Genomic DNA, 57671 nt, shown 5'->3' on the forward strand with positions numbered 1-57671 from the left:
CCACCCATGTATCGATTGTGGATAGCCAAGGTAATGCAGTGTCAATGACAAGTTCTATCGAAATGGCATTTGGTTCAACAGTAATGGTGAACGGGTATATTTTGAACAATCAGCTAACTGACTTTGCTTTATCACCAACAAAAAATGGTAAGCCGTTAGCAAATCGTGTTGAAGCAGGTAAACGTCCGCGTAGTTCAATGTCGCCAGTAATGGTGTTTAACAAAGATGGCAGCTTACGCTTGGTAGTCGGTTCACCGGGTGGTAGCCGCATTATTGATTACGTTGCTCAAGTGGTTGTGGGTGTGCTTGATTGGAACTTAGATGCGCAAACTGCAATTAACTTACCGCGCATTACTAATCGTAATAATTACACAAGCCTAGAAAAGGGCACTGAACTTGCCAACGCTGAAGCCGAATTTGTTAATCGTGGACATACAGTTCGTATCTTAGATTTAAACTCTGGTTTACATGCTGTTGAAGTAAAAGACGGTAAGCTTTATGGCGCAGCCGATCCTCGCCGTGAAGGCATCGCTTTAAGTGATAAAAGCCACTAAAAACAAGCTCAGCAGCCTTAAAGCTGCTGAGTTTTCATGTATACTATCTAGTAAGCTCTTTAGAGCATAAAATTCATTTTCTTCAATGGTCTGACAAGGTGAATTGTCATTGCAATTTCGCCTTCAAGAGTAATAATGTCAGGTCATAATTATGACGCATCAAAGCTTGGAAATATGACTACAAATACCGATCCAAATTATCTTTATATTCCTTATTCAGGCCCAGGTCTGATCGAAACGCCACTATTAAATAAAGGCAGTGCTTTTTCACAAAAAGAAAGGGAAAATTTCAACTTAGCCGGTTTACTGCCACCGCGTTATGAAACGATCGAAGAACAAGTTGAGCGTTGTTACCAGCAGTATTCAAGCTTTAGCGATAATTTAAACAAGCACATTTACCTTCGTGCTATTCAAGATAACAACGAAACACTTTACTACCGTTTAGTGCGTGATCATCTTGAAGAAATGATGCCAATTATCTATACACCAACAGTAGGTGATGCCTGTGAAAAGTTCTCAGACATTTACCGCAGTGCCCGTGGTCTATTTATCTCTTACGAAGATCGTTTCCAAATTGATGATATTTTACGTAACGCCACTAAAGGCAAAGTAAAAGTTATCGTTGTAACTGACGGTGAGCGTATTCTTGGTCTAGGTGACCAAGGTATTGGTGGTATGGGTATTCCAATTGGTAAATTATCACTATACACAGCGTGTGGTGGTATTAGCCCAGCTTACACGTTACCAGTAATGATTGATGTTGGTACGAATAACGAAAAACTGCTTAACGACCCTATGTACATGGGTGCTCGTCATAAACGTATTTCGCAAGAAGAGTATGACGAATTCTTAGATCTATTCATCAAAGCTGTTAAACGTCGTTGGCCAAGCGTGTTACTTCAGTTCGAAGACTTTGCACAACCAAATGCAATGCCATTATTAAAACGCTACCGTGATGAAATCTGTAGCTTTAACGATGACATTCAAGGTACTGCTGCAGTAACAGTAGGTTCTTTACTGGCTGCATGTCGTGTTAAAGGCTCGAAACTTTCAGAGCAAAAAGTCGTGTTTGTCGGAGCAGGTTCTGCTGGCTGTGGTATTGCTGAGCAAATTATCAGTACTATGGTTGCTGAAGGTATCAGTGATGAGCAAGCTCGTTCTCAAATCTTCATGGTTGACCGTTTTGGTTTACTTACTGAAGGCATGGAAGGCTTACGTGACTTCCAACAAGCCCTTTGCCAATCTAAAGACGGTTTGAGCGAGTGGACATACAGCGGTGAGTACGCATCTTTATTAGATGTAATGCACTGTGCGCAACCAGACATCCTAATTGGTGTATCTGGCCAACCTGGTTTATTCACAGAACAAGTTATTCGTGCAATGCACGCATCTTGCCCACAACCGATTATCTTCCCGTTAAGTAATCCGTCTAAGCAAGTTGAAGCACTTCCTTCAGACGTAATTGAGTGGACAGACGGTCAAGCGATTGTTGCCTCTGGTAGCCCATTTGATCCGGTTGAGTATAACGGCCAAACTTTCCCAATCCCGCAATGTAACAACAGCTACATTTTCCCGGGTATTGGTTTAGGTGTTATTGCTGCTAAAGCAACACGAATCACAGATGCGATGCTGATTGTATCAAGTGAAACTCTGGCAGAGTCTTCGCCACGTGCTAACACAGGTAAAGGTAGCTTATTACCAGCACTTACTGAAATCCAATCGTTAAGTAAACGTATTGCGTTTGCGGTAGCGAAAAAAGCGATGGAAGAAGGTGTGGCACTTGAGCTGAGCGATGAAGCGCTATGGGCTGCAATTGAGAAAAACTATTGGCTTCCAGAGTACCGTAACTATAAGCGTCGTAGTATCTAAGCTATAACACGTTGAGTTATTGAAAAAACAGGCTTTAATGCCTGTTTTTTTATATTGTTTTAAAAGGCCTTGTTCATATTCAATTAACTCTTTAAGGTGATAATGAACGGAGTTAATAATTAAGGAACAGTATTATGCGTAAGTTAATTTTCACCGCGATGGCCACCGCGCTAAGCTTTAATGCGTTAGCACAAGCTACACCTGATGCACCGCATATTTACATTCAAGGCAACGCAACTATCAAAGCTATCCCTGATAACGTTAAACTAACAGTGGGTATTGTTGAAGTAGATAAAGATTTAATTGCCGCTAAAAACAAAGCCGATGCTACCATGGCAAAAGCTATTAAGCTTGCTAAAAGCCAAGGTGTGAATGAAAAGGGCATTTATGCGTCTAATATCTCTATACACCGCCAAACAGAATACAACCGTGAAACAGGCAAGCAAAACTTTGTCGGCTATAGAGTAACGCGCAGTCTATCTGTGACTTTAACTGATATTAAAAAGTACCCAATTATGCTTCAGCAATTGGTGAACGCGGGCATAAATGAAATTAATCAAACGCAGTTTATATCTAGCCGTTATGAAGAGTTACAAAAGCAAGCTCAAAAACTGGCAATTAAAGATGCGCGTGATGCCGCAAAAGAGTTTGCCAGTGATTACGGGGTAGAGCTTAAAGGTCTTTATACCGCTTCTAATAGCCCACTAGAAACAGGAAACCAGCCTTATATGCGTGCAAGTAAAATGGTTATGGCTGAAGCTGCACCAGATAACTATGTACCTGATGCATACAACGGTGGCGAGCTTACGATCACAGCTAGTAGCTATGCCGTTTACTTAATAGAAAATTAGTCTATTGATTGCTGGTGAAGCTTGCCAGCAATTTTTCACCTTGTTGCTCTGAAATACGGGCTATGGCTTTAAGCATATTAGTAATTTGTTCTCGGTCATACTCATTACTAATATGCGTATCGATATCTTCAATAATCGCCCCTAAATAAACAAACAAACTATCTGTTGCTTTTTCGTTATCAGATGCTCTAAACAATATATTTTTAAAAGCTTCAAGTACGTTAACCATGACATAGGCGTCATTTTTTGCGTAGTTACGAATAGGCGTAAAGTTATCGTGCAGTAGCTCATCGAATGATGTTTCGTGTATATAAAGGTGTGGTTGATTGTTCTCGCATCGTTTAAGCGAGTAATTAACATCATAAATATCTAAACGTAAAATCAATAAGATACTCAGCATATCAATGGCTTTTACCGCAGTGCCAGGATCATTAATCCCCGGACTCATGGCTTTTACTGCAATTTCTGAGATTTGTGTCATACCGTAGCGGTAATGGTCGCTGATATACTCTTCGATATAAAAGATAAAACAGTTTAGTAGTTGCTCTACAAGCTCTGGGTTGTCAGATAAGTCAGTATCACATTTTAAAAACGGATAACCTTTAACCGTAAAGAAGCCTTGCTTAACCGAGATATAAATTTTTATACCGTGCTGTTGGCACAATGCGCACAATTTATCGCTATGTGCGCCTTTAAAGTAGCCTTCTGTTTTACTTTTTATGCTATGCCAGTCATCAAAGTCAGGAAAATGCTCAACTGGGTTTTCTTGTTGCATATTAATAATGCATTTAAGCTCGCCTTTGGTATTTTTAAATAGATCGTTTAACACATTATCGACCTGAATCGCTTTAGAAATTGAGTGAATAAAAAACACAAAAAATCCCAGCGAAATCAAACCAAAAACCAAAGAAAAGAAGATACCCAAAGATGGAATTCCCATATCTCCATCGCCAATGGTACGTATGTTTATCAACATTAATATAGTGTAGATAATACTACCAAGATAAAAGCCAAGCACTAATTGGTGCGATTTACGGGTAATTAGTCCAGGTAATACTCGAGGAGAAAGGCTAGCACTGGCGCTGTTTAGCACTACCATAACCATAGAAAAGCTAAAAACCGTTAACGAGATAATGCTTCCTGCAAGCGTACTGAGGATAGTTCGGGCGTTTTCTTCGCTGTCGACCAACAACACGCCAATCAGCTTTTTAAACTCCATTGATAGTGAAGAGTACTCTACTGCAATGCTAATTAATCCGAAAATCAAAAACATGACAGAGAGCATTGAAGGGTAAAAACCGATACTACTTACCATTTCACGGTAATTATCGGCAATTTTTCTTGGCGTAAACATGCACTTCCTTAAGAACTGTTAGACATTAAATATCATACTGAGCTAACCTAACTACTTACTTAACAGCCTAGCAATAAACAGTGCTAAGCGTCTAACTTTAAATAAAAATTGGAAAAACTGTGATTGTTTCAACTTTTGCTGCCATTTTGGCCATTTTATACATCCAACTTAGCTTTCGTGTAATTAAACTTCGTAAAGCAAAACGTATTTCACTAGGCGATGGTGGTGATGCAAGCCTACAAGCAGCTATACGTACCCATGCTAATTTTATTGAATATGTGCCATTTTCATTGATTCTGCTATTTTTATTAGAGTATCAGGGTCTTCCTAGCCATTTCTGCTATATTTTAGGTTCAATGCTTGTTGCAGGCCGTTTTTGTCATAGTTATGCACTCGTTGATAATATAATGAAATTACGAGCGTTAGGAATGATACTCACCTTCTTAACTATTTTGATCAGTGCAGTGATGTTATTAGTTACACAGGTATTCTAATATGCAGAAAGTTGTTTTTACTCTTACCTTACTGTTTTTAACAAATATTTGTTCGGCAAATGTAAAAACAATCAATGCAAAAAAAGCGGTTGCTATTCCACCTGAAACTCTTAGGGTAATTTACCCTAAGACTTTGCCAAACCTTGATGAAAAATTACTTTATCCTCTTATATTGCTTCGTACAGCACTTGAGAGAAGTGGTTATAATTTTACTTTAACACCGTCACCAAGACTATTAGGACAAAACAGAGTTCTTAGAGAAATAGCAACTGGAACTGGTATTAATGTGTATTGGAGTATGACCAATACTGAACGTGAAAAAATGTTATTGCCATTGAGAATTCCTATTTTTAAAGGACTGTTCGGGTGGCGTTTAATGTTTACAACTAAAAGGCAATTACCTTATCTAAGCCAAATCAAGACATACGACGATCTCAAAAATATTATATTTATACAAGGCCAGCACTGGCCTGACACAGATATTTTAAAAGGCAACAATTTAACTGTGGCTACTTCTCAAGATTTTGAGTCATTGTTCGTTATGCTTGATAAAGGAAGAGGGCAGTTATTTCCTCGCTCTATACTCGAAATAGAGGAGGAAAAGGCTAATTTCGAGAAAAAAATCGACTTGGTTGTTCTTCCGCAACTAATGCTTAAATATAAAAGCCCTATTTATTTCTTTTTTAACAAAGATAAGCCTGAAATTGCAAAAGCGGTGAATGAGGGTTTAAAAGTTATGCGTAAAAACGGTGAATTTGACGAGCTATTCTTTAAATATAATGGTGATTTCATTAAAAATGCCCACGTTCATGACAAGATTATTATAGAATTGAACAATAACGAATTACCAAGGTTAACCCCAGTAGAAGATAAGTCGCTGTGGTTATCTATTGATAAGGTGCCATGAGCTCAAAAATTTTTATAATCGGTTTACCACGAACCGGCACAACCAGTATATGTAACAGCTTTTTAGAACTCGGCTATAAAACCTCGCACACAGCCTATACCCAACAAGCAATTACCAACGCAGACGTTATTGCCGACACCCCTGTATTTAGTGAATATGTTTTACTTGATAAACACTTTGCAAACAGCCGCTTTATAAATCTTGAGCGCGACTTAGCTAAATGGCTACCATCAATCAGGCAGCTATTAACACGTATGCACACTAATTTAATGCGCCCAGACGGTGGCTTTAATATTCACTTAAAACGCTGTTATCTTGATGTGTTTGGCCACTATAGTTTGGCAGATTTAGAATCTGATGAGTATTTAACAGCCTGTTATCAGCGCCATCAACAGCAAATAGCAGATTACTTTAAAGGCTGTGAACATCAATTACTAACACTTAATGTTGCTGACCCTAATAGCCCGCAACTATTGCAGCAGTTTTTAAGCACGGAACAACCAATCAGCTTTAAACAGCTTAATATTGGGGGCAAGGTCACAGCTTGGAATGACATAAAACACCCAGATAAAGTGTCATCAACCCGAAGTGGTAAAATTGATAAATCTCTTGGTTATAATCATAAGTAAAATACGCTAAAATCGCCGCCATTATAAGTTAAGTTGTTCCTTATTATGTTTGAATTAAAATACCACACGCCATTTGAATGGACAGAAGGAGTCTTGGCTGACTTCAATACCTTTTTACAAGATCATGCTGCAGCAGAAAAAAAAGCCTCTGGTATGGCTATGTCTATGCTTTCACACTACCCAGATCGTCGTAAGCTCGTTAAAGCTATGACTGATTTAGCGTTAGAAGAAATGATTCATTTTAAGCAAGTTTTAAAATTACTAATGGAACGTGATGTTTCACTTGGTAATGATCAAAAAGATCCTTACATCAAACAAATTCGCGCGGTTTTCAGAAATGGTCGTGATGAATTTTTAATGGACCGCTTATTAGTCGCTGGAGTAATAGAAGCTCGCGGACATGAGCGTTTTTCGCTTGTCGCTGAAGCCTTACCAGCAGGTAAAGAAAAAGAGTTTTATGTCGCGATTGCTAAATCAGAAGAAAAACATAAAAACTTATTCGTTGAACTTGCCTACGAGTATTTCGATAAGCAAGAAGTTGATGCTCGCCTTGAAGAAATCCTTATCGCAGAAGCTGAAATCTGTAAAAATATACCGTTTACAGCGGCACTTCACTAGTAGTGATGTTAATGTATTAGGCTAGTTTGCCTAATACATTAAACAACATTTAAAACAAGAATTAAGTATCTTGAAAATATTTTTACCAATCCTAATTAATTAAATAAACAGCATACATTCATCTTCATCACCTATAGTTAGGTTAGTACCTAATTTTGAGGAATAGAGCATGAAATGGATGATGACTCTTACGACGTTGTCGTTAATAGGGATTGTAATCACCGGTAATTCAATTTATACAGAAGTGAAACTCTTTCGTTCGAATGACAAGCCATCCGAAATAACAGCAAGTATGTATCGTTCGTTAATTTGGCATAGCGATATCTATAAAGAAGAGCAATTTTTAAATACGGCACGAAGCTACTTCAGCGATGGCATAATTGATACCCGTGAATACAGTAAATTAACTAGCTTAGCGAATAAAGTTGCTGGCCCAATTATTTACATTCAAGAAAACGATGAGCAGCTATGGCATGCACGGCTCACCTATAAAAAATACCTTGATGATCAAACTGTCGAACGACTGGCAAGCTTACATTGATGAAAACTGGTTTATCAGTGTTTTAAGCTCAACTATAGTAGGCTTACCACTGAGGTAATTTGTGTCAAGATGATAGCTATTACCTAGCCAATAAGGCTCTTTAGTGGTGTTATGACCGTGCACTGAAAAATCGATACTTGGGTTTATTACTGGCTTCTTTGCTTTGGTTAAAGCTCTATCCCAAAGTAGTAAACTAATAGCTTTTTCTTTATCTTTTGTTGGATTATTCCAATCCCAATCAGCGCACGTGGTATGCGAGAGGCCGATTTTTATACCAGCGTATTCAACAAAATAAGAAAGAGGGCACTTTAGAAGTTGCTGAAAGACAAATTTAAGCTCTTCATCGGTTGCTTGGGTGTGCCAATGGCCGCCATTTTCAACCCATAAGCGATAATAATCTTCATTATTTGCTAATAATGATTCAAGTAGCATGTGCTCGTGGTTACCTAAACACATGTTTACACCCAACTCTTTAAAACGTCTTAATAAAGCAATGCTGTTATCACCCCGGTCTATTACATCGCCGAGTGAAAAGAGAATATCCGTGCTTGGATTAAAATTGACAGAGCAGAGCGCCTGTTCAAATTTAGTTAAATCTGCATCTAAATCGCCAATGACAAAAACACGCTTATGTTCAGCAATTTGCAGCTTAACTTGAATAGGGTTTTGTGAGGCATGCTGGCTTTCAACTAAATTCAAAATAGATTCCTTTAAATGTTCAGTGGCTTAAGAGTAACATAACTCGTTGCCATTTAGGCAGTGGATGGTTATTATAAGAGCTCATTTTTAGGAGTAGCCGCCAACATGAACATCTAAACCTGTTATCCAATTTCAATTTATCTTTTTGGACCAACAGGGTTAGTAGGCGTTGCTCACTATCACTTACATTATTATATTCCTTCTCGTGTGATCAAACGCCTAATACCAATTCTCTTAATTAAGTGGTCTATTTTGAGGCAATAAAACATCGTCGATAACAAGGCAAAAATTTCGTTATTAAGTTGTTCTTAATGAGATATTTTTAACGAAGGTGGCGGCAGGTTTTATCCCTCAAAATGATTAAGTATTATTGTGGATTGGTATCACTGCCCCTGTACTACAGGAGGCACTATGCCACAACTTCAAGCTTTCAATTTATGTTATCAACATGGCAATGGCGATGTTGTATTTAACGACCTTTCATTTTCTCTCACTGCAAAAGTTACTGCGTTAGTTGGCAGGAACGGCTGCGGTAAATCTATATTAGCGTCAATACTTGCTAAGCAAAAAAAGCCAAGCTCTGGCACGGTTGTTTGTAATTCAACCCTTGGCTTTTATGAGCAAATAGACGATGTAAATCAGGCTGATAATCTAACAATTGCAGAGGCTATTGGCTTAGAGTCTATGTTTAATGCCCTTGAAGCGATAAACCAAGGGCAAGTTACAGAACAAAATTTAACTTTGCTAGAAGACAATTGGGACTTACCAGAGCGCTTTAAGGCAGAGCTTTTGAGGCTAGGTGTTAAAAGCACTGATACTGAAATTTTGAGTGACAGTAAAGCAAGCAAATATTTAAGTGGCGGCCAGTTTAGTCAATTAAAGCTCTGGGCGCTATTTAACTTCTTTAATCACGATATTTTAATACTCGATGAACCTTCAAACCACCTAGATGCACACGGTAAGCGCTGGCTTATAGAGCAAATTAACAAATTTAAAGGACAAATATTACTGATTAGTCACGACCAAGAATTATTAGAACAAGCCCATGAAATATGGGAACTAACAACCCTTGGTTTAACACAATATGGTACGTGTTTTTCACAATACCAAAGTCAAAAGAAGAAGCAAGTTGCTGCGCTTGCAAACAAATTAAACCACGTTGTTAAACAGCAAACAATACTCAAAACAGCAGAGCAATTACAACAGCAAAAAACACTTAAGCGAGCAGCTCAGGGCGCAGCACTTAGAAAGTCTGGTAGTCAACCTAAAGTGTTAATGGATGCGAAAAAAGATAAAGCTAGCGCTAATTTATCATCACAAAGTAAAAACGCCGCTAAGCGAGAGGGTATGCTGACTAGGAATAAACATGAGCTTTCTAGCCAGCTTGAACATGTTCAAGCGCAGCAATTTTACTTAGCGCAATCAAATGAAGCTAAGCATCATAAGGTACTCAGCCTTCAGGATGTTGTATTAGCACACGGAGTACAAAAGCCACTTAATTTTCAGGTATTCAGTGATGATAAAATTTATTTAGCGGGTGCTAATGGCACTGGTAAATCAACCTTACTTAAAACTCTGAACCACGATATACCAGTAAAAGCAGGGCAGTTACATTGCAATCAAGCACTCTATTACTTAGACCAACATTTTACATTAATACACAATGAGCTAACCCTGCTTGAAAACGTGATGACTTACTGCAAAAACCTAGATGAAAGCACAGCACGAACTCTACTTGCCAGTATTGGCTTTAGAAAAGACGCGGTTTTTAAACACGCCGCATTTTTAAGTGGTGGTGAAAAAATTAAGCTCGCCATGTGTATCGTCAGTAATATTGAAAACACCGCATTTTTGTTACTCGATGAGCCCGATAACCATCTCGACCTAGAATCAAAACAGCTCTTAGCTAAGTCATTACAGGGCTTTAAAGGCGGGTTTATACTCGTAAGCCATGATAAATACTTTGTAGAAAGCATCGGCTGCACTAGGCAAATTGGTTTATAAAATAGTCATTTATAAATAAGCGTGCTAGGGTGGTTGTAGGTACATGACAAGGAATGACTATGAATTTTACAGCCACTTACCGCATTTTTACTGCTTTATTCATGCTGATGGTAACCATAGGTTTAGGCATGACGCTCAATGATTTTACTTTGGTGATTTACGTGTTCGTGCCGTTATTGCTTATGCAAGGTATGTCATTTATGCCATTTTTTAAACAGCGAAAACTGCGATTAATACTCTTTGCAGCCCCAATTGTTATTCTTTACTGCTTTGGCTTTTACCCTTGGATTACAAATTACCAAGAAGTCGCCGTTTCATCATCCACTTCAACCCTTGATTTCATCATTATCCCAGTTTGGGCCACTTTCTACGGCGCGGGTTTTGTGGTACTACATGAAATTGGGCTAGGTGTTGCTAGGGCGTTTAATTGAGGAAGGTGAAAGAGTTTTAGCACTAGTTTCTTATGGTTGTACTACTAAGGCTTTGCTTATAATTTATATTACAGAGTTAATCAGTAACGGTAAAAGCTCTTTTATATAAAGAGCTTAACTAAAAAGTGCATGACAATTTGACTTAATGATTAAAGGGAATAAAAACTTGCTTTTGAAGTTAAATTTTCAAGGTTTTATGAAAAAAGTACTTTATTTACCTTGAACTCCTCCAAACTTCAAAATTAATGCATCAAACTCATTTCTATCAGCTGAAAATGCATAACCTACATCAACTAAAAAGGTTAACTCTATAAGATTATCTTTCGATTTATTGATGTTGTAACCTTTAATAAAGTCATACTTCATTGTTGCAGTCGTAAGATTTTTGGCTGAATCCTCATTCGGAAATAAATAGTTCAATACTAAAGAATTTCTATCATTTTTAAGAAATTGATCTTTATTAAAATCTGCTCTCTTATTGGTTTGCTTCAAAAACTCTTGTCTAAGAAGCTTCAATTCCTCAAGAATGTATGTATCGCTTGAAACTTCTTTTGACTCAATTTTAGCTACCTTGAATTCACCGAAATGCTTCAAAAAGGTTGTATAGTTTTTATCATCCTGTGATTTTTCATAAGTTGATTTAACTTTTTCTTTAAGTTTTTTCTTAAAATCAACAATCTTAGAGAATCTTAGATCTCTTGGATATTCTAAATGTTCTATTGCAGAAGTATCAAAAGAATAAGGAGTAATATCATCTTTTATAATAATTGTCGGTTTATCAAAGGCTAACCTCATACCCAACTCAAACATTACATTGGGGTTTTTAGCACTCACATCACAAACAACAATTGGGTTATCATATAAATTTTGGACAATTCTTTTCTGAATCACGCCTGAATCATCAGATTCACTAACTAAAGCTGAATCAAACCCAGCATCGGATATGGAATCTTTGATTATTAATAAAACCTCTTCCCAATGCTTCTCACTGCAACCATCGGTTGGAGAAATTGGCATTACAATTCCACAGAATAATTTTTTTTCTAAGTCATTAGCCATATATATCCGCCTAAATATTGTCATTAGATAAAATATTACATAGAAGATATACATATCAAAAGGATATTTTGAACATTTATTGCTTAAATAACATATGAGTGGACTTAGCTTTTTACTTTTCTACATATGAAAAGGGCATAAGCCCTTTGTTTAAAATGATATCTCACAAAGTGTTAAGACATTTTCGTATAATAAAGGTTTAATTATAATTATTTTCTTCAAATAACTTTTCAAACTCTGTGTTAAGTGAACTCAAAAACTCATTTTTTAATTCAACAAAGCCTGAGCCATATTCGTCTAACAAGGTTCTATCAGGTAATTTTCTTTGAAATATTACGGAGTCTCTAATTTCGTTTTCCATCTTAAGAAACAACTTCAATTTTTCAGTTGTATTATAAAACCCAATAAGATTGAGCTTTGATAGACAAAGGTCATAATTACTCCTTGAGGCAATTAGAGCTTCATCTAAATCATCAATAGCTTTAACTACAGAAGTTATTTTTTCATAGTTTTGAGGTTTGCCTGACCTTAACAATCCATCCACTAATGATATATAGTCACTTAAATTAGTAAGGAAAGGGTCAATACTTTCAAGCGATTGTTCTGCAATACGAGCTTTAAAATCCCTACGCTCTTTTGAAAGTAATCGACTATGATCTCTTTGTTCTTTTGAAAGAGAGTTTTTATAATTAATCCTTGTAATAAAATATGTTGTGATCCCTGAGATTACAGCACCTAAACCTATTTTTATTGACGTATCGACTAAATCTAATATTTCTTTTGACATAATGAACCTTTTTTAACTTCCTGTTTCTCTTGATAAGTCACCAATAATATCTAGCAATTTATCCTGTAATTCAAATAAATATTTATCATGGCTGGATGTTTGCTTTTTAAGGCTTTGATACATCTGTTCAGATTTCTTAGCAGACCATTTGTAACGATGAACTAGTTGTACATCTGATGGTTTTACATTTCCCCAAGGTGTAAGTAATAGATTATCCTCCCTAGAAATTCTACATTCCGACCACGGGCCAGTAGGTGGCATATAGCCGCGATACATAATTTCAACCAGGTTTTCTGCTCTGTTAGCAAGGGGTACAAGGAGTAGGGCATTACCGTCGAGGTAAACTCAATAAACTAACTTTTCATTGTTGTGTAAATTAGTTGCACGATCACCACCGTTGCCAAAGTGAAAACAGATATTACTTAGATAAAGCGCGTAATTGAAAACATGGTGAAGATATAACTAAACTACAGGATAAATATTGCTATCTAAGACACATTTAAAGTTCGTAAGACTGAGTAACGCTTATGAAGCTAAACCCAATTTCTAGCTTAAATTAAGTGCACAAACAGATACTTTGAGTAGACTTTGATTTGGAAATAACATTAAGTTAAATTGACAGTTAAGTATAAGGAAAAACAGTACGCTAAGGATAGTTTTGAATAAATTCATAATTTTTCTTTTTTTATTACCCCTCGTTATTATCTCTTTTGGTGCTTCAGCAAACGCAGGACTCCCTATGATTATGCTGGCAGTGCCTGTGTATTCGATTTCTTTGTTACCAATAATTGCTATTGAAGCAATATACCTTCGAAATAGCTTAAGTTTAACTAAAGCACTATCGGTAAAAACGGCATTTGTTTCAAACTTAGTATCTACAATTGTTGGGGTTCCTTTAACTTGGGGGATTCTTGTTTTAATACAAATGCTGACGGGCGGTGGCGCAGCGTATGGCGTGGATACATTTGTCGGTAAAATGTTAGCAGTAACGTGGCAAGCACCTTGGTTAATCCCTTATGAATCTGACTTACATTGGATGATTTTATTTGCGGGGTTATTCCTACTTATTCCTTTTTATTTTGTATCATGGTGGTCTGAATTTTTAGTTTCAAAGAAAATGCTTGCAGATACCGGACTCAATAAAAATGACATTAAGACTAAAGTTAGGAATGCAAATCTAATCACATATAGTTTGTTAGCGTTTTGGCCAATTGGCTGGTACGTAGTTGGCTACGTATTAATGTAACTGGGAATTTTTGAAAGTCTAAAATTAATAAATCATTTTTATATTCAGAAGTAGCAAATTCTTACAGAGCAGTTGAACACTCATTTTGATTTAGTCATTACCAATGATATTCAGCGTCTAACTTACTTAAACCAAATCGTACAGCTATCCAATTTGAACTTGCAGGGCATCTACATGACTTTCGTTATACGAACAGTTTAAAGCCATAACGGTTACAGACAGTGAAAAATTGTTTTTATATTTTTGGGGAGCCGTAAAAGTAACACATATCAAATCTAGGTTAGGACAAAACCAAGTTGTAGTTTTATTGGAATGAAGTAAGTCAGTTTGAAAATTTACAAAGTAATAATGAGAAGTGCATAGAAAGCTATAAATTAGAGAAAACCTACGATAACCAAAAAGGGGCTGAAAAACCTTAAAATCTAACGACTAATGAACCTGCTTATAAAGGCAAATACGCTATTTAACATAATATAAATTATAGGAAGTAACTCAATGGTATATCGTGGTACCTATTCTCTATATGCGCTAAGTCCAATACTAGACGGTATCGGACATAATGATGATGTTTTGTCATATTATCTATTTTATTAGTCTGAGTTTCTTGAGCTTACTTATCGCATGACATATATTAAAACTATCAACTTAAGATGTAACGATAAGATGTAAACGATATGGAATTTGTGAAACCGTTAGAACCTATTCTGATAATCGACGATATGCAAGATATTCGCGACTATCTAAATCAAATTTTAACTGGTCTTGGTTTTGACGATATTTTAGAAAGTCGAGATTTTGAATCAGCCAAAACTCTAATTGAAGAAAAGTCACCAAACGTTATCTTTCTTGATATTGAGCTACCTAACACTGACGGTGAGGAAATTCTTGAATATTTGAATGACCGACATCCCCATACTCACGTTGTTATGTGTTCAGGTCATAACAGTCTTGAGAATGTTCAAAACACTTGGGAATTAGGCGCCCGAGGTTTTATTGCTAAACCTTTTAACTCAAAAAAAGTCGACTCTGTTATGAAACGTCTAGAATTGATGGAAACCATAACAAATTAAGCAGTTTATGAATTCGACAATCCAACTCATAATTGATGATCTGTCTACGGTCATTTTTGGTAAACAACAACAAATTAAACTTGCTTTAGCATGCTTGTTCAGTGAAGGTCATTTGCTCATTGAGGATTTGCCTGGTATGGGAAAAACCACTTTATCTCATGCACTTGCAGCAGTTCTTGGATTGTCGTATCAACGTATTCAATTCACAAGTGATTTATTACCTTCTGATATTCTTGGTACAAACATTTTTGATGCTAAAGAACATAGTTTTTCTTTTCATCAAGGTCCTGTATTTAGCCAAGTTGTTTTAGGTGATGAAATTAATCGTGCTGGTCCTAAAACACAAAGTGCGCTTTTAGAGGCAATGGAAGAAAAACAAGTGACGGTGGATTCGGTTAAACACGCCCTACCATCACCATTTTTTGTTATTGCAACTCAAAACCCAGTGCACCAATCTGGAACTTATCCGTTACCAGAGTCACAATTAGACCGATTTTTCATGCGTATCAGTTTAGGTTTTCCTGATAAACAAGCCGAGAAAAACCTTATTTTAGGTCTAAACAACCGTAACTATGATGATTTACCTGTTCGCATTAACTCAGAACAACTCGCTGTTATTCAAAAAGAAATTAATACTGTAACAATAAGTCATACGGTTGTTGACTACATACTCGAACTAGTCGCTTTTACTCGCCAAGATAGTCATTTTGTAAACCCATTATCACCAAGAGCAAGTATTGCACTTGCTCGTGCTGCAAAGTCATGGGCGTATATCGAAGGTCGTGATTTTGTTTTGCCTGAAGATGTACAAGCGGTTTTTCCTAGCGTGACTGATCACCGATTGGGGTTAAATTCTGGCGACAGTGGTTATGCACTTAAACATGTGCCTGTAAGCTTGTAAACATGTTAAAGCGCCCTGCTTTTGTTAAACAATTTCGTCAATTAGTTTTTAATAAGTTATTAAAAAACAAACATAAAAAAAACGAAATTGAACTCCAACATAAAACTATTTATGTGCTTCCTTCTAAACTTGGTGGGCAGTTTCTAATAATTGCCCTACTTAACTTTGTGATGGGTATTAACTATCAAAATAACCTTATATTAGCGATGGCTTATTTAATGGTTGTTGTTATGGTATTTGCGATACTAACTGGCTATAAAAATGTCAGAGGTTTATTGGTTAAATATCTCTCAGTGAAAGAAGATTATGCACCCAAAGCGCCCTTAGCACGCTTTGAACTACAAGCAAAATCACGCTGCGAATTAGTAAAACTAATCAATAATAACATCGAATCTGAAGCCGTTTCACTACAAAGCAACGAGAAAAACTCGGTTGAAATAGCACTTAAATGTAGCGAACGTGGTGCTTATGGCTTTGATAGAATAAAAATCATTAGTCATTTCCCTTTTGGCTTAGTGTCGGTTTGGAGCTACATAGAGCCCATAGATACAGTTTATGTTTATCCAAAGCCAATACCCACAGAAAAGCTTGATACACAACTTCATGACAATGACGAACATGATGGCGATAATGCACAAATCAAAGCCGGTAATGATGACTTTTATCAACTCACTTCTTTTGTGCAAGGCACTGCACTTAATAAGGTGTCGTGGAAACACTACGCTAAAACTCAGCAGCTATTAACGAAAGAGTTTACCAGTGATGCATCACAGGAATTAGCTCTTAATTACAATAATTTAACAGGAAATAACGAGCATCGATTAAGCCAATTATGTTTTTTAGTAAACCAGTTAACCGATCAACAAATCGCTTTTTCGTTAACTTTACCCAATAAACATATCACAAAAGGTTTAGGGCGAAGTCATCAAGAAACTTGCCTGAAAGCTTTAGCGGAGTTTTAAGCATGAATACGCCGCTTATTAATACCGTTTTATCACTTCTGTTTATTGTTATTAGTGGTTTTTTGTTTACTGAAGTAACTACTCCATTTCTAGCCATATTGGCTGGCCTCAGTTTTTTAAACCTGTTTTTAGGTAAATTTTATAAAAAACTAAATGGATTGGTCGCGAATATGTTGGCAGCAATTTGCTTAGTTGCCTTATTTGTTCTGGTTGGCGTGGGCGATACAGTAAAGCTATTTGTATCGATGATGCTACTTGCTAGTAGCTTTAAATTGCTCCAAGCGAAAACCGTCAAACAGTATCAAACCGTTTGTTTACTGGTGTTTTTTAACCTTTCAACGGTGTATTTATTCCATCAAGGATTGTTTGAAACCTTGGTGGTCAGTGTGCTTTATATTGTGAACTTTGCGGTGCTTGGCTATTTAACTAGCCCACAAAGCTTTAAGGCCGCTAATAAACAAAGTTTTAAAACCATACTACTAGCTTTACCCATAGCGGCATTTTTGATTTTGTTTTTACCGAAAATACCGGCGTTTTGGCAATTACCGGGGCCAAAGCTTGCGAAAACGGGTTTATCAGAGCAAGTTAACCCCTTTTCTATTGCGAAATTAGCTGAGTCAGATGACTTGGTTTTTCGGGTAGAACAACAGCCTGGGCAAGCCTTACAGGCCCCCTATTACTGGCGCAGCCTTATTCATGATGAGTTTAATGGCAGTGAATGGTTAATATCGGACATTTTGAAATCTCAACAATTTAACCAAATTCGCCGTACAGTTACTCAAAGTAATAGCGTAAATTATCAGATTATTGCAGAGCCTTCATCTTCAAATTGGCTATTTGCACTTGGCTTTGCACAAAGTGCTAATTCAGATGTGCACTCAACCTACAATGGTTTGTTAAAACGCAAAGGTAACTTAAACAAAAACATTAAATACGCGGTAACCAGTAGTGAGGCTATGCTGAGCCTAAATAACTTTGAAAAACGCTTATACACTCGCTTACCTAAAACAACCAATCCACAAACGATGTCACTCGCAAAAAAGCTTGCAGCTACGCATAATAATGCTCAAAGTTACTTTAACGCGCTACTTGATTACTTTAATCAGCAGCAGTTTGCTTACACATTAACGCCTACACCAATGTATGGTGATAATACGCTAGACCAGTTTGTATTTGATACCAAACGTGGCTTTTGTGGGCACTATGCGAGCACCGCTGCATTTATGTTTCGTGTTGCCGGTTACCCTGCCCGTGTTGTGTCAGGTTATTTAGGTGGAGAACAAACTAAAGCCGCTACACTTAACATTTACCAATATGATGCCCATGCATGGGTTGAAGTGTTCTTTGATGAAAAATGGCATATTTTTGATGCTACCGCTGTTGTTGCTCCTGAACGTTTAAACGGTTCGTTATCACAACTGGGAGATTTAAACGAAAGCTTTAACGACAATCTTAACTTTGGTCTAAAACGTTGGAGTCATTTTAAAGCAATAAACTGGCTGCGAATTCACCTTGAAGAGCTCGACTATAAATGGACTAACTGGGTGCTTACGTTTGACCAAGAATCTCAGCAAAGTTTGTTTGATTCACTGTTTGGTAATAAGTCTGCATGGCTAACACCATTAATTGTATTAGGTACGTTATTACTGAGCTTTACTGGTTATTTCTTATATAACAAACGCCCTATTCGAAGTAGTGAACCGTTGGTTGATGACATCACTAAGCTTTATCAGTGGGCAAAAAAGCAAGGTATAGAGCCTCTAGACACTAACACGCCACTACAAAATATTGCTTTAATTAAACAGCAAAAGCCTAGCTCAGAGGCATACCTAAGCGAGTTTGAGCAAATAATCATCGAAGTACGTTATCAACAGCATTCATATAACCAAAACCGCAAAAACCGCGTGCGAGTTCTGTTAAACTCTCTCAAAACAGCCAAATAGAGAACAATATGAATGCAGTAATTGTCGGCGTTATGTTGATGCTGATCCTGACACTTTGTCGAATTAATGTCATTGTAGCGATGACAGTAAGCGCTATTGTTGCGGGTTTGACCGCAGGCCTAGGTTTATCTGAAACCGTTAATGCATTTAATGATGGTTTATCGGGTGGCGCTGAAATAGCGCTTAGCTATGCGATGTTAGGTGCGTTTGCTGTCGCAATCTCGAAGTCGGGTTTAACACGCATTTTAGCGTCTAAGTTACTAAAGCAAGTAAACGAAAACAGCCATAAAGGCGAAACTACACTTAGTTATCTTATATTAAGTATCATTTTACTATGCGCAATTTCATCACAAAATTTGATACCCGTTCATATTGCATTTATCCCCATTCTAATACCACCCCTGCTGGTTGTTTTTAACAAGTTGCGCCTTGATAGACGTGCCATTGCGTGTATTTTAACCTTCGGCTTAGCTACCTCTTATATGGTGCTACCTTATGGTTTTGGTGGCATTTACTTATACTCGATACTCCACAAAAACCTCACTGAAAATGGCTTAGCGATTGTTAATACTCAAGTTCCGATGGCAATGATAATTCCAGCAATTGGAATGTTGTTTGGCTTATTCGTTGCGGTGTTTATTAGCTATCGAAAACGCCGTAGTTACGACTCGCATACTTTAACAGAACAACAAAATGAAGTTGTGATAGAACAACCTAAAAAGGTATTAGTTGTGGGCATAACAGCCGTACTTTGCTCTTTAGTCGCACAAAATATCAGTGATTCAATGATCCTTGGTGGTCTTGTTGGTGTGGCCATATTTACCTTGTTTGGTGTTGTAAAACTTGAACAAAATGGTGATGTTTTTAGTAAAGGCATCGCTATGATGGCGATGATTGGCTTTATTATGATTTCTGCACAGGGCTTTGCTTCAGTTATGAAAGCAACGGGTGATGTAGCCTCATTAGTTAGCTCTGCAGCAGGTATCATTGAAGGTAACAAACCTCTTGCGGCTGCATTGATTTTACTCGTTGGATTACTAATAACCATGGGCATAGGTAGCTCGTTTTCGACGGTGCCAATTATCGCGACTCTATTTGTACCATTATGCATGGAACTAAATTTTTCGGTAATGGCTACAGCTGCACTGGTTGGTACTGCTGGAGCACTAGGTGATGCAGGCTCCCCTGCTTCTGACTCAACACTTGGCCCAACATCCGGTCTAAATGCAGATGGTCAACACGACCATATTTGGGATTCAGTGGTGCCCACTTTCATCCATTTTAATATTCCGCTACTTGTTGCTGGCTGGGTTGCGGCAATGGTGTTGTAAAATAATGAAGCCCCATGATGTTGGGGCTTCTTTATTGGCTAAACAAAATGCGCAGTGCGCGGTTTAGATCATGAAATCGAATTGGTTTGGTCAGCACTTTGTTCATACCAGCCTCAAGGCAAGTGGCTTTATCTTGATGTGATGCATTAGCAGTTAAGGCAACAATGGGTAAAGTCATTTTTAATTCTTCACGCATGTATTTAGTTGCGGTAATACCATCCATCACTGGCATCATCATATCCATAAGAACTAAATCAAAGTGTTGCTGTTGTACCTTATCGATCGCTTGTTGGCCATTATCTGCAAGGGTAACGTGGTGATTGAGCTTTTCTAAAAAGGTTTTGATTAGCACTTGGTTGGTTTTGTTATCTTCTGTAACAAGAATAGCCATTGGTTCAAGAGTTTGCTCATGCTCTATTGATTGCTGATCATCGGCAACAACAGAATATGGAATATAAATAGTAAACTTAGTGCCTATATTGATTGCACTAGCTACTCTAATCTCGCCTTTCATTAAATCAACAAGGCTTTTGGTAATGCTAAGCCCAAGGCCAATCCCTTCTACTTGTCGATTAACACCATAGTCATGCTGTTTAAAGGCATCATAAATGGTGGCTATTTGAGATTGAGAGATCCCCTGCCCAGTATCTGCTATCTCAAATAACAAATGGGTATCATTGAAGTCAGCGTTAAAATTAACTGTGCCTACTTTGGTAAACTTGAAGGCATTATCTAAAATATTAAACAGAATTTGCCCGACCCGGACCCCATCAATATTAATTTTGTTGGGTAAGCCATCGCTTATCTCTGTGGTAAACAAGACATTAGAGCCTTGAGTGGTTTCTTGAAACTGTGCAGTAATATTTTTAACCAGCGCATTTATATCTGTCGCTTTGACATCAAGCTCCATCGAGCCACTTTCAATTTTTGAAAAATCCAGTACATCACTGATCAAATCAAGCAATAAGTCAGCGCTTGAGTTTGCGTAATCAAGCCAACGAGTTTGTTTGTCATTAAGTTCTGAATCGGCTAACAACTCCAACATGCCGACAATGGCGTTCATAGGAGTTCTGATCTCATGGGACATCACAGTTAAAAACTGTGACTTTGCTTGGTTTGCTTCTTCTGCTTTTTCTTTTGCTAATTGTAGTGCTTGCTCACGCTCTTTGTTAACCGTGATATCTTTTGCGATGCCTAAATAGCCGCGAAATTTCCCGCTTGAATCAAATTGTGGCTTACCACTCAAAGAGACCCAGGCCGGAGGCGACGAATTAACTTCAAATTCAAAATCTAAAAACTCAGCATGATCTGCCAGCAAGTGTTTAAAGTGTGACCATTTTTTTAACTGATTTTGTTCTTGCTCAGTGATAATGGCATCAAAATTTTTATGTAAAAAATGGCGTTTGTATAAGTTACTATGGCTGGCGGTAGTTAAAACATTAATAAAGTGCTCATCTTTATTAGTACGCCAAAACCATTCGCTGGCGAAGTCTCTGAATAGTTCTGATAACTCTCCAAGTCTTGTTAGTAAAGAGGTTGAGTGAAACTTTTGCCGGTTAAGCCTTGTTTGCGCAGCTAATTGAACCGCTACTTGCTGTAATAAGATTTTGATTGCGGTTTGTGATTTATCATTAAAACTAGCCTGCTCTTTTATATCGAAAAAGACCAAGCACTGCGTTGTGTGTTCAGAGATATCAACATGAAAAATTAGGTTATTTACGAACTCATTACTATAAAACAGTGAGTTATCTTCATTAAATAACCACTGTGACTGCGCTTGTTGTAACTTTGACTTTAATATTGTTTCGTCAAATTCAATGTACTTAATAGTACGCATTTCAAGAGATGCTTTTGAATCTTCGAAATTTATTAAGCAAAACTCTTTAAACGAAAAATATGGCAGAAGCACTTTTTCAAGTTGAGCTTTTAATGCACGGCTATCATTTATGCCATGAAATGCCGTTAGCTCAAGTTGTAATTGCTCTAAGTTTAACTCTGCCATTGCCATTCCTAGTTAATATTGCATCGCATATTGCAAATATAGAAAACAGTTCTCAGTTTAGCCATAAAAACACAAAAATAATTTATTAAATTTCATTGTGTTATATAAATCCGAACACTTGGTACGGGCCATGCTAACTAAATATTAATCAAGTTTAACCAAGGTGACTGTTATGAAAATAGTATGCATAGGCGGCGGACACGGTTTATCCCATATGTTAAGTGCAATTAGACCTCACTGCGCCGAACTGACAGCTATCGTTGCAACCACAGACAACGGCGGAAGCACAGGTAAATTACGTAAAAGCCAAGATGTAGTTGCCCTTGGTGATATTAGACGTTGTTGTTTGCAATTAGCTGATAGTGACTCATTAATCCATCAAGTTTTTCACCACCGTTTTGATGGTGGTGAACTCAATGGCCACAGCCTAGGTAATTTAGCCTTATTAAGCTTAACCCAACAAACTAACTCAGCAACTCAAGCGGTTGCATGGTTCAATGCTATGTTGGGTAATTCAGAAACGATTCTACCCATGTCAGACGAACCGACTGATTTACTAGCGGTTATGTCATCAGGCATCAAAGTATTTGGTGAATGCGATATTGATTCACAAGAAGAGCTCCCAGACTATTTAACGCTATCACAAGATGTGAATGCTGCTCCTGGTGTGGTTAAAGCTATTGAAAACGCCGATATGCTAATAATTGGCCCTGGAAGTTTAATTACCAGTGTAATGCCTGCCATGTTAGTTGAAGACATAGCTAAAGCGGTGCAACAAACATCAGCATGCCGATTGTTTATCGAAAATATTGCCAAAGAAGCCAGCGTAATTAAATCGCTCGATATGCAACCGGTTGATTGGCTCGAAGGCATGCTTGGTTACCGGTTTTGTGACATGAGTATCTCTTTAGATGCGCTTAGTGAAATTGTGTCTCACTTTGACGATGTTGTTAAATCGCCAAACCAGCAGCACGACATTGAGCAGCTAAGTAATGTATTTGGCGAAATATTAAAAATGCCGTTAAGCCTAGAAGCTGAGGAACTAGTCAGTAGCAATCAAACTTTGCGCGTGAGTTAGCGTTTGTGCAAATTGGTCTTGCAGTAAGGCTATTAAGCTTTGTAGTTCATCGTCAAATTGTGATGCCTTCGCTTTTTGCTCAATTTGTTCTGCAAGGCCGCCTACGGCTAATGCCCCGTAACTACGGCTACTGCTTTTTAAACTGTGGGCATTTATTTCGATTTCAGACTGTTTCGTTGCGTCAGCAAGATCAGCAACGATTTGGCGGGACTCAGTGATATATACCTGCAAAAGTTGTTTTGCTAGGTCGTCACCAACATCCTGTTGTAATTGCGTATAGGTCGCAGTATCTATCATGGTCTCACCTTGGAGTGAATATGAAATACAGTGTTATTTTATTCGTAGATTCAAGCTTAATTGGTGGCATCGAAAGCCATTTGATTGCCATGAGTAAGCTGTTAGAACGATATAATATTATGAGCTCGGTACTATTTTATCAAGATCATAATAACCGTGAATTATATAAGCGCTTAGAAAATGCAAATATCACTTTCGGTTTTGCTGGCGGAAATTTAAAAAGCTTGAACGAAATACTAAAAATGTTTCCTCGCTCAGCGTTAATCCACACCCATGGGTACAAGGCAAGTATCATGGGCAAGTTAGTGTGTCGCTGGCAAAACCGCCCTTGTATTTCAACCTATCATGCCGGTGAAGCAGGCACGGGGAAGGTTTATTTTTACAATAAGCTCGACAAACTGCTAAGTTACTTTTCACTTAACTTTGCTGTTTCTAGCAAACTCACCGAAGAGCTTTACAATGCTGAATTACTTGAAAATTTTATTCCAGTAAATGAGCATACTAAAGTTTTAGGTCTAAAAAATAATGATCAATTAAACGTTGGATTTGTTGGTCGTTTATCCCATGAAAAAGGCCCTGACATTTTTATTGAAACAGCCAAACGATTCAACACACCTAACTTAAAATTTCATATGTTTGGTGATGGCCCTATGGTCAATGAGCTTGATATGTCAGCGGTGAGTTATCATGGCCAGTGTGACCAACGAAAAATATGGCAACAACTTGATGTATTGGTGATCTGCTCTCGGGCTGAAGGTCTACCTATGGTGGCATTAGAAGCTATGGCACACGGGGTACTCGTTATTGCATCGCCTGTTGGTCAGTTACCACAGATAATAAAGCACCTATCAAATGGGTTAATGATGACTGAAAGTACAAGCGACGCTTTGCATAAACAGCTGAACAACGTACTTATGTTGAGCGTTGATCAAAGAAGTTACATGCAAGGCAATGCACAAAAACTTGTTCAACAACGTTTTTCTGGAGAGCAGCAATTTAAGCAGCTAGATAGAGTCTATAGCTCTAGCTTACTTGCATCTCTTCCCAGCTTTTAATTTTACGATAAATCGTAGATGGACTCACATCCAAAAGAGCTGCAGCTTTAGGAATATTGTTATCACAAGCATCAATGGCTTGCTCAATATAACGTTTTTCTACTAACCAAAGCGGTTCAATATCAGCTTGAGAAAATGCTGTTACTACTTCGCTCATTACAGGAGCAGATTCTGTTGTCGGTGTTACAAGGCTCTTTGTTTCCATGCTTTCTGAATTAACAGTGGAAATAGCAGCTGTGGCTGTATGTGTTTGGCCTTGTGCATTTGGTAAGGCTGGGATCATACTCGCTTCTATATAGTCTTCATCATGCAAAACGAGAATGTTACGAATAGTATTTTCTAATTGGCGAACATTACCAGGCCAGGCATAGCTTAAAAACAAGTTTTTAACCCCTTCTGACATGCCTTTGTATGCTCGTCCTTCTTCTTTACTGATCTTTTTAAATAACGCATCAGCAATTTCTATTACATCTTTACCACGCTGATTTAATGGGGGTAATGCAATAGGGATAACATGTAAGCGGTAATATAGGTCTTCACGAAAACGGCCTTCTTGCACTTCTAATAATGGGTCTCGATTGGTGGCACAAACAAAGCGGACATCAACTTTAACTTCTTTTTCGCTACCTACTTGCTGATAACAACCGGTTTGAATAAAGCGCAGTAGCTTACTTTGTAAATTTATGTCCATTTCACATAGTTCATCTAAAAACAAAGTACCGCCATCGGCTTGTCCTGCGGCCCCTTCCCGGTTGGCTATCGCACCGGTAAATGCTCCCTTTAAGTGACCGAATATTTCACTCTCAATTAAATCCTTAGGGATAGCTGCACAGTTAAGCGCTACAAAAGGTTTATTAGCACGAGGTGAGGCTAAATGTACCGCACGGGCGCACAGCTCTTTACCTGTACCACTTTCACCGGTAATAAACACGGTTGCTTTACTTGCTGACGCTGATTTTATGATTTGGTAAACAGATTGCATTTCTGATGAGCTACCAATCAAATCATAGTATTTACCGTTCTCGTAAGTTGTTTGATAACTTTTGACTGTTTGTTTTAAATCTTTAAGTTTTAATGCGTTGTTTACTGTAATGCGAAAACGATCGGCTTCGATTGGTTTTTCTAGAAAGTCACTGGCACCGAGTTTAATGGCTTTGATTGCCATTTCTTTTGTAGCATGCCCTGTTAAAACAATCACTTGTGGTGCTGTATCCGAGTCTAAAGATGATAAAATATCTAGCCCGTTCATATCTGGCAGCATAACATCTAAAATCACTAAATCAGGCTCAAACTCCTGCAGAGCAACTACGGCTTGTTCACCATTGTAGGCAATGCGTGTTTCGACCCCGGTTGGGATCAAATATGATTGGTACATCAGCGCTAGCGATTCTGTATCTTCAACAATGAGTATTTTAGGTGGCATTACTGACTTCCTTTATTATCGTTTTATGCTGAGATAAAGTGATTATTTAACAGTTCCTTATTAGTAGCTTAGTGCGTATTTGACCGGTTTGTAAACTCAAACTTTAGTGTTTATTGATCACAATTAACGAGGCATCGTCTATTTCAGCAGTTAACTCAACCTGGCTTGCCTGCCAAAGTGCATAAGCAAACTCTTCACTTTGCACATTTTCGTCAGTTAATTTAGTAATAATTTGGTCTACATCGCTTAATTGCTGATTATCAAGCCAACCATCGGTGAATAATAAAATGTGTTCAACGTCATTTAAGTCATAACTATAATGTTGATAAACATGATCATCACTAAGGCCTAGTAAGGGATCAGTGCCGCTTAGCTGGATGAATTTGCCATTTTTGGTTATCACACAGGGGGCTGGGTGGCCTGCATTAAACCAGTGAAGTGTGTTATTTTCAATAAAACTTATTAGTAAAGTGACTAGACTATTTTTACATAACCGCTGTTCATACAGGGCTTGGTTTAAGGTTGTTAAAACGTTTTGTATTGGGATTTCTGTCGCTAAACAGCCACTTAAAAAGCCCTTTATGGCAAAACTTTCTTTTAGTGCTGTTATACCGTGCCCCATCATATCGCCAATGATCACGGGCGCTTGCTGCTGGTGGGGGTACATACAAAAATCTCCTCCATTTTGGCTGATAATTGAGCCAAAATTATAGGCATTAAACTCCCCTATTTTTTGCCTTGTTTGCATACGCTCTTCGTTAATTAAATACTTTAATGCAGAAAAACGATGCACAATGCGCTCGATACTTTGTAATAACCGAGTTTTGCTAACGGGTTTTACTAAATAATCATCAACACCTAACAGGTTTATACGTTTTATAAGTTCTTCACTGTCATCACCTGTCAGCATAACCACAGATAAATTAGTTTTTAGGTTAGATTGATTAAGCTTTTTAAGTAAAGGCTCACTTGTGCCATTTTTAAGTTTATGATCAAGCAATAAAATTGTTGCCCCAGAGGTGAGAATTTCTTGCCAACCCGATTCACTGTCTTCACAGCAAATAACCTGAAAATGCTCAGATAAATAAGCATTCAGTAAAGCAAGTTGTGCTTTATCATCGTCTATGTAGATAAGCGTGGGTCGTTTATCGATATTGGTTAAACAAAAAGAGAATGTATTCTGTTGGCCAACAGTTTTATAACAAGCGTTTGGAAAGTAATGCTTGATGAGCGCAACCCCCATACCCCCTTCAACTAATTCACCACTGTCTAATTGCCACCCTGATGCTTGTTGATTAAATAAATCATAGCTTGGCATGCTGTCTTTAAATTCTATTAGCAGCTGTTTATCGGGCAGTTTATGCATAGCAAACTGCACATGCATTGACGTTTCTTGGCTATGGCGTAACAGATTAGTTAGGTATTCGGTTGCTACTAACCCTGCTGCATCTATATCTTGATTTTTAACACTGATCGCCGTCAAAACATGTTTTAAAATATGGCGAATCTCACTGACTGTAGGCCAGTCTAAACTAAATGATCTTTGATATAAGCAGTCCATACAGGTTCTCAATAAGGTAAAAACAACCAGCGCTGTTTAATAACTTTGTTTAACAAGTACTCTGTGAGTTTAGGCCATTTTGGTTGAAACGCTTTGAGCGTTTTCACGATGCGGCTACCCAATGGAGCAAACTGATGCTGAGCGACAACAACTTTTACGTTATTAACGCCTGCGTGTTCTAGATTTGCCATACCGTGACATAAAGCTTCTTCGTCGTTATAACCAAGAGATACCGTTAAAAATGTGAGATCAGTACACAAACTCAGAGCATGCAGTGGTACATTGCCACGATTGCATTTAAGAGCAGGGCTCATATCTAAAAAAATATAGTCGTACTCTTGCTTTATGCGCTCAATAGCATCATTTAGTACACTTTTATTTTTGACCGATTCGAGCTCTTTAAGGTGCTGCATGGTGAGCAAATCTACTTGCTCAGTATTGATAATATTCAACTGACATGAAATATCACTGAAGCACCAAGACTCCGGTGTTTCTGGCTTTTCGAACTTAAATGGATTTAACGGATTTAAATCGATAATCAGCACTTTGGCGGCTTGCAAACTTAAGCGTTTTGCAACACTAGCACAAAGTGATGTAGAGCCTTCGTTGCCGGTTAACGAAATAAAGCAGATACAACGAGCTTTACTGTTATCTATTTCGTTACACACGGCTTCAAGTTCTTGATATTGTGCTGGTATTAGTTTCATAAGCCCACCACTAAAGCAACAACAGTAATAAAGTCTAAGAAGTTTGATTTAAACTGGCTCATTAAATCCTGACCTTTGTCTGGCACATATAAGGTATCGCCAGCACGTAACACAGGGATATACGCTGAGTTAGGGTTTTTAACGAACTCTTCTAAATCAAATACACGAGACTGCTCTTTACAGCATGAATGATTTACCACCACGATTTTGTCGATAAGCGCTGAGCTTGATGGGCCGCCCGCTTCTGCAAGTACATCAAGTACGGTCATAGTGTCATCAAAGCTATAACGACCAGGCTTTTCAACTGCGCCCATGATGCGAACTACTTGCTCTTTTGGCGTACGTAACCAGTCTTTATCTTTTTCTGGGATATAGATGGTATCGCCCGGTAAAACGTGTGGAAATAAGGTTTCATCACCGGTTTCAAAATACAATGCAAGGTTTAATTTACTGACTCTTGCAGCATTGCCGTTACGATGAGTAATACGAATATTGCGTAAGTCAGCGTTATCTGTAGGGCCATCAGCAGCGGCTAAAATGTCGATAAAGTGCATATTAGTATTAAATGCATAGCGACCTGGTGAGCCCACCTGCCCCATAATGTAAATAGACTTGCTTGATTCTTGACGGATCCATTGAGACTTATTGTCTGCAGGGTCAACTGGTAACTCTTCAACAATAATGGTATCGCCGGCAATTAAACTTGGTAGTGCATACTTACCCGAATCATTTATGGTGTATTGCTCTAAATCGAAACGTTTAGTCACCTCACCGTTTCTAACAATTTTAATATCATTAATATTGGCACCTTTAGTTGGACCGCCAGCATGGGCAAGTAAATCAGTAAAATCCATTTCAGGGCTCCACTCATAACGACCGGGAGATAAAATTGCACCGATAATTTTGATGGCACGTTTTGGTGGTACTTTTAACCAGCTTTTTTCGTTTTGATCTGTTTTCTCTGGGACAAAAATGACATCCCCTGGGTTTAGGCTTGGCACTTTTACTGTTACTAAACCTTCGCTGTAACCTTGTAGGTCAAATAAAATACTTTCACCCGCAGGGGTTAAGATTTTAATCTGGCGAGTTTCAGCAAAACGGGTCGGGCCACCTGCATTAGCCAAAATATCCAAAAAGCTGGTGCTTTCGCCTGCCTCATAAGCGCCCGGCTTTTGTACTTCGCCCATGATATAAACTGTTCTTGAAGTGGTATTTACATCATCAACCATGATTGGCACATAAATAGTAGAACCCGCTTTTAGCTCTGGCATAGTGTCGTTATTAGGTTTATCTAAATACGCTTTTAAATCGAACACGACTGGGGTTTTATCTACGATAACGCGAATTTTGGTTACATCTGCATAGCGGGTTACACCCTCAGCACGCATTAGCGCATCGAGTACACTCATGTTTTCTTTAAATGAAAAGCTACCAGGATTGTGCACCTCGCCAAGTAAAGTAATGGCACTGTTATCACTCGCATCACCTGATGCACTTAAGGTTTGTGCATCAAAATCAATTTGTACGTTACCTAGTAGCGGAGACACTGGTACAAATACCGTGTCAGCACTTTGTAATACAGGTAATAAATCAATGTTGCCAGAGTCTAAGTAGGCTTTATAGTTAAACTCAATCATCTCGGTGCCACGGCGAATTTGTAAACGGTCTAATTGAGCGCCTGGTTTTAAGCCGCCAGCACGGGCGATTACCATTTGAATGTTGCCATCTTTAGGGATACTCACTTGTGATGGGTCGTTCACATAGCCCATTACATTGATAAAAATATCTCGTGAATGAATTTCGACATAAAAGTCATCCATCGCCACATACATTTCACTTAATGCTATGCGTAGTTGGTTTTGCACATCATCTAGCTGTAAGCCTGCTACTTTAAAACGACCTAGCTCTGGTAAGGTAATAGCCCCTTCTTTATCAACTTCAAACGGTTCGCTAAATTCAGCTTCGCCTGGTAGGTATAAGTAAAGTTTATTACCGACTTCAATCTCTTCTGCGAAAGTAGGTAACGCGAATATAAGTAAGCAAAGTAAGATTAACTGTTTCATGTTATTGCTCCTTAGGACCATTTAAGATTTTAGTCCAGCGGGATAATGCATGTTTTTGTTTAGTGGCTTTATCGTCACTCATGTCAATAATAATTGCCTCTACTCGTCTATCTGAATGACGTTTAGAACGTGAGTCAGGTTCGTCGCTGTAAGGCGTTAAACTACCTTGCGTTAAGGTTGTTATTGTCGCTGGGTTTACACCATAAATACCTAGCCAGTGTTTTACTGTTTCTGCACGCTTAAGTGCTAACTCATAGTTGTTTTGTTGCTGACCACTAATGTCAGCATGACCAACAAGCAGTAATTTAACTTCATCAACTTGTTTAATTAAGTCAGCCGCTTGTGCTAAACGTGTGATGTATTTAGGAGTAACCTGAAAATCATTAAACGAGAACTGGTTATCACTATTTAAAAGCTCATTGATCTGGTCTTTAAGTGATGCTGTCATCTTTTTTTCAGTATCAGTAACGCCTGCACATTGGCTCATCGCATTAACAGTTTCAAAGTGCTTCGCAAGCTGATTTAAACCGTGATAGTGAATAAGTAAATCATGCTCAGCATCAGACCACATTTGCGCTGCTATTAGGCGTCTTATACGGTTTTCGTATATTTGTGCTTTTAGCAGTTGTGCTGGCATACATTGCTGTATCCCTTGTGCTTTTAATAAATCTAACTTTAAAACATGATGTTGAAATTCGCTTAGCACCACGGTTTCTTGTGTGTCATAGATCATCTCGTGTTGTTCATCAGTAAGCGGATAATTTTGATATTTTTCTGCCCAGCCTCCTTGCCCCTCATCAGGCCAAGAAGCACATCCACCAAGCGTTAGCAAAATGATTGTAAATAGTATGTGCTTCATAAATCACCTCACGCGATATCAGCTTGTTCGATAAATGGAATCGTCTTATCAACTCTTAATAGACTCATTAGTTTGTGTGGTTGCCCAGACACATTAAGCAGTGATAATTTTTGCCCTTTTTTCTCAATCCGTTTATATAAGAACACCATGGCACCAATGCCAGATGAATCAATAAATGTAGTAGAGCTAAAATCGAGTACCACACTTTGCTGTTTGCCATGTGCAACCTCTTCAAACTGATCTTTAAAGCCATCGACGGCTAGACCAGAAAAGTCACTAGGTAGTGAAATTAGTTTGGTATCGTTAGAAAATGATGTGTTGTTAGCCATGATCTTCACCTTAGTTAAATTGGTTAGTCATAGTAACTAGTTCAACTAAAATGCCAGTTTATAAGGTGTTGAAATTTAAAGGCTAAATGATGGGGTGATGCATAATGCAATTAACTTTTTGCTGTTAATTTGCATTATGCAACGTGATTTGCTTAATTTATTTGATAAAAAAGACGTGGATTGGTATCACTGCCCTTTGCCTGTAAAGACAACTTGTAATGTTTTAACCACAATTGAAAACTCAAGCTTCGCCCAAGCACGCGGTGATGACATACTCAGTGAATAGGCGTAATCCCAGCCAATTTTACTGCGTGCATCGTCTATGGTTTCGTCATAACCGTTCATCACTTGAGCAAGACCAGAAATACCTGGTTTAACCCCGTAAGTACGCTGGCAAAAATATGGGATGTCTTTTTCTAATTTACCATAAAAAACAGGACGCTCTGGCCTTGGGCCAATTAATGACATCTCGCCTTTGAGCACATTAATTAATTGCGGAAGTTCGTCAATTCGTGTTTTACGCATAAAGCGCCCTACTGCCGTTATTCTTGGATCATCTTTACTGGCCCACACAGCACCAGAACGCGACTCAGCATCAACAACCATAGAGCGAAACTTATAAACATAAAATAACTCAACGAAGTCATCTGAGCTTTCACCCACTCTAAGTTGCTTAAAGATGATAGGACCTTTAGATGTAAGCTTTATAGCCAGCGCTGCAATTAAACAAACAGGCCAAACTAGACTTAACGCAAATAAGGCACCTGCAATATCTAGGCTTCGTTTGATGACTCTAATAACAGACTTGGTTTGTGCTTTACTCGCAGATTTTACACGTTGCCAAGGGGTGTCGAAGTAACCTTGTTCATAACGAATGATCCCCCAAAGTGCTAAAAAGTAGCTATTTAAGATGTAATTAACTTTATCGACGATAGGAATGCGTTTTTTAAAGGCGAATAGTGTTTTAACAGCTTGTACTGCGTGAAGTGACAAAATGCCTGTAGCAATCAATTGTGACCATACAGATTGCGTGACGATAGCCTCTATAAATACACAAGCATAAATACAGGCTAAAATAATTGGCATAACCCCACGTAATACTTTGTGCGAGAAAAAGTTCATACAAGTCCACCCTAAACGCGGGTTAAGTAATAAAAAAAGCGCTTTTATTTGTTGCCAATTACCGGCACCTAATCTTACTCGGCGTTTATAATCCTCACTTTGCTCATCGCATTCTCGCTCGTAAATGACTACTTCTTCATCAACAACGGCTTTACCACCTTTGCTTAAAGCTTTCATTGATAGCACGAAGTCGTCGTTAATGGTGTTTTTCTCTAATTCATTTGCATACTCAGCTCGCATGGCAAACATTGCCCCTGGTACGCCAATCACAGCGCCAAGGTTTGACTCTGATTTTTTCACTTGGTTTTGGTACTGCCAGTAGGCTTTTTGCGCATCTGGTGCATTTTCATCTAATGTATAAATACCTGTCGAAATTGCAACTTGAGGATCACTAAATTGCTTAGAAACTTTGTCTAAAGCATCAATGCTCAGTAAGGCACTGACATCGGTGAACAGTAAAATATCATTATGGTACTTGGCCAAGCCCATCAAAGTATTTAAGCCATGTACTTTACCTTGGTTTTCATCGCGAAAATGAAAGTAACACTGTATGCCTTGTTTACGTATTACCTGCTGTGCTTTTAGAGCTTGTTGATAACTTTTATCGGTGCAGCCATCAAAATAAACATGAATGGAGTAATGATGAGTGTCATATACTAGTGATGCTAGGTTATAAAGCTTTTCTGCAATATGCTGTTGTTCATTGTAAGCACACATCAAAATAGCAATATTAGGCTTGTTATTTTCATCAAAAGCTTTTTTTTGATTTGGCTTTTGCTTTTTGCCTGCAACACACTTTAGCAAAAATGGGTAGCCCAAATGATGATATGCGGCAATACACATTAATAGGATGAATAATGTAGTAAAAATTGTCATGTTCGGCTCCTATACTGCTAAAGCAGAATATAAGTTGTCGTATTTACTACTCATGGTTCTGGCATCCGCAATAGCAATAGCGTGATGACGAATACATAAACCATGCGGAAGTCTACTTGCTCTTAAAATAGCCGGTGCAAGTTTGTTAAATTCGTGAGGAGACACAAGTTCACCTTCATTCTTAGTAAGAACTTCATGAATGCCTCCAACATCGGAAGCTACAACCGGAATACCACACGCCATAGCTTCAATAATCGATAATGGCAAACCTTCACGCTGTGAATATAAACACATCACGTCGATACTCGAATAAAAGGCTCGCATATCGTGAACGTTGCCTAAAAAGTGCACACGCTCGTTAAGCCCTAAATTACGTACTAAATTCATTAAAATGACTTTTTGATCGCCATCTCCAGCAAACACCATATGGTAATCTTCAGGTAAATAATGCAATGCATGAATAAGATCTTTGTGTCCTTTTCCTTCAATTAACCTGGCCGCACAGCCAACCAACTTAGCTGTGTGGGGTAAGTTAAGCTGACTTCGAGCCGTTGTTTTATTTATAGCCACAAAGGTATCGCAATCTATACCATTTAAAATTGTGCGCTCAGGAATGATTGATGTTTTAGCTCTAAATTCGTCAGCAACAATACGTGCATCAGCAACCCAATAAATATTTGTAAATAAATCCAGTAATTTAGTGAAAGTACATTGCTTAACATTATTTAAATACCACGCGTCGTGAATAGTTGATATATGACGCACTGAATCACCGGTCAACGCACAAGCAATACCAGCATAGATAACAGGACCAACATGATGGCTGTGAATAATATCGATATTATGCTCTTTGATTAATGCCTTTATTTTGGCGATTACAGAAATACTGACGCCTGGTTTTTTATTTAAACAAATCACACGATGACTAAACTGTTCTAGCTCAGGCCATTGCTGTAAAGCTGATTGTCTGTCTCCTTCAAGAGAAACAATAATACTCGAGCTACTAAATTGACTGTTTTTGAGTAAAGTAATTGCCATTTTTTCTAGGCCACCTACTTGTAGGTGTTGAACTAAGTGCATGACATTCATGATTTATCTCCTTCAATATTACCGAAGTTAGATTCGGCATTGACGATAGGAAGTACTGTTACCACCTCTGTGCTGGTAAGTTTTTCGATGGTTTTAATATCTTTTAAGTGACTGTCACAAAGTGCAGCAACAAATACGCTTGCACTACCTGTGAAAATTCCAAGCACAATGCCAACGATAACGGTCATCAGCATTGATGTATTGATAGGTTGTGTTGGGCTATAAGCTCGCTCAATTGTTTTAACTTTGTCAGGTCCTTCGTATTTAACTAATTTGCCCGTAACTTTGGCCATTTCGTAACGGCTCAGCATGTCTTTATAAAGTGATTGTTTAACATCGTAATCACGCTCTAGTTTACGTAATTGTTTTTCTACATCACTGGTTACTAACAGACGTTCACTGACAAGCTGCACTTGCTCTTCGAGCATTGCAAATTCTTGTTCTTGCTGAAGTAAGTTGTTGCGGGCCTCTTCAAGCGCAAGAAGTTGTGAAACTAAAACGCTGCTCTCTTTACCATCACCAGACGGCAGCGTATTAACCATTTGCCATAACTGATCAAGATTCGTTGTGTCTAGCTCTTCACTTGATGCTAACAACGCTTGTTGGCGGCTTTTTAAATTTGCAAGGGTGCGTTTTTTCTCAATAATTTTGCTGTGTTTTTCGGTATAACGTGTTCTCAAAAGACTTAATTCTGATTCAGTACGAATTATCTTTTCTTCTAAGTTGCCTAAAATTGGATTGGCTTGCCCTACTTTACTCACTAAGGCATTCAGTTTTGCTTTAGCGCCTGAAAGAGCAATCAGCTTTTGTTGTTTTTCGCTTAGTAAGCTGTCGAAGGTTTGGCGATTGCTATGTAATACATCGGGTAAGGTATTACTGTTTTTGGTTTTAAAATCAGCCAGTGCTTCTTCAGATAATTCAAGTTCTTCGCGTAAACTATCCAGCTGCTTAAAGAAAAACTGCTCAGAAGTATCAAGTGACGCCTTTGTAGGTGCTAATAAACGTTCAATAAATTTTTCGACAACCTTTTCAAGCACTGGCTTCATTTGTGATTGGTCATGCCAAATAAAGTTTATGCGGACCAGCTCATCACCAATTAACGAAAGTGATAAGGCTTTAGATAGTTTTTGATGGATTTCTTCAACTTGTTTGGGTGTTGCATCTTCAGCTATTAATTGGGTTTCTTTTGCTACTGCAATAAGTACCTTACGGCTGATAACTAAGGTACGCAGCGCTGCCATACGATCAGAAAGCTGAAACGAAAAAGACAGATCATCTAAGTAAGGGTTAAGTAGTGCAGACTCTTCAATTAAAATGGTTGCGTGATTGGTATATTGTTTTTGTGCAGATAAGCCAAGCGCAATGACGACGATTGGCACAATGCAAAACGGAATAATAAAGAGCTTGATACGCGTGTAAAGCGCATAAAGCCCTAAATAAATTAACCGTTTGATCTGCTCTTTAACTAACATACTTTACCTTTTGCTTTGCATTTTGCGAAATTGCTCGGTTTTAATTTGCAAATTGATAAAAACAACCGAGATTTCTATAGATAGTTGGTTAATTGCAGTTAGTGAGCCAAAATGTAAAAAGCCGCATCTTGTATCGATACAAGATGCGGCTTTGGGTTGAAAGGTTTGTTTAGCAAAACCTAAGTTGTTTACAGACTAGCTTGGCTTTTGCTTGCCAGCTATGATCACTTGCCTGCCGAGATTGGTTTGCTCGCCAATTCAAGTTGTTTGATTTACTTAGGCTTACAGCATAGTCGACACGCTCAATAAAGCCCCGGTGGTTGTCTGCTATTAATATGGTCTCTTGGTACGGATTAACCGCAGCAAAGCGTGTCGTGACAATCGGTGTGCCTGTGGCTATGTATTCTTTTAATTTAAGTGGATCACAGGCCCTGATCTGTTCATTATCAACAAATGGCAAGATAGATACCTGCCAATGCTGAGAAAATGAAGCTAAACGATCATGCTCTACAGCCGGTATATGGGTTACATTGTCTAACTTTAGTAGCTCAGAGAAGTTTTCTACTATGTGGCCTATCAATACTAATTGATACATAGGTCTCTCTTTGGCTAGTTTTAATAATAAGGCTTTATCAAGCCACGCATTTAAGGAGCCATAAAAGCCAATAATGGGTCTGCTTATTTGTTCAAGTTCTGAGGCTTTCGGTGTTTGCGTGGTGAATAGTTCTAAATCGACCCCATGAGAAAGCATTTTTACTTTAGATTTTGGCATTTTGTAGGCAAGATATTCACTAACAACATAAATAATATCTGCTTTTTCAATAAGTTCGCTCTCAAAAGGCGCAACCATCTTATGATCGACACCTGCAAGAGCCGAGAAGTCATCTCCACAGTAATAAATGACTTTATCCTGCGCTCGCGGTGAGATTAGACTAATTGCAGTAGGCACACTAAGCCAATAAACAATTGGTTCATCATCTATGAAGCCTTTTCGTTTATAAATCCATTGATTAAATAGCCTTACAACAAAGTTATCGTGCCATGGTAAAACCGCTAATGTGTGTGCTCTTAAATTAATATTCTGGCCAGTTTTGGTTGTCGTCGTTTTCGGTCTTGAGGACTTTGATAAGAAGAGGCTTTTTAATTTGTTTAATACCCGTTTTACATCAATTAAGCGAAGAGTTGGTTTGCGCATACCAATAGAGTTAATCCAAATAACTTGATGTTTTTTCGCTAATTGTCTGAAAAGATGCTGTGTACTACTTGGATGGCTTTGCCAGTCTTCGCCGAATACAATAAATTTCATAGCGAATCCTCCAGCTCTTTAACAATTTTTGCTGGATTGCCAGCAACAATTGTATTTGCTGGCACATCTTTAGTAACTACAGCGCTTGCAGCAACTATAGCACCCTCGCCTATTGTTACACCTGCAAGCACAGTTGCGCCGGTGCCTATCCAAGCGCCTTGTTTGATAATGATATCGCCGACTTGGCATTCATCATCAGGGTCACCTAGAGCACGTTTTTCAGAGTTTAGAGGGTGACCAGGAAAACCAGCTAAAAATACCCGACCTGCAAGGCGAACATCATCTTCTAAAACAATTTTTCGACCAACAGAAAACGCATTTTGCCAGCCAATATCAACATTACTGCCAATTATAAGTTTGGGTGTGTAACTACCATGACTACGCCCACAAAAAGTACTGATGCCACTAATTCGTGTGTTGTCATTACAGCTAATTTCAAGTTTTCCTAAAATTTGCGGCATACCAGAATACAGGTATAAATTTGCTTTTGAGCCCTTAATTTGGCTTTTAAATAGTGGTGTGTAATAAAAAATGCGCCCAAGCTCACTCACTACAGTTTTAACCAATAAATGCAGTTTATATATAAATGAATGAATACCTGGGATCACCCACATTTGCGGATTGCGAATCGATTTAGCAAATTGAAAAAGCGATTTTGCAAATGGGCTGTCACTTGATTTCAGCCATTGTTTAATATTTTCACTCATGTGAGCTCTCCCTTTGTTTATCGATTACAAGCTTTTCTAAGGCAATAGTTAAAGCAAGAATGATATAAATAGGCCATGTAAATGCCTGAGTTAAAAAGGTTCCTGACACCATAAAGCCAATTAGGCCGCCCTTTAGCGCTTTCGCATTTACATCAATTTGTTTGTCATTAATCTGTTTATTCATTAAGAACACACGGTTCAAGGTGCGATAAATACAGGCAATCACAAGCACAAAAATGCATATTCCGACGATACCTGTTTCACCTAATACCTGAAACCATGTACTGTGTACTGCATGATTCTTGCCATCCCAATGTGGGCTATAAAAATAGTAATTAACGACAAAGTTATTAACCCCAACCCCAGTTAATGGATTATGTATTGCCATATTGATTGCAGCTTGCCATGCATAAATACGGCCCATAGCAGATTCATCAACACCGCCTTCATGGGAGCCACCGCTCTGCCTATCTGCAATCCCTGCAAAAGCAATCATGGCTAACATGCCCACGGCACCAATGCAGCAGACCACGACAGGATTTTTAACTTTCTGGTAAATAAAGAAACTAAGTACAGCAGCAATGCCAAGCAACCCACCTCGGCTTTGCGTGGCAATAACACCGCTAATTGCAACAACTAAGCAAATAAACGCAATGATGCGTCTAAATTTATGGGCATTAGAATCAAACACTTCAGCTGCTAAAAAAGACACAGGAAACATCATTACAAGTGATAAATCGTTAGGGTCACCGAGCTGTGAGCGAAGTTCTCGCGAAATAGTGACGCGAGTTCCTTCGACTAGGCCAATACCATTCATTTTGTTACTCAGGGCAACTGAGGCAATGGCGGCACCTGAGATCATGATGCCAATTCTAACCACATTAAAATGCTTTAATGTGCTCATCCACCACGAGATTGCAAAGACCATAATGAGTACTTTTGTTAGTACACCTGACCAGTACTCCATCGCTAAACCGCGATTCGAGGCACTAAAAACGCATACAGTCAGCCAAATAAACCAAGCAAAAAATATCAGATGGTTAGTATGCCAATGTGGCTTTAACTTTTGTGAGATAAACAGATGCCAGGCTATTCCTAAAAGCGACGCAAGCGCGAGTAACTTAGGAATTTTAAAAGGCATTAAAAAAGGAAAAGCTTCATGTAATCTAAAATAGCTGAATAAAATAAACAAAATTATAAAAGCCACACTTACCTTTACTGCAGTGAAAGCGGCAAAAGGTAATAGCAGCAATGCAAATACTGCTATTGGGCCCAAAATGGCATAGGTAACAACTACAAGTAAGGTTACTAAAATGCCATTAATGAATAACTGATTTTGTTTATAGTAATTGAGCATGGTGATGCTCCTTCATTAAGCTTTTTATCACTTGCTTAATTAGTGCTCTATATTGATAAGCCAAACCAACAATATAGATAAAACATACAATCCATTTAGCCAAACTTAGTTCGCTAAACTGTAAAGTGATCAGTGTTATAGAGCCTAATGCTAACCAGCTTGGAATTAATGCAGCAAAATTTAGATTTAGAGGTTCGAAATATTGACTAACTGAGTAAAGGCAAACTAATTTAAAGCTTTGCATAATAATTAACGACAAAATTGCGCCTTCAACTCCAAAGTTGGGCACTAAAAAATACAGTAGACTTAGGCCTAAAAGTGCTGTGATAAAGTTAATTAAGGATACAAACACACCATTCTTGTGCATGTAGCAACCTATATTAAAAATATCGCTGTGATGACGAATAGCTACAACAATAATTAATAAAATCAGCCAGCTATCTTTGCCATGGTATTCAGCAGGAAGTACAGAGTTTAGAGCGATGGGTGCAAATAAACTCATTAAAACACACATAGCTAAGCCTGCATTTAATGAGGTTATTGCATAATTTTGGTATTGTATTTTATCTTGCTTAATTAAGCTGAAGCGCTTAGCAAACCACCAAAGTCGGATTGGCTCAAAGGTAAATGAAGTTATAATGGCGAATTGTGCTGCGACGTAATAACTTGCTAAAACACTCTCGTTGAACTGTGCAACAATGAACCAGTTCTCGGCACCATTACCGGCATAAACAAACAAACCTGATGCGATAATTGAAGTTAAGAATACAGTCTGTGATTTTTTTATTCTCCAGCTAAAGCGAGAATAGCTCACTTTAAGTGCACTTCGCATATCACTTAAGGTTAAACACATAATAATGAACGTGCAGACAACACCTGAAACCATTACACCGGTTACATTAAAACCAAGAACTAACAAAGTGATTGTTAAACAAGTTTGTATGACAGCATGCGCAATACTATAAAAACAATACTTTTGCGCGTAACCAAATAACCGGTAGTAGGTATACGGGATAGCAAGTACCGAGGCAAAAGTTAAATTTAAAATAAGTAACCTAAAATCAATCACCTTTATTTGCGCAGGTAAGGTTGCAATAATTTGCTCGCTAAATATAAAGCTACAGCCTAAAAAAAGCGCACTAAAACAGATTGTTAATACCAGAGAGTCTCTAAATAACGCCATTTTTTCACGAAAAGATGGATACTGTTGTTTTAGCAGTAGCTCAGGTAAACCAAGCGAAACCACTAAAGAGCATAGCGCCGACATGGTCACCAAAAAGTTCAGCTCACCAAACTCGCTCTTTTCTAAAAAGCGAGTTGTAATTGGTAAAAGCAAAAAGCCAAACCCTTTTACTGCAAAAATAGCTAAAGCAAAGTAACCGATTTGTTTTAAGCTACTCATAAAACCTCCCTATAAAGATTCAACCCATTTGGAAAGCTGCTGCGCTTGTTTAACTGCGTTATAATGCTCATTCACATGCTGCTTGGCATTTTGACCAAGTAAATAACGTTTATAAGGTGACAGCTGGTGAAATTTATAAAGCATTTTGCTGAGCCCAGAGATACTACCTGGCATACATTTCATACCAACACTTGGGGTTACAATTTCGTTTGCTCCCATTAAAGTGGTAGTCAGTACAGGAAGGCCACAAGCCATGGCTTCTTTTAAAACTAACGGGCCTGTATCACGGTCGCCATTTTCTGCGACGCAAAAAGGAGCGATAAGCGCAGAATAATAAATTAGGTTTGAGCTAACCCAATCATGAGGTTTTTCACCTAGAAAGCGTATAGATTTACGAATACCAAGCTCTTCAGCCATATACATTAAATCATTCAGCATTGGCCCGTCCCCTACTATATCTAGGGTTATCCCAAACTCTTTTGGAATATGCTTAAGTGCAGGTAGTAGAAATTGCAGACCTTTCTTCTCGACAAGACGGCCGATGAAAATCAAACGCACAGATTCATTAAGAGACGATGGTACAAATTTAAATTGTCTAGTATCGATACCGCAATGCAACAATTTAACATTGCTCTTTGAAAAGCGCTTAAATTGCATAGCCATTTCTTCACAAACCGCTATCGAAAAATCACAAAGTGCTAATTTGGGTTTTAAGTCTGCGTTGTTTACATAAACATCATGGCCGTGGCCAATAGAAGACACGGTAATGTCTGCAAGTTTTGCCGCAACGATGCCGTATGCAAGTGGCCCATGCATAAAATGGCAATGTAAATGATCTATGTTTGCAGCTTTTATATAGCGTGCAATTTGATAACCATAAGCAAGCAATGATTGTGTTGAAATTGATTTAAATTGAATTGCTGTATACGTTGCCCTCGCTAACTTATAAATGTTAAACATAGAAGGTAAGATTGATTTAAACGCAGGCTTAGTGATTTTTTTAACTTCAATGGCACTGGTTAAGTTAATCAACACACTGGTTTTTTCAAATGTAAGAACTGTCACCTTATGCCCTGCATTTAAAAGAGCTTTAATTTCCGTAACAACAAATGTTTCTGATGCAATCGGAAAGCTTGGGACCAAAATAGCAATGTGCTTCATAAAAACGCTCCTATAAAAACTGTTATAAGAGCTATGGCAAGTTCCATACCCAGCAAAAAAACCGGAATATTCCCGAATTGAGATAAAAAATTACCGAAGATTTGCAAAATGCAACGCACAAAGAGAAAAGGCTGAGTAATTTAACAGAAAATACAGATTTAAAGCTGGCTTTTAAATTGCGTATCCTTCAATACGTAAATTAATGCTTTTGGAGCATATTATGAACAGCCAAGTCAGTATTATCATTCCTAACTACAACTGTTTGCAGTATCTAGATACCTGTATTAACAGCATTTACCAGCAAAAAAATGTAAATTTTGAAATCATTATTGTTGATGATGGCTCTACAGATGGCAGCAAAGAATACCTTGAGCAACTAGCTGCTGACAAAAGTGAAGTACGCATCTTTAGCCAACAAAGAAAAGGGGTTGTCGCTGCTCGTAACCTGGCAATTACGCAAGCAAAGTCAGAGTACTTAGCTTTTTTAGATGCCGATGATTATTGGTCAGCAGATAAACTTGCAGCTCAGTTATCATTTCATAAAAAACACCCAGATTGCGTGTTAAGTTTTACTGACTACATGCATTTTAATGAAAAGAACGAAGATATAATTGGCTGTTTTGATTACTGGCCTGAGTTTAAATGCAATGAAGAAAACACAGACTTCCAATTTCTTGATAATCCAATAAGCCAAATGATCACCACCAACATTGTTGGCACTTCGTCGGTCATGGTTAAGCGCTCTGCCATTGTTGAGGTGGGTGGTTTTGATAATAAGTTAAGTAGCGCTACCGATTTAGATTGCTGGTTAAAAATAGCTAAAAAAGGTTATGTAGGTTATTCAACCCTGTGTGCAATGCACTATCTAATGCGTGCTAACTCTATAACATCAAATAGAGAAAATAGATTAGCAGCGATGGTCGAAATTATTAATCGTAACCAATCTGTTGTATCAAACAATGAACGAAAAAAAATTAAAGCACGATTAAGTGAATGCTATGGCGAGTTCTACCGTGAACTTGGTCAGTATTCAAAAGCACTTATGTATTCAAACAGAGCCTTTTGGCTATTCCCTCATAAACGAAACTTTAAACATATGCTGTATGACTTGAAGCACTTATTTGGAGCGCATTCATGAAAAAAAACATTGTAATCATCGATGATGATGAAGCAATTTTACGTTCGCTAAAACGGTTATTAGGTACTAACAACCATGTAATTTGTTTCAGCGACCCTCTATCGGCAATTGAGTATGCGAAAAAGAACCCAATTAGTTTAGTCATTTGTGATTTGCTTATGCCTGCAATCAGTGGTTTTGCTGTTTTAGAGGATATTAAATTGCTACAGCCGAACTGCTCTCGCCTTTTGATTACTGGCTATGCAGAGCTAGAAGCTTCTAAAAGTGCACTTAACAATAATATAGCTAATATGATTACCGCAAAACCTTGGGATAACTTTGAGCTAACTATGCTAGTTGATATATTAATTGAAAATAGTCACCTTAAATTTAATCAATGCGTAGAAAATGTGAGTTCATAGTGCAGCAGTTTGTGGTCGCTGCCGTTTACTGAGTTAACACCAACATTAGATAAAGAAACATCTTCACTCACTAAACAATGATCTATTGGTAAACCCAAAACTTTTAAATCACTTCGCTGATTATTGAAAGACCAACTTGTATAAAAACCTGCGCGATTAAAGCAACTGCTTTTAGTCTTTATAAAGTACCGTGACCAAGGTACTGTATTAAAATCACCGGCAACTAACCAACTCCCTTTCAAGTTTTTAATTTCATTACTAACTTCACTTAATACCCTATTTCTCTGACTCCATAAAGTATGAGTTCTAGGTGATGGAGGATGAAAAAAAACACTATTTAACATAATGTTATTGTACAAGAAACTAAGTTTTACATAGCCAAGTTTAGGATTATCAAAGCGTTTAATTTGCTTTTGCACAATAGGTAGCTTGGAGATAACAAGAATGCCAAATGGTGCCCCTTCAACTTCAGCATAACCAAACAAATGATATTGCGTGTTGAGTTCATAAAGCACATGTCGCTGCGTATCATTAAACTCAAACAGTACCAAGATATCATTTTGCGTACCTAAAAATTGACTGTCGATGATCTGTGCTAAGTTAGGATTGCTATATTGCAAATTTACTTGTGCGATTTTGATATCGGAATTTTTAACAGCTTCAGATGATGAGTAAGGTTTAAAGTGAAATAGAACTAAGCCAATACTTAATAAAACTAAACAAAAAGAAAGCTTTTTACTCCATAACAATAAAAGTATTGCAGGTAATAAGCTACATATAATCAGCACGCCCCGCAAAGCGCCTGCTAAATCAAACAGGTAACCTTCGAGTTGATTAAAAGCCAACAATATAATTAATATATAAATAACCAGTAATATTAAACGCATCGCACTCCCCCCTTTGATTACTTATAGCTGCATATTTTGTTCCTTGCTGATAGATTCATATAACATAACTAGTATGATGTGTTCTTTAACGGTAAAAAATTAAGCACCCGAAGGTGCTTAATTCACTTTAAACTGCAGTAAGTCTTATTCGAAACCGTTAATCATTTTATCGCAAACTACCGGAGTTGGTCTGTGGTTATCATCAACAGCAACAAACGTAAAGCTACCTGAAATAGCTAAGTGCTTGTCATCTTTGTGCATTCTTTCTAAAAAGATTTCAACGTCTACTTTAAGGCTGGTATTACCTACATGTACAACTTTAGAGATAAGCTCTGCGAATGTACCAGCCGGAATGGCTTCTTTAAAATCTACACGGTCAGACGAAATCGTTACAAGTGGCTTACGACAAAAACGTGTAGCAGCAATAAACGCTACTTCATCCATCCACGCCAACGCGTCACCGCCAAATAAAGTATTGTGGTGGTTGGTACGGCCAGGAAAAACAGTTTTTGTTACTGATGTTGTTGAGTCAGCAATACGCTTTGCAATAATAGCGTCACGATCGATTTGTTGTGTCATAGTCTCTACTTTTTATTAGCTAATGTATCTTGCATCATTAGCGCAGGGTCAAGGCGTTCATTCTTCCAATTAAAACGCCAGTCTAAATGAGGGCCGGTTACTCGACCAGTCGCGCCGATCTCAGCAATTTTATCGCCACGCTTAATTTCATCCCCTACTTTTACATCTAATTTGCTTAAATGGATGTAAGTAGAGGTAACGCCATGGCCATGGTCAAGAATTAAAGTACCACCAGAGTAATATAAGTCAGCATCAGCAAAAACCACTGTGCCGCTGACTGGGGCATACACTGGACTACCCGTTTTATTGGCAATGTCTAATCCAAAGTGTGGTCGACGTGGTTCACCATTAAAGTAGCGCTGGCTACCATAAACACCAGAAATTCGGCCAACTGCAGGCTTATAAACGGGATCTAAAAAATAACGTAAATCAGAATTAACTTGTCTAGCTTTACGTACAGCTACAGCTTCACGGCTAATACGTTCAGACACTTCTTTAGGGGGCGAAACATATTTTTTTGCTACACCGGTGATTTTATCAATTTTGTAATCACGCTTAGTGATTACAATAGCTTGTTCGTGGCTTACACCTGCCCTATCAACCCAAGAAAGGCTATGATTTGTCTTAGCATCACGACCAAAGCCGAAAACAAACTCACCATTTGTTGAAAGCTTAAGATGCTCACCATTTAAGCTAACACTTTTAGCACCTTCAATCTGGCCAGTCACTAAACCGCCTTGAGTTAAATGTCCTTTTAATTCAACAGCACTTGCAGTTAAAGAAAACAATCCTGCAAATGCTGCTATTAGTAATCCTTTACGCATAACTTATAGACCCCTTGCCAACCCCTTCATAAGCTGTAATTTTTACTTCTGATTCAGGGTATTGGTTTTTAACTTGTGAACTTAAGTAGTCTGCAATGCACTCAACCGTAGTATCGCAAGGTAAAATGTCGCAGCGTGACTTATCAATCGCCATTTCAAAATAGCCTTGCTGTGATGTATAAGCAAAACATACATCGTTATCTTGTGCTGTTACATGCTTAAGGTCTGATTTATTAATTTCATCTTCAGCTGTTGCTAAATAAATGTCTTCCCATTTATCTGCCCACTCTTTTTGTAAGCGAGGCATAGCCATACCATCAAGGCTAATACCAATTTGTGAGCGATGACCATGAATAATACGCTGACAATTACCATCGTGCTTTTTAAGACCGTGACTATAGTGATAGTAAAAGCTTTGGCTGTGCTCTGGGTATAAATTAATTTCAATCTTTTCAATGTTGCTAGGTAACTCAGGCATAATAGTTTTAATTAAAAACTCAGTTACCGATTTTTCATCTACAATATCAGCATCAATTAAACAAAATGCTTGATTTGGAGCACTCATAGCTAAGTGGTAATTATCACCAAAGTGACAATCTAACACGCTGTGATCAGCATGCTTTATAATTGAACCGTTTAGACTGTTAGGCACAGCAAGTTTATGGTCGATACAGTTATCAATAATGCCCTTAATCTGTTTTTTGACTAAACCAAAATCAAGGACCATCGACTCATCATTTAATTGACCGTGCAGAGTTAAATCCACAATCCAGCTCTCGCCAACTGCGCCGCGTTTATTACACAAGTAAGAAAAATCAATCACTGTTAGTGAGTTTACAAAAAGGATCATAAATTTCCTTTAGACTGGTTAAAGAATCACAGCAATTATAATGATTTTTACTTCACAATGCGCGGTTTTATCTACCTTTATCAGCGACACTTTAATTAAATGGTCATAAAACAAGCGAAAAATAGCAAAAAATTAACTGCTCCGAGTTGTTTAGCGTACAAGTGTACGCTAAAGTACGGGGCAATTTCTAAGCGATGAATAAGAGTTATGGAACCTAAAAACAGCTATACAAAAGAAGAATTGGTCCTTTGTGGTCAAGGTGAAATGTTCGGTGAAGGCAACTGTCGTTTACCAAGTGACAACATGCTAATGATGGACCGCATTATCTCTATCACTGCTGACGGTGGTGAGCACGGTAAAGGTCAGATCGTTGCAGAACTAGATATCAACCCTGATCTTTGGTTCTTCGACTGTCACTTTAAAGGTGACCCGGTAATGCCAGGTTGTCTAGGCCTAGATGCAATGTGGCAATTAGTTGGTTTCTTCCTTGGTTGGTCAGGTGGCCCGGGTCTTGGTCGTGCACTTGGTGTAGGTGAAGTTAAGTTCACAGGTCAAATCTTACCAACTGCTACAAAAGTAACCTATCGATTAGACATGAAACGTGTAATTAAACGTAAATTATTCATGGGTATGGCTGATGGTACTGTTGAAGTCGATGGCCGCGTTATTTATGAAGCAAAAGATCTAAAAGTAGGTCTTTTCCAAGATACATCTGCGTTTTAATCTTTAATTTAAGATACAAAATAGCAGGTACAAAAAAGCCCCTTGATGGGGCTTTTTTGCGTGAATAAGGTGCCTATATTAAGTTTTGAACATATTACGGTTTTCAATGGCCTCTCGCCAGCCACCCAACCATTCAGATTTAGGGTCGATTTGTTGATAAGGGCATTGTTCTTTTGAACGGCCTGCCAAGCCTGCTTTATAACCTTGAGAATGAGCTCTTTCTAAACGATCTCTTTTCTGTCTCTTCATAGGTAATATCCTCACCTTTTATATTTATAGATATGTAGCGAAATTGACATCTACATTTAATGAATAGTTAATAAAACTGTTAAATTCAAATGGCAAAAAACAATTAAATAGTTTGACAATAACTAACATGCTGATGCTCAAATGAATTAACATTTAAAATGACTAAGTGGTCGTACCTCTTCATCTAAAACGACCTATAAATACACTTAAATTCAGCTAAACACGATACAGCTCTTTTTAGCCTCCTAAATTATGACCAACACTTTTTTAGCAAAGTTCCCATTTAAATTGTAATCATGACAAATTTATGATGATTACAATTTAGTCAAATTAATTCTTGCATATTAAAAACCGATCGGTCTAATATAGTCGTCATGGAAAAACATAGCAAAGTGCCAAGCCGTCGCGGCAGGCCACCCAAAATAGCGCGTTCAAATGCAGATACTCGTGCCCTATTAATTAATACGGGCTTAGCTGTATTGACCGAAAAAGGCTTTAGCGCAACAGGCATTGATTTAATTTTAAAATCGGCTCAAGTGCCTAAAGGGTCTTTTTATCATTATTTCAAAAGTAAAAATGATTTTGGCTTAGCACTCATCGATGCTTATGACAATTATTTTCAAGCAAAGTTAAAACGCCATTTAATAAACGAAGCTACAACACCTCTTGAGAGAATTGTGCTGTTTGCAAATGATGCTAAACAAGGGATGGCAAAATTTGAATTTACACGTGGGTGCTTAATTGGCAATTTAAACCAAGAACTCAGTTACCTTGATGATTTCATGATTGAACGCATCAAAAAGGCTTACAATAGCTGGCAAGCATTAATTGAACAGTGCTTACTTGACGCAAAAAAGCTAAAACAAATACCCCAAGCATCAGATTGTAAGATGCTTGCTGAATTTTTTTGGATTGGCTGGGAGGGTGCAGTAATGCGCTCTAAACTTGATAAATCAAGTGAACCGCTTACCCTTTATACAGCACAATTTTTACGCTTAATTTTATAAAGCCGTTTTAAACGGTTTTATTTTAACCATTAAAAGACGATCGGTCTAAAAGGAGTCAACATGACAACATCAGTAAAATCGGTAGTTATAAACAAAGATGATCAAGGCTATCATGCCGAGTACACAGACTTTCCCGTAGAAAATATCCACCAGCACGATGTAAATATTGATGTTGACTACAGTACGTTAAATTACAAAGACGCTTTAGCTATCACTGGTAAAGGCCCAGTAGTAAGAACATTTCCAATGATCCCAGGCATCGACCTTGCTGGCACTGTTAGCGAATCTAACAGTGATGAATTTAAAGTAGGGGATAAAGTATTATTAAATGGATTTGGGGTTGGTGAAAAATACCTAGGCGGTCTTAGCGAAAAAGCATCAATGAGTAGTGATTGGCTGATCCCCCTACCCGCTAACTTAACACCAAAGCAAGCAATGCAAATAGGAACGGCTGGTTATACAGCTATGCTAAGTATTATTGCTTTAGAAAAACAAGGTATCACGCCACAAAGTGGCGAAGTCCTTGTAACTGGTGGTAATGGTGGCGTGGGTAGTTTTGCTATCTATTTATTAAACAAGCTTGGCTTTGATGTTGTTGCTACAACAGGCCGCATGAATGAAGCACAGCACCTTGAAAAATTAGGTGCAAAACGTGTTTTATCGCGTGATGAATTTTCGTCACCGGGCAAACCACTAGCTAAAGAACAATTCGCTGGTGCAATTGATTCAGTAGGTAGCCACACACTTGCAAATGTTTGTGCATCAATAAAATATGGTGGTGTTGTAACAGCGTGTGGTTTAGCACAAGGCATGGACTTCCCAGCAACAGTCGCGCCGTTTATCCTTCGCGGTATAAGCCTTATGGGTATAGATAGTGTAATGCGTCCTAAAGAAGACCGCATTGAAGCATGGCAGCGTTTAAGCGAGCTTGTTGAAACACAATACCTAGATACCATATCGCAAGAAATTCCTCTTTCACAAGCGATAGCAAATGCAGAAGCGTTACTAAAAGGTGAAATTCGCGGCCGCGTTGTGGTTAATTGCAAAGAATAAGCTCGAAAACAAACATTCTTAGCAAGTTAGCTATAAAACTAGGGTAAAGGCAATTATACTTACCCTAGTTTTGTAATACCGGACAGTCTAATGAGTAATAAAGAAATTTTCAGCAACAACCCACTGCAAGGTGTTGGTATCGAGCAAGTCGTAACAGAGCTTGTCGAACAATATGGCTGGGAATTACTCCACGCCTATATGCGTCTAAACTGCTTTAAAAATAATCCTGATGTTAAATCTGCGGTTAAGTTTTTACGTAAAACCCAATGGGCACAAGAAAAAGTAGAAAACTTTTATTTGTATCGTCTTAAAAACTTACCACGCCCTGATGATGTAAACTATGAATTGCCACCTCGCGATCGTGTGATCCCTGCTGATCAAAAACCAGGTGATCCTTGTGAGTTAAGTTTTACCGACGCCAAACGCATTCATGCTAAAAAAGAAGCCAAGCAGCAAGCACGAGCACGTAAGCAGCGTTCAAATGCGAGTAACCCTTGGGGTAATTGATCGACAAAAGCTGTAAGTTTTATGCTATAAGTTGAAATGAGCCGCCTGTTGGGCGGTTTTTTTATATGAGTGAGTTAGTAAGTTAAGAATTGAAGTGCTACCTAAACACGTCAATAATATTTGTTATTAATTTAAGGGTAACCTGATTATGTTAGACTGATTGCATCATCAGTAATTTGAGTTAAAAAGGATGTGTATGTCTAACTACAACGAGTCACCTGAACAAATCGCAAACGCAACGCAAGATTACGTAATGCAACAAACAATGTTGCGAATTAAAGATCCAAAGCCATCTTTAGATTTCTACCAAAACGTTTTAGGTATGAAGTTACTGGGTAAATATGACTTCCCTAAAATGGAGTTTACGCTGTACTTTTTAGGTTATGAGCAAGACATGCCAACAGGCAGCGATAAAGAAAAAGCGCAGTGGGTATTTCGCCGCCCTGCTCTTATCGAGCTTACACATAATTGGGGCACAGAAAACGACGACAGCTTTGCTGGTTACCACAGTGGTAATGATGAACCAAAAGGCTTTGGTCATATCGGTATTAGCGTGCCAGACGTGTACGCAGCATGCGAGCGCTTTGCAAAATACGATGTTGAGTTTGTTAAAAAACCTGACGATGGCTCAATGAAAGGCTTAGCCTTTATTAAAGACCCAGATGGCTATTGGATAGAGATACTCTCAGCTGAAGGGATCACTGAGATAATTGAAGAGCATAAGTAAAAGTCACTCACTCATAAACCTGCTATTTAGCAGGTTTTATATTTCATAACTTAGAATTCTTACAATCTAATTTCTAAAAATTAGAAAAACCACTACTTTCATCATCACTTGATACTGTAACTGAAAGCTCTTGATCTATGCTTTCAAAAACTAAAAAGTTTATTGGCTTACAACAAACCTGACAATCTTCGATGTACTGCTGATCCAAGTCTGCTGGATCTAGCAAGATTTCTATTTGCTCACCACAATAAGGACAAGTAATCCTTTTCTCTGTTAATTGATTCATCAGTTATGTTCCTTATTATTGAGATTACTGTTAGTAATTTTTATTTAAATAAATTCAAACATGTAATTATTAGGTTGTATCAAAAAGCTCATGGCACTTAGGAAGATATCCCCAAACCCTTATAGTTGTTTTGCCTTTTTCGTAAGATAAACCTATCTTATCTTAAAGCTCAGTTAACCTCTGAGAATTATCATGCTCTTTTATAGATTGATTCCCTCTGACGTCTACCACTTCATCTATAAAGCACAAATCTAGCCACCGAACACCTATAAAAGGAAATGGTAAATGATAGTACTACTTACAATCCCATTCTGATATGTGCCCAGTTACCCATTTTGAACGAAAAGGTGGTTGCCAATTTTGTCTTTCTCACTAGCCGATGTATAAGCCAAAGGCAGAAGGCTCAGATGTCTAACACTCTTTTTGGATCTCGCGGATAAAACTCATCAGGCTGTTTAGTGCACAAATCAAATTCACGGGTATTTTTGTAAGGTAGCTTCATAAAGCCTGCCACACCGACATCAGTGATATTGACAGCATATTGCATAAGCTTGCTTAATAAGCGTTTAAATTCAGGCTCTTTACTGGCATCAAGCAAACGATAGTAATGATGTATTTTCATCCTATCAGGTAAGGCTTCAAAAATTATACAGCCAGTATGGTGTATTTGGTTTAGCTCAAATACGCACTTAATGACCTTTTTCGGGAGCTGTAACTGCTCATCAGGGTCTTTACCATCTTCAAAGTAAGAATGCGGTCTGGTTACGTCTGAGGCTTGTAAATCCATTACTTCATAATCAAGCTCAGGTAAATGCTCAAACTTAAATGCACCGGTGCCATCCCGTTCCAGCTGAATGGTTTTACGTGCATCAAACAGGCAACATTTAAAGAGACCTTTTTGTTCAATTCCCTGCGCCAACATCACAGTGTTGTTTATGGCATCGGTAAACGCAGTGCCAAGTGTTTCATCATGCAGAATAAGTGAAGACTCAACAAACAGGGAGTTTTCTTTCCAATGAAAGCTCAAGCCCCCTACTACCGGGTATTTAGCTAAACGGCTTATTGATGCCAGAAAAGCTTTTTCGGTGTCGCCGGTATCAAATAAAAACTCTTTGTAGTATCTATCGAGCTGAGCGTCATTTACATCAAGTAATTGTTGATTGTGGTCGGCTTGCCTTAAAAATTGCTTACGTGAGCTGTAAACCACCGTATCTGGGTGCTCATCAAACTCACTAAACCAATAAGGAATATAAGGGCGAATGACTTTACGAGGTAGCTCAGGTAGGTAAGCTTTAGCCATTGTAGGCATATTACGCATAAAATAATCACCCGCCCCATCGCGAGTGGCCTTATTTTTTGAAAGCATACCATCAATGACTCGGGCAAGCTCCATAGGTAAATTTAAGCTTGTAGCCGGAATAACCGCTGCACCAAATCGGCAAGATTGAGCTGAGGCTAATGCATAAAGGGTTGAGGCAACACCTTGTTCATCAAATCGTGGCGATGATTGTCCACCTGACATTTGCTCGTCACCAATAAAATACACATCACCCATACGTGCATTCGTGGTGCTTATATCAGCAGACATAAGATCCATAAAATTGCTGGCAACCGGATTCCCTTCAGCGTCTATTTGTGCATAAACAGAGCTGCCCCAGTCTACCAACGCCAATTTATTGGTTTGTTCATCATAAACAATATTAGAGGGTTTAATATCGCCATGCACAATTGGCTGTGGACTTAGACCATTTTTGTGTTCACGCAAATCTACAAGCACATTGCGTAGCCTAAGAGCCAGCGCCATGACTTTTGCTGCACTAAAACGCCCCTGTTTGATGGATATTTTTTCTAAGTCTTCACCTAGAGCGCGTTCCATCATTAAAATACCTTGCTTTTTAATGCGTTCAAAAGCATAAAATTTGGGCACCAGCGGGTTATTAACTTGCGAGAGCATGTAGGCTTCGTCTTCTAAACGGTCACGCACACTTTGCGCGAGGGTTATACGTGAAAACTTAAATACCCAAGGTAAGCCTTCATCATCAACACCCGCAAAAACAAATCCAAACGCTCCAGAACCAATCAATTCAACGTCACTGTAACCAAGCAAGGTCAGTTGTTTAATACAAATGTTAAGCCATTGGCGGTGCTTTTTAGCATCATGGTGAGACAGCAAGTAAACAGACTGTTCTTCATTGATATAAAAATTGCGGATTTGTTTGGGATTCACTGCATCTCTCAAAGTTAAGCGGCATTTAACCGCTTAATTATTGAATGCTAGACAGTTAATTACAAGGCTTTTGCTCTTCGATGATCCAGCCATGATTTTTAAAGACTAATTCTGAAAAAATTAAGATGGCGCCAGCAAGTAAAATAAGCTCGTTGAGTGATATGACTTCTGCCATGAATATCCATCCCAAAACAAAAAATGCTAAGGGATCGAGATACCTGAAATACCAAGCGACTTTTCGTGTTTTACCGTATGTGATTCTGTAGCGTTGTACTAATTCACCTTCACACTCTAATGATATAACAGCTGAGAACTTGAAGAAGGGTTTAACGCTTATACACAACTGACAGGATTTACCATCAATATTAAACTCATGAACAGATTTTGTTTTAAAGTTACGTGATTCTGCTATTAATTCACCGTCTACTTTCAGAACTTCTTTACCTGAGTAAGCAGAACCCCAGTATTCAATTAAATGTTCACCCAGTTTGAAGTTAGCTTTAATTCCCTTGCTCATTGATACTGTAATGCCATGAGTGTTCATAAAAAATCTCCTTATAATTATGAAGTTAAGATACTTTAAAAATAAAAAAACGGCAAGCTAGGCTTACCGTTTTGGTACTTTCAATGGGTAAAGGGTTACCATTTAAAATTAAAGGCGAATACCGCCATCAATTTCAACAACACGACCCGTAAAGAAATCATTCTCTACAATGTATTGTGCTGTTTGGGCTATTTCTTCAGCTTCACCAAAACGACCGACAGGCGTTACCGCCATCATGCGTTGTTTTGCTTCTGGTTTCATCGCATCTGTCATCGCAGTGCGGATAACACCCGGTGCGATTGCACCAACACGAATATTAAAGCGACCTAACTCTTTCGCCCAACCTGTTGTCATCGCAACAACACCGGCTTTAGATGCAGCATAGTTTGTTTGGCCAATGTTACCAGCGCGTGCAACGCTAGACATATTAACGATAACGCCACCTTTGCCTGACTCAATCATGTGGCTCGCGGCTTCACGGCCTGCTAAAAATACACCGGTAAGATTCACATCAATCACTGATTGAAACTGAGCCAACGACATTTTATCAACCACTTTGCCTTCTTTCGCTTTAATAAACATACCATCGCGTAAGATACCTGCATTGTTAATTAACACACCGATATGGCCAAAGTCTTTGTTAATAGTATTAAACGTTGCTACAACAGCGTCTTCATCGGTCACATTGGCAGCATAAGCCATCACTTTTGTGCCATGTTTAGAAAGTGCAGATACTGCAGTATCAAGTACGTCTTGTTGCATATCGATAAGTGCAATGTTAGCACCAAGTGATGCAAATTTTTCGGCCATCGCAAAGCCTAAACCTTGCGCACCACCTGTAATTACGATGTTGTTGTTTTTAATTTCCACAACAAACTCCTACTTCGAGAATAATTTAAAAATAGCGCTAAAATCATCACTACCTGCACCTTGATGCTGAAGCATAGTGTATAAATTCTTCGCCATTGACCCCATTGGGGTAGATGAATTACTTTGTTGAGCCGCTTCCATAGCAAGGCCTAAATCTTTCGCCATTAAATCAACCATAAAGCCCGGTTTGTAATCATTACTTGCTGGTGCCGTTTCCATTACACCTGGGCATGGGTTGTAAAGTTCAAGTGTCCAGTTACGGCCAGAGCTTGCGGTCATGATGTCACTTAACACTTTTGGGTCGAGCCCATTGTTAATACCCATTTGCAGGGCTTCACTGGTACCTGCCATTAAAATGCTCAGTAGCATGTTGTTACAGATTTTTGCCACTTGGCCAGCGCCAATATCACCAGCATGGAAGATGTTTTTACCCATATCAACTAAAGCAAGCTTAGCTTTTTCAAAGTGGCTTTGCTCACCACCAACGATAAAGGTTAAAGTGCCTGCTGTTGCACCAGCAACACCACCTGATACCGGCGCATCAACAAAATCAATGCCTTTTTGAGCAAGTTCGCTGCCCACCTGACGCGCTGACTCTGCGTCAATGGTTGAGCAGTCAATGACTAAGGTTTTGCTATCAAGTAAGTTGATAAGACCCGTTTCACCTAAGTAAAGCGACTTAACATGCTTGCTTGCCGGAAGCATACTGATAAATATATCTGCACCAATGGCACACTCAGCCGCATCATTTGCAGCAACTGCACCTTTATCGGCAAGTTCACTTACTGCTGTTTTACTTAAGTCAAACACACGAACTGTGTGACCCGCATTAACAAGGTTTGCCGCCATCGGGCCACCCATGTTGCCTAAACCAATAAATCCTATTGTTAATTTAGCCATTTGTTTACCCCTTGGACTTAAGATGAAGTTAACGAATTGAGTGGATGAGTTTGCTCATCCCAGCGTGGTGTAAAGAAGCTATCTACAATTGCTTCGTCGATATCGCTAAGCGATTTAAACTGCCAGTTAGGTGCACCGTCTTTGTCGATTAATAGCGCACGGACCCCTTCTTGGAACTCGCCTACTTCGCCACAGCGTACCGACATGCCCAGTTCCATTTTGAAGCACTGTGCTAATGTCATCTCTTTTGAGTTTGCTAATTGACGTTCAACCAGCGCACAACTAAGCGGACAACCATGCGCTAATGACTTTTGCGCACGTGTGAGCCATTTGTCTTCGGTATCTAAACCTTGGATGTAGTCGATTTTGCCCTGCAATGAGTCAAATTCAGCCAACTTTTGAATAACCTCAAGATTATCCTTTACGTTTCCTTTAGGTACACGGCCTGAAATATTATCGATTGAGATTAAAATTTTAGTCAGCTTTTCGTGGTTTAATGAAGCCGTTTTGCCCCACTTTTCATCAGTGATAGCCGTTAACATAGCATCATATTTATCGGCAGTTGCATAGTGATCAGCAAGATTTACAAACAATGCATCTTCAGCATTGATAGACGCTGCAGTTAATCCTAAAAATAGACCAACTTGCTCAGGCATTTTATGTAAGAAATAACTGCCACCAACATCAGGGTATAAACCAATGGTAAGCTCAGGCATTGCAATACGAGAGGTTTCTGTTACCACGCGGTGACTTGCCCCTGCCATTAAACCTAAGCCGCCACCCATAACAATGCCATTACCCCAAAGTAAAATTGGTTTTTCATAGCAATGAATCAGATAGTCTAATTTATACTCAAGGGTAAAAAAATCTTCGATGTAATTAGCTGGCTCACCCGTGCTCATTGCTTTATGCAGGCTTACTACATCGCCACCGGCACAAAATGCTTTTTCGCCAGCACCTTTTAAAATAACCATGGCAACAGTGTCATCTTCAGCCCATTTTCTAAGCTGAGGCTCAAGCAGTTGGATCATGTCGTAATTTAAGGCGTTTAACGATTTTGGCGCATTGAGTGTAGCAATTGCAATGAGGCCACTTGCGGCCTCAGCAGTTTCAAACACCACAGGCGCATCTTGATGATTTAGTAGTGTTACATTAGTCATTAGCCATTTACCCAATTAGCTTTACGCTTTTCTAAGAACGCATTCACACCTTCTTTTTGGTCTTGCGTATCAAATAATTGTACAAATAACTCACGCTCTAGTGGCAATGCATGAGCCATCGGTTGTGTACGACCTTTTTGAATAAGCTCTTTACATGCAGTAACAGCAACCGGACTTTGCTCGCCAACTTGGTTAGCAAGTTTCATTGCCGCAGCTAAACTTTCGCCAGCGCCAACCACTTCTTCAACAAGGCCTATCTCGCGCGCTTTGTCTGCTTTTAGGCGCTCGCCACATAAGATCATGCGTTTTGCCCAGCCTTCACCTACAAGCCATGCAAGATTTTGCGTACCACCAGCACATGGCAGTAAGCCAACTTTTGCTTCTGGTAATGCCATTTGTGCTTGCTCTTCGGCAATACGAATGTCACAAGCAAGTGCAACTTCAAGGCCGCCGCCCATGGCATAGCCATTAATTGCCGCGATTGATACGCCACGGAAATTGGTTAGTGCTTCAAATGCATCACCAAACACTTTTGACATAGTTGCAGCTACACCTTTATCACCACTGGCAAACACGTTTAAATCGGCACCAGCGCTAAAGAACTTTTCACCTTGACCTGTGAT

General features: G+C 38.5%; 58 protein-coding genes (2 of these 58 only partly in view). 25 read left to right on the forward strand and 33 right to left on the reverse strand.

What is annotated here, in order from left to right; all coding sequences use genetic code 11:
* The 3 genes from ggt to QUE86_RS15775 all read left to right on the forward strand — a co-directional run.
* Positions 1-554, forward strand: the 3' end of a protein-coding gene (gene ggt / locus QUE86_RS15765) for a gamma-glutamyltransferase (RefSeq protein WP_286258353.1). Its footprint begins 1204 nt before the window's first position; the window shows 554 of its 1758 coding nt (coding positions 1205-1758); its start codon lies off the left edge, out of view; it ends in the stop codon at positions 552-554.
* Between the two features lie 174 nt (positions 555-728).
* Complete coding sequence (locus QUE86_RS15770; protein WP_130052291.1) at positions 729-2423, forward strand: NAD-dependent malic enzyme; 1695 nt, start codon at positions 729-731, stop codon at positions 2421-2423.
* 134 nt (positions 2424-2557) lie between these two features.
* The gene (locus tag QUE86_RS15775) at positions 2558-3274 is read left to right on the forward strand and encodes an SIMPL domain-containing protein (protein ID WP_130051512.1); all 717 of its coding nucleotides are present in this window, start codon (positions 2558-2560) and stop codon (positions 3272-3274) included.
* Position 3275: 1 nt separating this feature from the next.
* Here the strand turns inward: QUE86_RS15775 and QUE86_RS15780 are convergent, their stop codons facing one another.
* Positions 3276-4628 carry a DUF2254 domain-containing protein gene (locus QUE86_RS15780; RefSeq protein ID WP_130051511.1) on the reverse strand — a complete coding sequence of 451 codons (1353 nt, stop codon included), beginning with the start codon at positions 4626-4628 and terminating at the stop codon, positions 3276-3278.
* Between the two features lie 119 nt (positions 4629-4747).
* Between QUE86_RS15780 and QUE86_RS15785 the strand changes: the two genes are divergently transcribed.
* From QUE86_RS15785 to QUE86_RS15805, 5 genes are all read left to right on the forward strand, one after another.
* Positions 4748-5122: an MAPEG family protein gene (locus tag QUE86_RS15785; protein ID WP_130051510.1), complete on the forward strand. Its 375-nt coding sequence runs from the start codon at positions 4748-4750 to the stop codon at positions 5120-5122.
* Position 5123: 1 nt separating this feature from the next.
* A complete protein-coding gene (locus QUE86_RS15790; RefSeq protein WP_286258358.1) occupies positions 5124-6029 on the forward strand; it encodes a substrate-binding periplasmic protein in 906 nt (301 codons plus the stop codon).
* Positions 6026-6658 carry a sulfotransferase gene (locus tag QUE86_RS15795; RefSeq protein WP_130051508.1) on the forward strand — a complete coding sequence of 211 codons (633 nt, stop codon included), beginning with the start codon at positions 6026-6028 and terminating at the stop codon, positions 6656-6658. Before QUE86_RS15790 ends, QUE86_RS15795 begins: the two co-directional genes overlap by 4 nt.
* Before the next feature lie 45 nt (positions 6659-6703).
* Positions 6704-7276, forward strand: coding sequence for a MiaE family protein (locus QUE86_RS15800; RefSeq protein ID WP_130051507.1), 573 nt, complete (start codon positions 6704-6706; stop codon positions 7274-7276).
* A gap of 169 nt (positions 7277-7445) precedes the next feature.
* Positions 7446-7817 carry a hypothetical protein gene (locus QUE86_RS15805; RefSeq protein WP_130051506.1) on the forward strand — a complete coding sequence of 124 codons (372 nt, stop codon included), beginning with the start codon at positions 7446-7448 and terminating at the stop codon, positions 7815-7817.
* On the opposite strand, the gene QUE86_RS15810 is transcribed toward QUE86_RS15805, so the two are convergent.
* Positions 7809-8516 (reverse strand): metallophosphoesterase, encoded by a 708-nt coding sequence (locus QUE86_RS15810; protein WP_239977961.1) that lies wholly within the window; start codon positions 8514-8516, stop codon positions 7809-7811. The genes QUE86_RS15805 and QUE86_RS15810 overlap by 9 nt on opposite strands.
* A 411-nt stretch (positions 8517-8927) precedes the next feature.
* On the opposite strand from QUE86_RS15810, the gene QUE86_RS15815 reads away from it, so the two are divergent.
* The gene (locus tag QUE86_RS15815; protein ID WP_286258365.1) at positions 8928-10520 is read left to right on the forward strand and encodes an ATP-binding cassette domain-containing protein; all 1593 of its coding nucleotides are present in this window, start codon (positions 8928-8930) and stop codon (positions 10518-10520) included.
* Positions 10521-10579: 59 nt separating this feature from the next.
* Complete coding sequence (locus tag QUE86_RS15820; protein ID WP_286258367.1) at positions 10580-10951, forward strand: hypothetical protein; 372 nt, start codon at positions 10580-10582, stop codon at positions 10949-10951.
* A gap of 210 nt (positions 10952-11161) precedes the next feature.
* On the opposite strand, the gene QUE86_RS15825 is transcribed toward QUE86_RS15820, so the two are convergent.
* The 3 genes from QUE86_RS15825 to QUE86_RS15835 form a co-directional block, all read right to left on the reverse strand.
* Positions 11162-12010 (reverse strand): hypothetical protein, encoded by an 849-nt coding sequence (locus QUE86_RS15825; RefSeq protein ID WP_286258369.1) that lies wholly within the window; start codon positions 12008-12010, stop codon positions 11162-11164.
* Between the two features lie 199 nt (positions 12011-12209).
* Complete coding sequence (locus QUE86_RS15830) at positions 12210-12797, reverse strand: hypothetical protein (RefSeq protein ID WP_286258370.1); 588 nt, start codon at positions 12795-12797, stop codon at positions 12210-12212.
* A 12-nt stretch (positions 12798-12809) separates the two neighbouring features.
* On the reverse strand, positions 12810-13073 hold the full coding sequence (locus QUE86_RS15835; protein ID WP_286258372.1) for a hypothetical protein: 264 nt from the start codon (positions 13071-13073) through the stop codon (positions 12810-12812).
* A 463-nt stretch (positions 13074-13536) separates the two neighbouring features.
* On the opposite strand from QUE86_RS15835, the gene QUE86_RS15840 reads away from it, so the two are divergent.
* From QUE86_RS15840 to QUE86_RS15865, 6 genes are all read left to right on the forward strand, one after another.
* A complete protein-coding gene (locus QUE86_RS15840) occupies positions 13537-14043 on the forward strand; it encodes a hypothetical protein (RefSeq protein WP_286258373.1) in 507 nt (168 codons plus the stop codon).
* A gap of 674 nt (positions 14044-14717) precedes the next feature.
* Positions 14718-15113 carry a response regulator gene (locus QUE86_RS15845; protein ID WP_130051501.1) on the forward strand — a complete coding sequence of 132 codons (396 nt, stop codon included), beginning with the start codon at positions 14718-14720 and terminating at the stop codon, positions 15111-15113.
* 7 nt (positions 15114-15120) lie between these two features.
* Positions 15121-16014, forward strand: a complete 894-nt coding sequence (locus QUE86_RS15850) for an AAA family ATPase (RefSeq protein WP_239977074.1) — start codon at positions 15121-15123, stop codon at positions 16012-16014.
* Positions 16015-16016: 2 nt separating this feature from the next.
* Entirely contained in the window at positions 16017-16976 is a 960-nt protein-coding gene (locus QUE86_RS15855; RefSeq protein ID WP_286258377.1) for a DUF58 domain-containing protein, read from the forward strand.
* A 2-nt stretch (positions 16977-16978) separates the two neighbouring features.
* Positions 16979-18919 (forward strand): transglutaminase TgpA family protein, encoded by a 1941-nt coding sequence (locus QUE86_RS15860; RefSeq protein ID WP_286258379.1) that lies wholly within the window; start codon positions 16979-16981, stop codon positions 18917-18919.
* A gap of 8 nt (positions 18920-18927) precedes the next feature.
* On the forward strand, positions 18928-20250 hold the full coding sequence (locus QUE86_RS15865; RefSeq protein ID WP_286258381.1) for a Na+/H+ antiporter family protein: 1323 nt from the start codon (positions 18928-18930) through the stop codon (positions 20248-20250).
* A gap of 31 nt (positions 20251-20281) precedes the next feature.
* On the opposite strand, the gene QUE86_RS15870 is transcribed toward QUE86_RS15865, so the two are convergent.
* Positions 20282-22252, reverse strand: coding sequence for a response regulator (locus QUE86_RS15870; protein WP_286258383.1), 1971 nt, complete (start codon positions 22250-22252; stop codon positions 20282-20284).
* A 172-nt stretch (positions 22253-22424) separates the two neighbouring features.
* Here QUE86_RS15870 and QUE86_RS15875 point away from each other — a divergent pair, with 172 nt between their 5' ends.
* On the forward strand, positions 22425-23330 hold the full coding sequence (locus tag QUE86_RS15875) for a gluconeogenesis factor YvcK family protein (protein ID WP_167657662.1): 906 nt from the start codon (positions 22425-22427) through the stop codon (positions 23328-23330).
* On the opposite strand, the gene QUE86_RS15880 is transcribed toward QUE86_RS15875, so the two are convergent.
* Positions 23295-23627: an Hpt domain-containing protein gene (locus QUE86_RS15880; RefSeq protein WP_054561483.1), complete on the reverse strand. Its 333-nt coding sequence runs from the start codon at positions 23625-23627 to the stop codon at positions 23295-23297. The two genes, QUE86_RS15875 and QUE86_RS15880, sit on opposite strands and share 36 nt — an antisense overlap.
* Before the next feature lie 20 nt (positions 23628-23647).
* On the opposite strand from QUE86_RS15880, the gene QUE86_RS15885 reads away from it, so the two are divergent.
* Complete coding sequence (locus QUE86_RS15885; RefSeq protein WP_286258390.1) at positions 23648-24682, forward strand: glycosyltransferase family 4 protein; 1035 nt, start codon at positions 23648-23650, stop codon at positions 24680-24682.
* On the opposite strand, the gene QUE86_RS15890 is transcribed toward QUE86_RS15885, so the two are convergent.
* The 14 genes from QUE86_RS15890 to QUE86_RS15955 form a co-directional block, all read right to left on the reverse strand.
* Positions 24651-26105, reverse strand: coding sequence for a sigma-54-dependent transcriptional regulator (locus tag QUE86_RS15890; protein ID WP_286258393.1), 1455 nt, complete (start codon positions 26103-26105; stop codon positions 24651-24653). The two genes, QUE86_RS15885 and QUE86_RS15890, sit on opposite strands and share 32 nt — an antisense overlap.
* A 103-nt stretch (positions 26106-26208) precedes the next feature.
* Positions 26209-27666, reverse strand: coding sequence for a SpoIIE family protein phosphatase (locus QUE86_RS15895; protein ID WP_286258395.1), 1458 nt, complete (start codon positions 27664-27666; stop codon positions 26209-26211).
* 8 nt (positions 27667-27674) lie between these two features.
* On the reverse strand, positions 27675-28373 hold the full coding sequence (locus QUE86_RS15900; protein WP_167657658.1) for a cellulose synthase operon protein YhjQ/BcsQ: 699 nt from the start codon (positions 28371-28373) through the stop codon (positions 27675-27677).
* Positions 28370-30436, reverse strand: coding sequence for an SLBB domain-containing protein (locus QUE86_RS15905; protein WP_239977083.1), 2067 nt, complete (start codon positions 30434-30436; stop codon positions 28370-28372). Before QUE86_RS15905 ends, QUE86_RS15900 begins: the two co-directional genes overlap by 4 nt.
* Before the next feature lies 1 nt (position 30437).
* Positions 30438-31295 (reverse strand): OmpA family protein, encoded by an 858-nt coding sequence (locus QUE86_RS15910; RefSeq protein WP_286258399.1) that lies wholly within the window; start codon positions 31293-31295, stop codon positions 30438-30440.
* An 8-nt stretch (positions 31296-31303) separates the two neighbouring features.
* Positions 31304-31624, reverse strand: a complete 321-nt coding sequence (locus QUE86_RS15915) for an STAS domain-containing protein (protein ID WP_054561490.1) — start codon at positions 31622-31624, stop codon at positions 31304-31306.
* A gap of 186 nt (positions 31625-31810) precedes the next feature.
* Entirely contained in the window at positions 31811-33622 is a 1812-nt protein-coding gene (locus QUE86_RS15920) for a sugar transferase (RefSeq protein ID WP_286258401.1), read from the reverse strand.
* A 9-nt stretch (positions 33623-33631) separates the two neighbouring features.
* Positions 33632-34711, reverse strand: a complete 1080-nt coding sequence (locus QUE86_RS15925; protein ID WP_286258403.1) for a glycosyltransferase — start codon at positions 34709-34711, stop codon at positions 33632-33634.
* Positions 34708-36183: a GumC family protein gene (locus QUE86_RS15930; RefSeq protein WP_286258405.1), complete on the reverse strand. Its 1476-nt coding sequence runs from the start codon at positions 36181-36183 to the stop codon at positions 34708-34710. Before QUE86_RS15930 ends, QUE86_RS15925 begins: the two co-directional genes overlap by 4 nt.
* Positions 36184-36352: 169 nt before the next feature.
* Entirely contained in the window at positions 36353-37489 is a 1137-nt protein-coding gene (locus QUE86_RS15935) for a glycosyltransferase (RefSeq protein WP_286258407.1), read from the reverse strand.
* Positions 37486-38196 carry an acyltransferase gene (locus tag QUE86_RS15940; protein ID WP_286258409.1) on the reverse strand — a complete coding sequence of 237 codons (711 nt, stop codon included), beginning with the start codon at positions 38194-38196 and terminating at the stop codon, positions 37486-37488. Before QUE86_RS15940 ends, QUE86_RS15935 begins: the two co-directional genes overlap by 4 nt.
* Positions 38189-39553 carry an O-antigen ligase family protein gene (locus QUE86_RS15945; protein ID WP_286258411.1) on the reverse strand — a complete coding sequence of 455 codons (1365 nt, stop codon included), beginning with the start codon at positions 39551-39553 and terminating at the stop codon, positions 38189-38191. The genes QUE86_RS15940 and QUE86_RS15945 overlap by 8 nt, the downstream gene beginning before the upstream one ends.
* Positions 39537-40955: a lipopolysaccharide biosynthesis protein gene (locus QUE86_RS15950; protein ID WP_286258412.1), complete on the reverse strand. Its 1419-nt coding sequence runs from the start codon at positions 40953-40955 to the stop codon at positions 39537-39539. The genes QUE86_RS15945 and QUE86_RS15950 overlap by 17 nt, the downstream gene beginning before the upstream one ends.
* 9 nt (positions 40956-40964) lie before the next feature.
* Positions 40965-42116, reverse strand: coding sequence for a glycosyltransferase (locus tag QUE86_RS15955; RefSeq protein ID WP_286258414.1), 1152 nt, complete (start codon positions 42114-42116; stop codon positions 40965-40967).
* A gap of 220 nt (positions 42117-42336) precedes the next feature.
* On the opposite strand from QUE86_RS15955, the gene QUE86_RS15960 reads away from it, so the two are divergent.
* Together QUE86_RS15960 and QUE86_RS15965 are read left to right on the forward strand one after the other, a co-directional pair.
* Complete coding sequence (locus QUE86_RS15960) at positions 42337-43254, forward strand: glycosyltransferase family 2 protein (protein WP_167657646.1); 918 nt, start codon at positions 42337-42339, stop codon at positions 43252-43254.
* Positions 43251-43655, forward strand: a complete 405-nt coding sequence (locus tag QUE86_RS15965; RefSeq protein ID WP_250660910.1) for a response regulator — start codon at positions 43251-43253, stop codon at positions 43653-43655. The genes QUE86_RS15960 and QUE86_RS15965 overlap by 4 nt, the downstream gene beginning before the upstream one ends.
* On the opposite strand, the gene QUE86_RS15970 is transcribed toward QUE86_RS15965, so the two are convergent.
* The 4 genes from QUE86_RS15970 to QUE86_RS15985 all read right to left on the reverse strand — a co-directional run bounded on the left by QUE86_RS15970 (position 43628) and on the right by QUE86_RS15985 (position 46795).
* Positions 43628-44542: an endonuclease/exonuclease/phosphatase family protein gene (locus QUE86_RS15970; protein WP_286258420.1), complete on the reverse strand. Its 915-nt coding sequence runs from the start codon at positions 44540-44542 to the stop codon at positions 43628-43630. The two genes, QUE86_RS15965 and QUE86_RS15970, sit on opposite strands and share 28 nt — an antisense overlap.
* Positions 44543-44686: 144 nt before the next feature.
* Positions 44687-45121 carry an acyl-CoA thioesterase gene (locus QUE86_RS15975; RefSeq protein ID WP_063705312.1) on the reverse strand — a complete coding sequence of 145 codons (435 nt, stop codon included), beginning with the start codon at positions 45119-45121 and terminating at the stop codon, positions 44687-44689.
* Between the two features lie 5 nt (positions 45122-45126).
* Complete coding sequence (locus QUE86_RS15980) at positions 45127-45945, reverse strand: M23 family metallopeptidase (protein ID WP_286258428.1); 819 nt, start codon at positions 45943-45945, stop codon at positions 45127-45129.
* Positions 45938-46795 carry a 6-carboxytetrahydropterin synthase gene (locus QUE86_RS15985; RefSeq protein WP_130051477.1) on the reverse strand — a complete coding sequence of 286 codons (858 nt, stop codon included), beginning with the start codon at positions 46793-46795 and terminating at the stop codon, positions 45938-45940. The genes QUE86_RS15980 and QUE86_RS15985 overlap by 8 nt, the downstream gene beginning before the upstream one ends.
* A gap of 207 nt (positions 46796-47002) precedes the next feature.
* Here QUE86_RS15985 and fabA point away from each other — a divergent pair, with 207 nt between their 5' ends.
* On the forward strand, positions 47003-47518 hold the full coding sequence (fabA, locus tag QUE86_RS15990) for a bifunctional 3-hydroxydecanoyl-ACP dehydratase/trans-2-decenoyl-ACP isomerase (RefSeq protein WP_130051476.1): 516 nt from the start codon (positions 47003-47005) through the stop codon (positions 47516-47518).
* A 78-nt stretch (positions 47519-47596) separates the two neighbouring features.
* Here fabA and rmf read toward each other — a convergent pair whose 3' ends face one another.
* Positions 47597-47767 carry a ribosome modulation factor gene (gene rmf, locus QUE86_RS15995; protein ID WP_036968408.1) on the reverse strand — a complete coding sequence of 57 codons (171 nt, stop codon included), beginning with the start codon at positions 47765-47767 and terminating at the stop codon, positions 47597-47599.
* Between the two features lie 374 nt (positions 47768-48141).
* On the opposite strand from rmf, the gene acuR reads away from it, so the two are divergent.
* From acuR to gloA, 4 genes are all read left to right on the forward strand, one after another.
* Complete coding sequence (gene acuR / locus QUE86_RS16000) at positions 48142-48774, forward strand: acrylate utilization transcriptional regulator AcuR (protein WP_286258431.1); 633 nt, start codon at positions 48142-48144, stop codon at positions 48772-48774.
* Between the two features lie 60 nt (positions 48775-48834).
* Positions 48835-49827 (forward strand): acrylyl-CoA reductase (NADPH), encoded by a 993-nt coding sequence (gene acuI / locus QUE86_RS16005; RefSeq protein WP_130051474.1) that lies wholly within the window; start codon positions 48835-48837, stop codon positions 49825-49827.
* Between the two features lie 90 nt (positions 49828-49917).
* Positions 49918-50334, forward strand: coding sequence for a VF530 family protein (locus QUE86_RS16010; RefSeq protein WP_130051473.1), 417 nt, complete (start codon positions 49918-49920; stop codon positions 50332-50334).
* Between the two features lie 196 nt (positions 50335-50530).
* A complete protein-coding gene (gene gloA / locus QUE86_RS16015; protein ID WP_130051472.1) occupies positions 50531-51061 on the forward strand; it encodes a lactoylglutathione lyase in 531 nt (176 codons plus the stop codon).
* A 73-nt stretch (positions 51062-51134) separates the two neighbouring features.
* On the opposite strand, the gene QUE86_RS16020 is transcribed toward gloA, so the two are convergent.
* From QUE86_RS16020 to QUE86_RS16050, 7 genes are all read right to left on the reverse strand, one after another.
* Positions 51135-51347: a CPXCG motif-containing cysteine-rich protein gene (locus tag QUE86_RS16020; protein ID WP_130051471.1), complete on the reverse strand. Its 213-nt coding sequence runs from the start codon at positions 51345-51347 to the stop codon at positions 51135-51137.
* 403 nt (positions 51348-51750) lie between these two features.
* Positions 51751-53574, reverse strand: a complete 1824-nt coding sequence (locus tag QUE86_RS16025) for a protein kinase domain-containing protein (RefSeq protein WP_167657640.1) — start codon at positions 53572-53574, stop codon at positions 51751-51753.
* Between the two features lie 55 nt (positions 53575-53629).
* Positions 53630-54118, reverse strand: coding sequence for a hypothetical protein (locus QUE86_RS16030; RefSeq protein WP_167657639.1), 489 nt, complete (start codon positions 54116-54118; stop codon positions 53630-53632).
* 108 nt (positions 54119-54226) lie between these two features.
* A complete protein-coding gene (locus QUE86_RS16035) occupies positions 54227-54988 on the reverse strand; it encodes an SDR family oxidoreductase (RefSeq protein ID WP_130051468.1) in 762 nt (253 codons plus the stop codon).
* Between the two features lie 9 nt (positions 54989-54997).
* Complete coding sequence (gene mmsB, locus QUE86_RS16040) at positions 54998-55888, reverse strand: 3-hydroxyisobutyrate dehydrogenase (RefSeq protein ID WP_286258438.1); 891 nt, start codon at positions 55886-55888, stop codon at positions 54998-55000.
* A 17-nt stretch (positions 55889-55905) separates the two neighbouring features.
* Complete coding sequence (locus tag QUE86_RS16045; protein WP_286258441.1) at positions 55906-57048, reverse strand: enoyl-CoA hydratase/isomerase family protein; 1143 nt, start codon at positions 57046-57048, stop codon at positions 55906-55908.
* Positions 57048-57671, reverse strand: partial view of an enoyl-CoA hydratase gene (locus QUE86_RS16050; protein WP_178926990.1) — the 3' portion only. The gene runs 156 nt beyond the window's last position; the window shows 624 of its 780 coding nt (coding positions 157-780); the start codon falls outside the window, past its right edge; its stop codon occupies positions 57048-57050. Before QUE86_RS16050 ends, QUE86_RS16045 begins: the two co-directional genes overlap by 1 nt.

This window comes from Pseudoalteromonas apostichopi (assembly GCF_030297135.1).
Classification (GTDB): Bacteria; Pseudomonadota; Gammaproteobacteria; order Enterobacterales; family Alteromonadaceae; genus Pseudoalteromonas; species Pseudoalteromonas apostichopi.

Bases quoted from the DNA above. Each gene is read 5' to 3' on its own strand.
- QUE86_RS15770 (WP_130052291.1), top strand. From the start codon at position 729: ATGACTACAAATACCGATCCAAATTATCTTTATATTCCTTATTCAGGC.
- QUE86_RS15775 (WP_130051512.1), top strand. From the start codon at position 2,558: ATGCGTAAGTTAATTTTCACCGCGATGGCCACCGCGCTAAGCTTTAAT.
- QUE86_RS15780 (WP_130051511.1), bottom strand. From the start codon at position 4,628: ATGTTTACGCCAAGAAAAATTGCCGATAATTACCGTGAAATGGTAAGT.
- QUE86_RS15790 (WP_286258358.1), top strand. From the start codon at position 5,124: ATGCAGAAAGTTGTTTTTACTCTTACCTTACTGTTTTTAACAAATATT.
- QUE86_RS15795 (WP_130051508.1), top strand. From the start codon at position 6,026: ATGAGCTCAAAAATTTTTATAATCGGTTTACCACGAACCGGCACAACC.
- QUE86_RS15800 (WP_130051507.1), top strand. From the start codon at position 6,704: ATGTTTGAATTAAAATACCACACGCCATTTGAATGGACAGAAGGAGTC.
- QUE86_RS15805 (WP_130051506.1), top strand. From the start codon at position 7,446: ATGAAATGGATGATGACTCTTACGACGTTGTCGTTAATAGGGATTGTA.
- QUE86_RS15815 (WP_286258365.1), top strand. From the start codon at position 8,928: ATGCCACAACTTCAAGCTTTCAATTTATGTTATCAACATGGCAATGGC.
- QUE86_RS15820 (WP_286258367.1), top strand. From the start codon at position 10,580: ATGAATTTTACAGCCACTTACCGCATTTTTACTGCTTTATTCATGCTG.
- QUE86_RS15825 (WP_286258369.1), bottom strand. From the start codon at position 12,010: ATGGCTAATGACTTAGAAAAAAAATTATTCTGTGGAATTGTAATGCCA.
- QUE86_RS15830 (WP_286258370.1), bottom strand. From the start codon at position 12,797: ATGTCAAAAGAAATATTAGATTTAGTCGATACGTCAATAAAAATAGGT.
- QUE86_RS15835 (WP_286258372.1), bottom strand. From the start codon at position 13,073: ATGTATCGCGGCTATATGCCACCTACTGGCCCGTGGTCGGAATGTAGA.
- QUE86_RS15840 (WP_286258373.1), top strand. From the start codon at position 13,537: ATGATTATGCTGGCAGTGCCTGTGTATTCGATTTCTTTGTTACCAATA.
- QUE86_RS15845 (WP_130051501.1), top strand. From the start codon at position 14,718: ATGGAATTTGTGAAACCGTTAGAACCTATTCTGATAATCGACGATATG.
- QUE86_RS15850 (WP_239977074.1), top strand. From the start codon at position 15,121: ATGAATTCGACAATCCAACTCATAATTGATGATCTGTCTACGGTCATT.
- QUE86_RS15855 (WP_286258377.1), top strand. From the start codon at position 16,017: ATGTTAAAGCGCCCTGCTTTTGTTAAACAATTTCGTCAATTAGTTTTT.
- QUE86_RS15860 (WP_286258379.1), top strand. From the start codon at position 16,979: ATGAATACGCCGCTTATTAATACCGTTTTATCACTTCTGTTTATTGTT.
- QUE86_RS15865 (WP_286258381.1), top strand. From the start codon at position 18,928: ATGAATGCAGTAATTGTCGGCGTTATGTTGATGCTGATCCTGACACTT.
- QUE86_RS15870 (WP_286258383.1), bottom strand. From the start codon at position 22,252: ATGGCAGAGTTAAACTTAGAGCAATTACAACTTGAGCTAACGGCATTT.
- QUE86_RS15875 (WP_167657662.1), top strand. From the start codon at position 22,425: ATGAAAATAGTATGCATAGGCGGCGGACACGGTTTATCCCATATGTTA.
- QUE86_RS15880 (WP_054561483.1), bottom strand. From the start codon at position 23,627: ATGATAGATACTGCGACCTATACGCAATTACAACAGGATGTTGGTGAC.
- QUE86_RS15885 (WP_286258390.1), top strand. From the start codon at position 23,648: ATGAAATACAGTGTTATTTTATTCGTAGATTCAAGCTTAATTGGTGGC.
- QUE86_RS15890 (WP_286258393.1), bottom strand. From the start codon at position 26,105: ATGCCACCTAAAATACTCATTGTTGAAGATACAGAATCGCTAGCGCTG.
- QUE86_RS15895 (WP_286258395.1), bottom strand. From the start codon at position 27,666: ATGGACTGCTTATATCAAAGATCATTTAGTTTAGACTGGCCTACAGTC.
- QUE86_RS15900 (WP_167657658.1), bottom strand. From the start codon at position 28,373: ATGAAACTAATACCAGCACAATATCAAGAACTTGAAGCCGTGTGTAAC.
- QUE86_RS15905 (WP_239977083.1), bottom strand. From the start codon at position 30,436: ATGAAACAGTTAATCTTACTTTGCTTACTTATATTCGCGTTACCTACT.
- QUE86_RS15910 (WP_286258399.1), bottom strand. From the start codon at position 31,295: ATGAAGCACATACTATTTACAATCATTTTGCTAACGCTTGGTGGATGT.
- QUE86_RS15915 (WP_054561490.1), bottom strand. From the start codon at position 31,624: ATGGCTAACAACACATCATTTTCTAACGATACCAAACTAATTTCACTA.
- QUE86_RS15920 (WP_286258401.1), bottom strand. From the start codon at position 33,622: ATGACAATTTTTACTACATTATTCATCCTATTAATGTGTATTGCCGCA.
- QUE86_RS15925 (WP_286258403.1), bottom strand. From the start codon at position 34,711: ATGAATGTCATGCACTTAGTTCAACACCTACAAGTAGGTGGCCTAGAA.
- QUE86_RS15930 (WP_286258405.1), bottom strand. From the start codon at position 36,183: ATGTTAGTTAAAGAGCAGATCAAACGGTTAATTTATTTAGGGCTTTAT.
- QUE86_RS15935 (WP_286258407.1), bottom strand. From the start codon at position 37,489: ATGAAATTTATTGTATTCGGCGAAGACTGGCAAAGCCATCCAAGTAGT.
- QUE86_RS15940 (WP_286258409.1), bottom strand. From the start codon at position 38,196: ATGAGTGAAAATATTAAACAATGGCTGAAATCAAGTGACAGCCCATTT.
- QUE86_RS15945 (WP_286258411.1), bottom strand. From the start codon at position 39,553: ATGCTCAATTACTATAAACAAAATCAGTTATTCATTAATGGCATTTTA.
- QUE86_RS15950 (WP_286258412.1), bottom strand. From the start codon at position 40,955: ATGAGTAGCTTAAAACAAATCGGTTACTTTGCTTTAGCTATTTTTGCA.
- QUE86_RS15955 (WP_286258414.1), bottom strand. From the start codon at position 42,116: ATGAAGCACATTGCTATTTTGGTCCCAAGCTTTCCGATTGCATCAGAA.
- QUE86_RS15960 (WP_167657646.1), top strand. From the start codon at position 42,337: ATGAACAGCCAAGTCAGTATTATCATTCCTAACTACAACTGTTTGCAG.
- QUE86_RS15965 (WP_250660910.1), top strand. From the start codon at position 43,251: ATGAAAAAAAACATTGTAATCATCGATGATGATGAAGCAATTTTACGT.
- QUE86_RS15970 (WP_286258420.1), bottom strand. From the start codon at position 44,542: ATGCGTTTAATATTACTGGTTATTTATATATTAATTATATTGTTGGCT.
- QUE86_RS15975 (WP_063705312.1), bottom strand. From the start codon at position 45,121: ATGACACAACAAATCGATCGTGACGCTATTATTGCAAAGCGTATTGCT.
- QUE86_RS15980 (WP_286258428.1), bottom strand. From the start codon at position 45,945: ATGCGTAAAGGATTACTAATAGCAGCATTTGCAGGATTGTTTTCTTTA.
- QUE86_RS15985 (WP_130051477.1), bottom strand. From the start codon at position 46,795: ATGATCCTTTTTGTAAACTCACTAACAGTGATTGATTTTTCTTACTTG.
- fabA (WP_130051476.1), top strand. From the start codon at position 47,003: ATGGAACCTAAAAACAGCTATACAAAAGAAGAATTGGTCCTTTGTGGT.
- rmf (WP_036968408.1), bottom strand. From the start codon at position 47,767: ATGAAGAGACAGAAAAGAGATCGTTTAGAAAGAGCTCATTCTCAAGGT.
- acuR (WP_286258431.1), top strand. From the start codon at position 48,142: ATGGAAAAACATAGCAAAGTGCCAAGCCGTCGCGGCAGGCCACCCAAA.
- acuI (WP_130051474.1), top strand. From the start codon at position 48,835: ATGACAACATCAGTAAAATCGGTAGTTATAAACAAAGATGATCAAGGC.
- QUE86_RS16010 (WP_130051473.1), top strand. From the start codon at position 49,918: ATGAGTAATAAAGAAATTTTCAGCAACAACCCACTGCAAGGTGTTGGT.
- gloA (WP_130051472.1), top strand. From the start codon at position 50,531: ATGTCTAACTACAACGAGTCACCTGAACAAATCGCAAACGCAACGCAA.
- QUE86_RS16020 (WP_130051471.1), bottom strand. From the start codon at position 51,347: ATGAATCAATTAACAGAGAAAAGGATTACTTGTCCTTATTGTGGTGAG.
- QUE86_RS16030 (WP_167657639.1), bottom strand. From the start codon at position 54,118: ATGAACACTCATGGCATTACAGTATCAATGAGCAAGGGAATTAAAGCT.
- mmsB (WP_286258438.1), bottom strand. From the start codon at position 55,888: ATGGCTAAATTAACAATAGGATTTATTGGTTTAGGCAACATGGGTGGC.
- QUE86_RS16045 (WP_286258441.1), bottom strand. From the start codon at position 57,048: ATGACTAATGTAACACTACTAAATCATCAAGATGCGCCTGTGGTGTTT.